Here is a 54388-nt window from a genome sequence, read left to right on the forward strand (position 1 = left end):
TCTGCTGTATTATTGGCTTGAACGGCAAAGATAGGTGTGGCAAAGCTCAGCACAAGTATGGCTGATGTAAGTTTAGACGGTTTCATTTATGTTTCCTTACATAACAACTACTCGCGTTACGCTAATGGATTTTGTTGCCGATTGAGCTGTATCGCTAGTAGTAAGGAGCTGCACTTGTGATAGTGCTGGGGAGGCGCCTAACTAAGAAAATTAGGCTTCGTAACTCAGCAGCTGACAGATAAAACGTGTCAGCTGGTTTTGGAAAGGTGCAATCCTATCCATCCCGCCAAAACAGCGGGATGTTAGAGGGAGGATTAGAGTATGGTCGCGGCCATTTTGCGGCGCAGGTAAGCGATTTGCTGCATGTGTGGCAAATCTTTGGGGCAGTTATCTTGGCAGCCGAGTAGCGTCATACAGCCAAATACGCCATCTTGATTGCCAATCACATGGTAGAAATCATCCGCGCTGCGGCTGTCTCTGCTATCCATTTCAAAGCGGGCGATTTTCATCATGCCAACCGCACCAACAAAGGTGTCACGCATTTGTTTGGTGGCGCAGGCCGACACGCAAACGCCACATTCGACGCAGCGTTCTAGCTCATAGATCCGCGCGGCTTCTTCAGGTGCCATTGGATTTTCGAGGCGATGAATGTCCTGATCATCGGGTCTAGGGTGCAGCCACAGTTTTAAGCGTTCGGCTAATTCACGCATAAATTTACCCGTATTCACCGATAAGTCGCCAATCAGCTCGAAGCCTGGTAGCGGCATGAGGGTGATTTCGCCATTAGGATAATTTGCCGTTAACGTGCGACAGGCAAGCGTGGGGAAACCATTGATCACCATGGCGCAACTGCCACAGATGCCCGCGCGGCAGACAAAGTCGAACTGCAGTGAAGGGTCTTGTAGCTCACGTAGTTGATTTAAGGCGATAAATACTGTCATGCCCGGTGTTTCAGTCAACTGATAACGTTCCATCTTTGGCTTGTCTTGGCCATCTTGCGGATCGTAGCGAAAGATATTAAAGCTGATTTGACGGCTCATAGTGGTTTGTTTCCTACCGGTTGGGCTGGAGTGATCGCTAAGGTATCGCTGAGGCGTTCATTAGGAGCCTGCAGGTGGCTTGGCAGCTCGTATGGCATCAGGGCTCGCTGCAGTGTGTTTCTATCGGGATCATCACCTAAGCTCGCGAGCACTTGATTGATTTCTTGTACGCGTTTTTCGGTATCTGGATGGGCGATAGTATTATCGTTACCGTAGCCACGGTATCCCGGTGGTAGCTCCATTTTCATCACATCTAGCGCTTCATAACGCAGTACTGGTTCAAGTGATTCGGCATCTGGCCAAGTTGCCAGTGTGCGGTTGAGCCAATCTTTATCATTGCGTTGTGGGTAATCTTCCCGTGAATGGGCGCCGCGGCTTTCAGTGCGAGCCTCTGCGCCACAGGCGACGGTTAGGGCCACTTTCAACATACGGGTGACGCGTAGCGCTTCGACTAACTCAGGATTGGAGTGACGTTTTTTACATTTAAGGCCAAGATTTTTTGCCCGCAGCAGTAAGTCTTTCAAGCCTTTGATGGCTTTATCTAACTCGGGTCCATTACGGAAGATCCCGACGTAGTTCATCATGATGCGTTGCATTTCTTTCTTTATTTGGAAGGGATTTTCTGTACCGTTGCCTTCGACCAGTCCATCGATTTCTTGCTGTAATTTATCGATGAATTTTTGAGTCAGTGCGGTATCAATTTCTAAGTCGTTATTCTGACAAAAATCAGCGACATATTTGCCGATGATCATGCCGCCGACCACAGTTTCTGCCACCGAATTACCGCCTAAACGGTTAAAACCATGCATGTCCCAACAGGCCGCTTCTCCGACGCTGAACAGCCCTTTGAGTTGTGGACTCTCACCTGTGGCATTGGTGCGCACGCCACCCATGGAATAATGCTGGGTAGGTCTGACGGGGATCCAGTCTTTACAAGGATCGATACCGAGGAAGTAATCACAAATCTCTTTCACTTCGCGCAGGTTGGTTTCGATATGCTCACGGCCCAGCTGCGTAATATCCAGCCACAGATGTGGACCATAAGGGCTTTCGACGCCATTGCCTTTGCGCATATGCTCTGTCATGCGGCGGGAAACCACATCGCGGGAGGCGAGTTCTTTTTTCTCTGGCTCGTAATCTGGCATAAAGCGATGACCGTCTTTATCACGCAGGATACCGCCATCACCACGACAACCTTCAGTGGTAAGGATCCCCGCGGGCACTATGGCGGTAGGGTGAAACTGCACCGCTTCCATATTGCCTAAGGTGGCGACACCAGTATCGAGTGCTAACGCTTGGCCTATGCCTTCGCAGATGGTGGCATTGGTCGATATTTCATAAATCTTGCCATAACCGCCGGTGGCGATAGTGGTGGATTTGGCAACATAAGCGCGCAATTCACCTGTGACTAAACAGCGGGCAATGACTCCATGGCAACGCTTACCGTCATGGATCAGCGACAGGGCTTCAATCCGTTCATGTACTGGAATGCCCATGGAGATAGCTTGGTTATCGACCGCGTACAGTAAAGAGTGGCCAGTGCCGTCTGCGGTGTAACAAGTACGCCATTTTTTTGTGCCACCAAAATCGCGGGCATTGATCAGGCCGTGAGCTTCTTCAGCCTCATTGAGCGTTACCCTTTGCGCGTTCATGATGACTTCACGTGGGCCGGCGGATATTCTCGACCAAGGTACTCCCCAGTTGGTGAGTTCGCGGATCGCTTTTGGTGCAACGTGGGCAAACATGCGTGCGACGTCTTGATCGCAGCCCCAGTCAGAACCTTTTACTGTGTCTTGAAAGTGAATGTCTTCGTTATCGCCCATGCCTTTAACGGTATTGCCTAGGCTGGCTTGCATTCCGCCCTGTGCGGCGGCCGAATGTGAACGTTTTGCGGGAATTAACGATAGCACTAAGGTATCTAGGCCTCGCTCTTTGGTGGCAATCGCGACTCTAAGGCCTGCCAATCCTGCGCCAATGACTAATGAGTCTGTATAAATGATTTTCAAATCAGATCCTTATCTAATAATTTAGATAACATTTCATGGATTTATCATTGCGCTCCTCGGGCATAGATGCGCTGCAACTATGTATCAGAGGAGGATCCGTATGTTGTTTGTCTTGCTATATAGGCTAGGTGCGCCGATAGCGTCATGCCCATTACTGAGGAATAAACGGTTGTACTGGCAAAACTAATTCGATACCAATATTGATATAGGTCACTAGGCTTAATGTGCCTAAACACAATAAATAGACGATCAATACTTGCGCTATAGTGCGGATAAGTGGACGGTTACTACTCACACCCCACTTTAATATCACTCGGTATAAACCAACGATGCCGTGGAATAACACGATAGGTAAAAACACCACGTATAAGAGCCAAGCGTTATCGTGGTAAACCCGTTCGGCCGAAAGGTGAGGGCCAATATCAGGGTTTAAAATCATAGTGGCAAGATGGGCTGACACTAAGAAAAACAGTAAGAAACCGGTGATCATCTGCCAGAACCATGCTTGGGTATCTCTATGCTTGATAGTCGACATGAAGCCACGCATCGCTCGCCATTGGCCTAATTGCACAGGGAAACGACGTAGTGCAGTTGCGGCATGTATTGCAACAATCACGAGCATAATGACTGAAATGATCTGGGTCACTATGGGGAAGCCATGACCCGTCGAGCTAAACATACTGCCTTCTAAGAATTGCACCATGTGAAAGAAGGTTTCTTTACCAAATAAAATGCTCGCCTCGAAATGCATATGAAATAAGAGAAAAATACCTAATATAAGCCCTGTCACACTTTGTAAGCAGTCTGCTTTAGCCGACCAAGCTTGGCCAAATGGTCCGCCGTTAATGGCGGTAGGAACACGCGTTTTTGCTGACATTAATTCACCTCTTACTCGATTTGTTATGGCGTGAATGTATCTGCATCACGCCAACACAAAGTCTATAGATACAGATTAAAAGAAGAGGGTTAATCCATTTGTAGGCATTAGCCCTGAGAGCACTTAGGGTAAAATTGAGCTACAGCATCATGCCGCCAAACAGGAAGGCCAATGCCACACTGGTGGCAATCGTCACAACGCCAGGGACCAGGAACGGATGGTTAAATACCGCCTTACCAATCCGAGTCGAGCCGGTATCATCCATCTCGACCGCAGCCAGTAGCGTGGGGTAAGTCGGTAATACAAACAGCGCGCTGACGGCGGCGAAAGAGGCTACGGCTGTCAATGGACTTACACCAATCGCCAAGGCTGCGGGCATTAGCGCTTTTGTTGTCGCGCCTTGGGAGTAGAGCAGCATGGAGGCAAAGAATAAGGTTACCGATAATAACCAAGGCTGACTTTGCAGTAAGGTGCCGGCAAGATCTTTGATTTCCTCGATATGATTCGACACTAAGGTATCGCCTAACCAAGCCACACCTAATACACAGACACAGGCTGACATGCCTGACTTGAAGGTGGCTGCATTGGAGATTTCGCTCGCGTCTAACTTACAGAAAATCGTAATAGCGGCAGCTGCTGTGAGCATCAGCACCATAATGGCGGCGTCGCGTGGCAATACAGGGTCAACAATCAAACCGACTTTGTCAGATATCGCAGTGGCATAGGCCATGACAGCCGCAATCGCCAGCAAGAAAATCATCACAGATCGTTTCGCGCCGGCTTTAATTTTGATCTCAGTTTTACCGCGTGTTTTAACTAAACCTTTGGCTAAGCGTTCTTGATAGACAGGATCATCGGCCAGTTCTTTACCCATTAAGTTGGCAACAACGGCTCCGACCATGCAGGCGAGGAAAGTTGAGGGAATACAAACGGCTAACAGTACTAAATAATCTACGCCAAACGGCTCTAAGATACCTGAGAAGAACACGACAGCCGCTGAAATCGGTGAGGCGGTAATGGCGACTTGAGATGCGACAACGGCAATAGATAAGGGACGAGAGGGGCGAATGCCTTGCTCTTTTGCGACTTCGGCAATAACAGGTAAGGTGGAGAATGCTGTGTGGCCTGTACCCGCAAAAAGTGTCATGAAATAGGTGACGACAGGGGCCAGAAAGGTGATTTGTTTTGGATGCTTACGTAATAATTTTTCTGCCAGTGAGACTAAATAATCCATCCCTCCAGACACTTGCATGGCCGCAATCGCGGTGATAACTGACATAATGATGAGGATCACGTCAATCGGGATATTGCCCGGTTTGAGTCCCATCCCCGCGGTCAGTATCAGTACCCCGACACCGCCAGCGAAGCCGACTCCCATGCTACCCATCCTTGCACCAAGGTAAATAGCCCCGAGGACGATAATTATCTCTAATATAATCATAGTGTTAACTCTATTTTATTTTTAATTTCAATAGCCTGCGCATATTCACTCTGCGCAGGCTTATTCTTGAATCATCGAGTTGTGGACTGGGGAAGGCTCCCCAGCCCCACTGAGTTACACTTTGGCTTTGCTGGTGTTGCGTTTAGCCTGATATTTAGGATTCATCAGGTTTTCAACCGAGAGAATGTCATCGAGTTCTTCAACCGTTAACAAACCGCGTTCGAGTACCACTTCACGGACATTTTTACCCGTTTGGGCGCAAATTTTGCCTATGATGTCACCTTCATGGTGGCCGATGATTGGGTTAAGGTAGGTCACGATCCCGATAGAGTTCATCACATGGGCCATGCAGATCTCTGGATTGGCTGTGATACCTTCAACGCATTTTTCACGCAGGGAGATACAGGCATTACCCATCAAACTGAGCGACTCAAACATCGCCTGTCCAATCACAGGTTCCATGACGTTAAGCTGTAATTGGCCAGCTTCGGCGGCCATAGTGATAGTGATATCGTTGCCGACAATCTTAAAGGCAACCTGATTGACGACCTCAGGGATCACAGGGTTAACCTTGGCTGGCATGATGGAGGAACCCGCTTGCAGCTCAGGAAGATTAATCTCCTTCAGACCTGTACGTGGACCCGATGAAAGTAAGCGTAGGTCGTTACAAATCTTGGACATTTTAATCGCCATACGCTTAATTGCACTGTGCAGCATAACGTAGGCACCACAATCGGATGTCGCTTCGATTAAATCTTCCGCTGGCACATAGGCGCGGCCAGTAATGTCTGCCAGATACTTAATGGCTAATGCAGAATAACCGACAGGCGTATTGAGCCCTGTACCAATGGCGGTTGCGCCTAAGTTCACTTCTAACAACAACTCTTGGCAACGTTTGATGGACTTAATTTCTTCTCGCAATGTAACAGCAAAGGCATGAAACTCTTGGCCTAAGGTCATAGGCACGGCATCTTGCAATTGAGTGCGGCCCATTTTTAAGATGGTTTTAAACTCTGTGGCTTTAGTGTCGAAAGCGCTGATAAGGTCGGTTAATGCATCTAACAGAATATCGGTACTGTTGATGACCGCAATACGGAAACCTGTTGGATAGGCATCGTTAGTCGATTGGCATTTATTGACATGGTCATTAGGATTGATGACATCGTAACGGCCTTTTTCTAGCCCCATGATCTCCAGTGCAACGTTGGCTAATACCTCATTGGTATTCATGTTGACTGAAGTGCCTGCGCCTCCTTGATAAACATCGACCGGAAATTGATCAACAAATCGACCCGTTGTGAGTATCAGATCGCACGCTTCAATAATTTTGTCAGCGATTTCAGGACTTACAGCGCCTAATTCACTGTTAGCCATGGCAGCGGCTTTTTTTGTTAGCATCATGCCACGGACTAATTCAGGTACATCGGAAATTTTTTGATTACTCAGCTTAAAGTTTTCGATGGCACGCAATGTATGTATGCCATAATAAAATTCATTGGAAACTTCTTTCGTGCCCAATAAATCTTCTTCGATCCGTACGCTATTAGTATCTTTCATTTCGATCCTATTAAATCCAATTAATAGTAAGATATATCTCCGAGTATTGAGTTGTGGATGTGTACAATAAGTATACGTAACACATCAAGAATAACTCATCGAAAACATGAAGGAGAATCGTCTCCTTGACTATCGAAGTAGATCTTAACGCTTTGGCAATAACAGGATTAGGATGGTGATCACTTAACTGTTTGAAATAGTGTATTTCTTTTGTTTCTTAGATAAGTCTCTCAACTCGGATCACTAGTGTGAGCCATTACTTTTTGATGCAAATTAGCTATAGATTTGTTATTCGTTAACCAATCGGCGACATATTTATTCAAGTGTTTTTAAATTTAAATAAACCATACGATATTTAATTGTCACTGCGTCAATAGCGAATAATCATTGATTAGTTAAATCTACTCAATAATAAATGCATGGTGTTTTCCTTAAAGTTTAAATAATCAATTAGATAACGATAAATCTGTTATTTCATTTTAGTGAGAGCTATCACAGTGAGGCTTAGACAATAGTGCACACTGTGGGCGTTTATTATTAATCAAAGGATGTAAGCATGAATTTTCCAATGCGTAAGCTTTTGCTCTCGGTCACTTTAGGGTTATTTCTCTCCTCCGCGGCGCAGGCGCTTCCACAGGTACGTATTATTGCCACGGGTGGCACTATTGCGGGAGTCGGACAATCGGCTACTGAGTCTAACTATCAGGCTGGTGAAGTGGGCATTAGTAGCTTAATTGCGGCCGTGCCTGAAATGAAACAACTTGCCGATATTCAAGGTGAGCAACTGGTTAAAATCGGTTCGCAGGATATGAACGATAAAGTTTGGCTAGCCTTAGCCAAGCGCATCAATCTGCTATTGGCTGATAAAGATGTCGACGGTATTGTCATCACCCATGGTACTGATACCTTAGAGGAAACGGCGTATTTTTTAAATCTCACCATCAAGAGCGATAAGCCTGTAGTACTGGTTGGGGCAATGCGTCCATCAACTGCCATGAGTGCCGATGGCCCGATGAATCTGTATAACGCAGTCGCGACCGCCGCTAACCTCGAATCTAAAGGTCGAGGCGTGTTAGTGGTGATGAACGATACCGTATTGAATGCCCGCGATGTGACTAAGACTAACACTACAGGTGTGCACACTTTTGCCGCGCCTAACTTTGGCCCGCTTGGCGTTATCCATAACAGCAAGATTGAGTACATGGGTAATACTGAACGTCAACATACTACGCAAACGCCTTTTGATGTCAGCAAACTCGACAAGTTACCGCAGGTAGGCATAGTGTATAACTACGCCAATGCCAGCGATTTACCTGTCAAAGCTATGGTTGAAGCGGGTTTTGATGGCATAGTCAGCGCTGGTGTAGGTAATGGTAATATTTACCACTCAATATTTGATACCTTAGCTAAGGCGAGTCAAAAAGGCACCTTAGTCGTTCGCTCTAGCCGAGTGCCCACAGGTGCAACCACGCTTGATGCCGAGATAGACGATGCTAAATATGGCTTTATCGCCGCAGGTAATCTTAACCCACAAAAAGCCCGCATTTTACTGATGCTGTCGTTAACACAAAGCAAAGATCCACAGCAGATCCAACGTTGGTTTCAACAGTTTTAAGATTCAACTGCGTGATAAAACAAAAGTCCTGCGAATATTCGTAGGGCTTTTGCATTAATTGCTTACCAGTGAAGTGGTTTTTTCACGAGGCCATGAGCCGAAATATCTAAACAGTGTTGTGATTTTTAAAGCCAAAATTGTGAGGGTTCAACTCAGATTTTCAATCAAGATATTGCTCTGTAATTAGATTTAAGAAAGGGCTTGGCTAATTAAACACTCAATATCTCGCTAATATATGCATACCATTCCACAGTAACCATTAAATCTACAGCTGTTTCAGCTTCCTTCCTCGCTCATTATTTTTCGGCATATTCTGACTATATATCAAGGCGATAAACTATTTTTAGTACGGCATAAGGTATTGATTTTGTGACTTAAAGTGCTTTAGGTACTATAGTGAAAGCTTATTTTATCTGAAACATAGGTGAGCGCTTCCTAGGTTTCTTGTTTGATTTTGGGGGCAAAGTGCGAATTTTAATGAACAATTTCAAGGTAATTAGTTTTGTGCGTCAGTGGTTACTACTGGCGTTTTTGAGTATGGCGTTGCCACTGCAGGCGAGTGAAGATCCGCTGTGGATGGGAACGACAGGCTTGCCTATGAGTGAGCGGATCCATACCGGTGAACTTGCCAATGGTATGCGTTATTTATTGGTTAGCAATAAGACGCCGGAGCAAGCGGTCATAGTGCGGATGCGGGTGGATGTAGGCTCTTTGGTTGAGTCTGATACCGAGCAAGGATTAGTGCACTTTCTTGAGCATATGGCCTTTAATGGATCGACCGGATTGGCTGCGGGGGAGATGATGCCGACATTGCAGCGCCTTGGCCTGAGTTTTGGCGCCGATACCAATGCTGTGACTGAGTTTCAGCAGACGGTCTATCAATTCAACTTGCCAAGTAATAGCCAAGATAAAATCGATACTGCTTTGTTTTTAATGAGAGAAATTGGCAGTAATCTATTACTCGACCCAGCGCTAATTGAACGTGAAAAAGCGGTAGTGTTGTCTGAGCTGCGTGAACGTAGCGGTGCGGATCTTGAGAATTACCGTAACCAATTACAGTTTTTAATGCCAAACACATTGCTGTCAAAGCGCTTCCCCGTGGGTGAGGCGAACAGTATCAGTAATGCCAATCGCGAGGCGTTGCTGTCTTTATATCAGCGTTTTTATACGCCCTCACGCACCACTTTAATTGTGGTGGGAGATATCGAGGTCGCCGCGGTAGAACAAAAGATAAAACAACAGTTTGCCAGTTGGAAAGCCGCGCCTTTGGCCGCTAAAACCAAGGAACAAGCTATTGGTACTGTCGCAGAGCGCCAAAGTGTCGATGCGGCGGCATTTTTTGATCAAAGTCTGTCAACGTCAGTTTCCCTTGGCATGCTAAAACCCATCTCAGCGATTACCGATAGCCCTGCTGTGCGGGAGCAGGAAATGTTGCTCGAGCTTGCCCACGGCATCTTGTATCGCCGTATGGAGTCGCAATTACTGCATAGCCAAGGTTTATATGGTGTAAACCTGCAGGTTGGGCCGCAGTTTGATATTGCCTATGGCACACAAATGAGCCTAGGTACGCAGGAAAATAACTGGCAAGAGGGAATCGCACTCTTGGAGAAAACCCTGCGTCAAGCAAAAGAGTTTGGTTTTAGCCAGCAGGAAATTGACCAGCAAATCAAACGTATGCATAAGGGATATCAGCTAAGTGTCGCGGGTAGCAGTACCATTCACAGTGTGAATATTGCCGAGAGTCTAGTGTATTCGGTGGCGGGCAATCGCGTCCCTGTCGAACCTGATTGGCAGCTCGCATTTTTTGAAAAAATAATGCCAACAGTGACACCGCAAAAGCTAAGCCAAGTGTTTAATCAAACGTGGAACGCCACGCCGTATTTGTATCTGACCAGCAATAAGCCCATTGAAAATGCTGAGAAACAGCTTATCGCCAGCTACGAGAAAAGCAGTAAACAAGCGGTGAGCGCACCAGCAATCAAGGCGATTGATGAGTTTGCTTATACTCAGTTTGGCGAGCAAGGCAAGTTAGTGGCCGACAGTCGCGATAAGGAAACGGGGATTCGCCAACTGCAATTTGCCAATGGCGTGCGCCTTAATCTTAAGCCTACCAACTTTAATAAAGGCACCACATTGGTCAGCCTAAACATTGGCTTTGGTGAAGTGCCATTCCCTGAGTTGGATGGTTTGTCTTATCTGTTTAACAGTGCGTTTGTGCAGGGTGGGCTCAAGGCCCATGATTATGACAGTCTGCAGGATATTTTTGCTGGGCAAGATATTTCCATCAACTTAGGCCTGCGTGAGCAAAGTTTTGGCGGCGAGATTAGCACTAATGCCGCAGAGCTACGCACGCAGCTTGGCTTAATGACGGCTTATTTAATTGAGCCGGGTATGGATAAGCAGGCTGAGCAATTGTTTCGTGAACAAGTGATTGCCGAGCAACAAAGTATTCATAGCAACCCACAATCTGAGTTTTCTAATCAGTTTGCCCGTATCTCCCATAATGGTGATAAACGCTATGGTTATGGTGAGCCTGAAGAAATTCTCAAACGTCACTTTGGAGAATTAGCGCCGAGTTTCCATTCGGCCGTCGAGCAAGGGGCGATTGAACTCGCTATTGTGGGCGATTTTGACGAAGCGAGTGCCATTGCTGCTGTGGCTGAAACGCTTGGCGCCATTAAGCGTAGCCCTATTGCTAATGCTCAGTCGATAGTACCTGTGTTTCCGAAAGTGCCCGTTCAGAAAACATTAACGCATTATGGTCAACTGGATATGGCGGCACTTGCCATGGTGTGGCCTACAACGGATATGACTCACTTGAGTCAACACGCGGGATTGGGTCTGCTGGAGCAAGTGCTAAGCATTCTATTAACGGAAAACGTGAGGGAGAAAGCGGGTGCGAGTTATTCGCCATCGGCCTTTTCTTACAACGATTTCAATGCCAGCGGTTATGGTTACTTAGGTTTGTTTAGCGTGACGACTCAAGCCATGTTGCCAACGGTTGCCGAGTATTTCACCGCCGCAGTTAAGCAAGTTAAAGCGCCTTCGGGGATCAGTGAGGACTTACTTAATCGAGCCCGCCAACCAGTGCTTGAGTGGATGCAAGCGGCGCCGCAAACCAATGGTTTTTGGTTAGATCTCACCTCAACCGCCCAGAGTCATCCCGGTCGTTTTGCTGCCTTTAAACAAAGGCAAGCGTTAGCGCAGCAGATGACAGTTGCAGAACTTAATAAATTGGCGCAGCAATATCTGCAAGACGATAGCAGTTTAATGATCCAAGTCCTTCCTGCACCGCCAGAACCTCAGCAATGAGTATTGGGCTCATAGAATAGTAGACTGATCATTCACCGACATATCCCCTGTGGTCGCAAACCACAGGGGATATTTTTCTACCTCTTTCTTCCTCTATCTTCTTTTACCAACTTTTCTTTCACGTTTGTGGTGTTATGCCCACCCATAGGTCGTCAATGGAAATACCTGTTGTCGAAAATGCCACTCACAGATCTGCGCGAGTGAAACTAGGCTAGGCGCAACTTATGTGTGAGATGGCTAACGGGGTGAGGTATATGTTTCGATATCTATTGTGCAGTTTTTGTCTAGTGTTTTTGTACCCGACAGGGATAGATATGTACTTGGTCGGTTTGCCGCAAATTGCGCAGGATTTAGGGGCGAGTGAGGCGCAGCTGCATATTGCTTTTTCTGTGTATCTTGCGGGAATGGCGACCACTATGCTGTTTGCGGGGAGCTTAGCCGATAGGATTGGGCGTAAACCCATTACCTTGTTTGGCGCATTTTTGTTTGCTATTGCCTCTTACTTTGCCGGTAGTGCGCAAACCAGTGATCTCTTTTTAATGGCACGCTTTGCACAAGGCATTGGTGCGGGTTCTTGCTATGTTGTGGCTTTTGCGATTTTGCGTGATGTATTAGACGATAAGCGCCGAGCAAAAGTGCTCTCTATGGTCAATGGCGTGACTTGCATTATCCCTGTGATAGCGCCTGTGATAGGCCATTTAATTATGCTTAAATTCCCATGGCCTAGCCTATTTAACACTATGGCGGGGATGGGATTAATGGTCTTAACCCTGTGTATTTTTGTATTACGCGAAACCTATCCTAAACAGCAATTTCACACCACAGTTGAGCTGGGTGGATATAAAGAATCCTTTAAACAGCGGTTTTTTCTCAGTCGTGTGGTGATAACGACTTTAGGTGTGACCACGATTTTAAGCTATGTAAATGTCTCTCCCATGTTGATCATGGGGCAGATGGGGTTTGACCGTGGACAATATTCTAACACTATGGCTATGACAGCATTTGTGAGTATGGTGGCCTCATTTTCGACGCCCGTTTTGCTTAACCTGTTTAAAGAAAAATCCTTAATCTTGTTCTCTCAGACATTATTTGCCGCCGCAGCACTGGTGTTGATCTTGACTCAATTGGGCGGGGTTAGTCAGTCATTCAATCTGCTAGGTTTTGCTTTTGTGTGTTCGGGCTTTGCGATTGGATTTGGGGTCACCATGAGTCAGGCGCTGAGTCCATTTGTTACTCGGGCTGGGGTTGCCAGCTCTTTACTGGGAATTGCCCAAGTGTGTACTTCAGCCTTGTATATTTGGGTGATGGGTCTGCTCGAAGTGAGTGCGATTAATATATTATTAGTGATCCTCGCTGTCGGTGCGCTGGTGAGCATTACACTGATCTTAGCGGTTCCTAAATTGCCGGAAATTGTACTTAATGACCAAATCCCTGAGTCGGCTTGATCTTAACTTATTGTTTATTTTGCAGCTTTTATTACAGGAGCGGAGTGTCTCTAAGACTGCCAAAAAGCTCAATGTCACGCCATCCACTGTGAGTAAGTCGCTGGCCAAATTACGGGATTGGTTTGACGATCCCTTATTTGTCAAAACGCCGCAGGGATTTCAGTTAACGCCATTGGCTCACGGTATGGAGCAGGAGTTATCCGAATGGTTGCAAATGGGTAAGCAACTGATGGCTAAGCGTGGTGACGAGATGACCAAAGGGCTCACCTTCGAGTTGATGCTTGAGTCGCCTTTGTTGCTTATCATGCTTAATGAGCTGACTCAGGCCATTTATACTCAATACCCTGATGCAAAGGTGAAGGTACGAAATTGGGATTACGATTCACTCGAAGCGATTGTGCGTGGTGAAGCGGATATCGGTTTTACCGGTCGAGAAAGTCATCCACGTTCCAAGGAATCCCTTGATTTATTACCCTATTTTATCGATTTTGAGGTTTTATTTACCGATCTTCCTCAGGTGTATTTGCGCCGCGATCATCCCGCCTTGCAGGAAGAGTGGAATATAGACACTTTCTTAAAATACTCGCATATCAATATCTTGTGGGAAAAGAGCGAAACCTGGGCCTTAGATGATGTGCTTATTGAGCTTGGGTTAAGCCGTAATATTGTGCTGACCTTGGCCAGTTTTGAGCAGTCACTGTTTGTCGCGGCAGAGCCTCACCACAGCATGATGGCAATTGCGCCACAATATTGCGAACAATATGCTCGCCAATTACACCCTGACTTAGTGAGTCGCCCCATCCCGTTAAGCGACGAATATCTTGATAAACTCGCTATTCCTTTTACCTTGATTTGGCATAAGAGAAACAGCCACAACCCCAAAATCACTTGGCTGCGAAGCAAGATAAAAGCGATTTACCAACAGCATGATCAAGGCTGTTATTTACTGCATTAACTTGTTTGGGTAATACCCAATTGCTGACAAATATGTTGGATACAAAGTTCTCGCTGTTGGCACCATAGCCCATAGCTGACGGGGATCAGTTTAATGCCCGCGCGCTGTAAGAGTTTATACAGTTCAATATCGAAAAAGTCCGCCCAAGGTCCTGGGTAACCGATTAAATCTATTGCTAAATATTGGTTACCATAGCGGCACAGAATATCCAGTTCTAGCCCCGCCATATGGTAGGCGCGCCAGACAGTTATGCCTTTTTCTTCAATCGCGTGTGCCACAGACTGGCCGAAGTTATCGAGGGAATCGACATAATTATGTGCCGCTTGAAATTGACCCGCCGATGCTAAGTAAGTTGCCAGTAAATTATTGTTGGGGAGTTCATGCGCTTGTACCGATAAAAATAGCCACTGCATTTGTTTAGCTCGGGTGATCGCGACATTGAACATATCGGCTCGATTTAAATACACGGCGGCACGGCTGTCGTTGGCCGTAATGCTAAACGACAGCAGCATAATATCGCGCTCTTCCCCTTGAAAACCAAAGGGCGTGGCAATCCGTAAGTGGTGACGCTCGAGTTGTTGTGCGCTAAAGCGCGTGAGGATCTGCTGGGATAAATACTCTGCCTGATTGCGAAAACAGGAGAGCACACCAATGCTGGAAGGCACTAATACATTATCTTGTTCATTAATCAGTTGAGCTAACTTTTGAATTAATGCCTCAGCTTCTATGGCGTTAATTCCCTTACTATCACGGCTGCCAGTAACGTGGACTCTGTGTAAGTGCCCTGAACTCGTGCAGGGTCTGTGCTGCATAATCTTCAGCATGCCTTGATAAAACTGCTGATTACTAAATTGGATCAGCTCAGGTTTACTCCGAAAATGCTCATTTAAAAATACCACTTGGGATTGGCTCGCAAGGGACAGTGACGCTAAGTCGAGCATACTGGCATCACGGTAGCTCATTAGGCCGCGGCAATCCGGGGCGAGTCCGAGTTGGGTCTGGATTTGGGTTTGTTTTGCGCGGGATAAAAACGAGAAATGTCGCAGTTGTTTGCTATCTCCCACCACCAGTGCGGCCTTTGCTCGCTGCAAGGCCGGTAAACATGCGGCAATATTGGCTTGAGTGGCTTCATCAATAATGACTAAATCAAACATTTGCAGCTCCATAGGGAGCACTTTATGTAAGCTGGCAAGGCTAGATAACCAAATGGGAAAGGTTTGTTTTAAGGCATCAAAATCCGTCTTGTAGAAGCCGTCGAGTTGCTTAGCGGACTGGCGGGCGCGTAACGCACTGGCAAAACTCACCAGCGTACTGCGCTTATGTTTGAGTAATTGGTTTAATCGATAGTGAGTTGCCAATTGTAAGTATTTGAGGCTTAAGTCTTCTTTTTGCGCTATCAGTGTCGTTAATTTATCGAGTTCATTCCATTGCTGGGCAAACCTTTTTATACCTGCATGGTAAGCCCAGTTGTAAAATCCTAAGCGCCAACGGGATTGTCCTTGTTGTAAGGTCGCCAGTTTTTGGCCGCGACGTATGGCATGGCGGCAATGACGTATAAAGCCCGCTTCCATCTTGACTTGCTGACGAGTCACAGTATTAAGTTGTTGTTTTGCATTGAGTAGCAACCTATCCGAGACGGCTTCATCAGATGCAGGGTGCTGACCATGGAGCATTTCATCAATCTGGTTTTTAAGGACTTTTATAAACTGCGGCGAGCCTGCTCGAATAAGGCTGCTCCCTAGCTGGAATTGTTGTTGCAATTTATCGGCAATCACATCAACAGCTACATCGGTGTGGGCGACGATGAGGACAGATTTACCCCTTAATACCTGCTCCGCCGCCACTGTGGCTATGGTGTAACTCTTACCTGTTCCCGGTGGGCCTGAGATCTGCCCCAAAGTATGATTGGCCGCAATCTTTAAGGCCTGAATTTGCGCGCGGCTTAACAGCCCTGGAAGATAAGCCTCTTGTGTGTCTTCACTGGCGTTGATTGATGTTGTTTGTTGTGTTTCTGCGAATAGCGCTTTAAGCGGTGCTGATGGTTCAGGCGCTGTCATTAGTTTGTCGAGTTCGTGCAAAATGCCCCGACTCGCGATCGAACGTTCTGCCAAAATGATTTGGCTTCGACTGACAAGAAACTGCCCACGTTTACGGCATAAGCTAGTGAATTCAGCCTCATCGATCAGCTTGGGAAAATGCAATAAATGACTGGTATCAACATCGGCTTGGCCCGCCCGCAGCCAAGATATCCAGCCACTGACATCCGTTGGATTATCGCGTAAATCTTGGCTTAGGCTATGTCCTTCAACGACTAATTTTTCTAATAGAGCTTCATTGATAGTGAATGGCCCTTGGCCAGCTAGAGTGTTATTGCTCTCTAGGTAGAGATTATCGCCGTCAGCCTGTAATTGGCATTCGCGATAAAGGAGTGGTGTCACGACTTTACGTTTTTCGCCATTAAGGTCGACTGTGCCGCAGAAAAACAGACAGCAGTGCAATAATACCTTTTCACGTAAATACAAAGCGCTACGTGCTAGTAATGCACTGGCGGGAGCAAATGGCACAGGCAAGCGGGGTAGGAAGCCACTGCTTAACTCGTCTTCATGTTGGAGTAATAGCTGATCTTGCTCGGCAAGCTTGTGGCTAGACCAGAGATTGATTTCGGCACTATCGTGTTGAAAACATTGTTTGTAGTAGTTGAGAATCCCTTGCAAATCCTATCCATCCCAAAGGCTTAATTGGCGATGCGAGAGTAACCTAATCGCATTAGTCGAACAAGGTTTGTACCGTTTGAGGATAGTTTATCCATAGTCGCTTTAAGCCTAAAAGAGAGGTGTTCGATAGAACAGTCATTTTCCACTGGAGCAGAAGCGTTTTTGAGAGGCTAGCAAAAGTATCTGCAGCCGCATTTGTATCAATTAAGGGCCTGAAAAGTGTGGTTTGTATCACTTTTTGCTGTGTTATTGAAATGTTTGTTAAGTGTTTGAGTTTGTAAAATATTTGTTTTTGTTTTTAGTGGAAATTGCCATTGTTGTCATTGTATAACTGCGTAGATTGAACTGAATTTTTGTCTGCTAATGAGGGAAACAATGATAAAAAGTAAGCTAAAGGGATTCGCTGCGGTGGCTGTTGCCTGTTTAGTGGTAACGGCATGTGGCTCAGATGATAATAATGAAGAGGGCACAGATCAAAATGCCACCTATGTGCAATTCTATAATGCTTCAGCTGGAAGCACTGCTACTGCACTCAAAGTTGCCGATAAAACCTATGAAAGTGTGATCTATGGGGACACTATGCCGCGATTTACGTCGACGGCTGGCGTAACTGCGATTGAAGTGATGGCTAAGGATGCCTCTGATAAAGATATCTCTATTTATAAAGAAGATATCGATTTGAAAGTTGCAACGGACCATTTCTTTGTATTACATGGTGATTTTACCGAACCTAAATTACTTAATATCAACTATTCTCGCACTGAACTCGATAAGCTCAACGAAGTGGCTGAAAACAGTAAAATGCAGCTCTTGATTGCCAATACTGCAGTGCATGCCCAAGCCTTTGACGCTTATGTTTCTAAGTCGACCCAAACCTTTGCCGATGCTGTGATGTTAGGCAGTGTGGCCTACGGTGAAGTGTCGCAGCCGCAAGTGATGGATACGGGTGAATATAAGGTTTACCTCGCACCAGCGGGAACAACGAATGTTTCTTATACAACTGCGAACATTAAATTCAGTTCTAAGGTGCCTTATAAGCTGATTATCCGCGAAGGTTTTGGTGCTTCGGATTCAAAAATCACCTTGGACAGTGTCGATTCAACTACCAATGTTCGCAATCATGTAGCATTAGAAGCGAGTGTCGATTATCGCGTCTTTAACGGTTTAGGTTCGCACATTATCGATGTGAAAGTGGCCAGCAGTAAGCAAGATACTCTGTTTAGCGAAGTGCCATCTTTTGGGGTCACTAGCTATCAAGGTGCTGAGTTTAATGATTTTGGTGTGAGTGTGTTCGACCACGGTACGCAAAATAAATTGCTCGATAACGTGTTGATCACCCTTAACCAAGATGACATTAAAACCATCTTCATCTATGAGCAAACGACCGAGCAGGGCAGCCAAGTGAAGGCGATGGAGATGAAGCAAACTAAGACGCCAAGTCCCTATAGCTTTAAGTTCAACATTGTGAGTTTTGCCGATAAAAGCAATCTAACTGTGTATTTCTTAAAGGCAAATGACACGATTGAAACGGCTGTAAATAAGATCACCGCAGTCAATCCTGCGAGCCCTCAGTCAGTGACTGTGCCAGCTGGCGAATATTCTATTAAGGTTATCGCTGTGGAAAACGGTACTAAAACCGTTGTCTATGCATCCGATTTAATGGATTTCAGCAATGAAGACAATGTGACTATGGTGCTGAATAAAGATCCTTCTACTAGCTTTGGTTATAACTTGATTAAGATCTAACCGCTAAGGTGAGTGAACGGCTCTAATAAAACAGCGCTACTTAGGTAGCGCTTTTTTTTGGGCTGTTTTTGTGTGCTCGTTTTAGTGGGCTTAGTAGATTGAGCATTATTGTCTTAGCATTCACTTTTTATTGATTGTGGCTGCGGGGTTAATGTAGGCTGATCGGCAAAAATTAAGCCGAGCATTGCTGTGGTGCTGTGGTGCTGTGGTGTGAATAAGCTGTGGTATGAATAACGCGAGCAATATAGGAAAAGGAGTTCACTGTGATGAGTAAAGGATTTAAAGACGGCCATTTCCAAATTGGTGAGGGCAGTATTAGCGGCACTATAGCGTGTATGTTAGCGATATTATCGTTTCTGGGTGTATTGGCGTTTCATTTTCCCGAATATCTCACCACTCCAGAATTACGCCAAAGCTATAATGTCGATGTTATTCGCAGCTTAATATTTGTCGCCTTAGTGGTGTCGGGCAGTTTAGGTTTATTGAATTTTATTCGAAATAAAAATAAGCGTTTCGGCTTTGTGGCTTGGGTATTTGTGAGTTTAGCGATTGCCTTTGGTGGTCATCAAGTTGAGGTCGAGCCTTTTGCTAATCATAAGGTCTCACTGGGTTTAGATTGGTTTATTTTAGACTTATTAGGCTCAACCTTAATTTTCATTTTTATCGAGAAATGGCTACCCCATAAACCAGAACAAGCAATATTGAGACCCGAGTGGCAAGGGGATTTAAACCATTTTTTGGTGAATCACTTAGCGATTGGATTTGTATTATTGGTGGCAAACCAATTTGTGCAGTCGACCTTTTCTTGGGCTATTTCCAGCACAGTGCAAAGCTTTATCGCGGATCTTCCCTTTGCGTTGCAACTGTTGTTGATTTTATTGGTCGCCGATTTAATGCAATATGCGGCGCACCGTGCCTACCATGAAATTCCTTTCCTGTGGCGCTTCCATTCGGTGCACCATAGCGCGAAACATTTAGATTGGTTGGCTGGTTCAAGGCAACATATGTTTGAGTTGATTGCTACCCGTTGTTTAGTGCTCACGCCGATTTTTATCTTGGGATTCTCCAAAGACATCATCAGTATTTATGTGATTATCGTTGGCGTGCAGGCGGTCTTTAATCATGCCAATGTGCAGGTTAACTTTGGCTGGCTACGTTACTTAATTGTCAGTCCGCAATTCCACCATTGGCACCATGCTTCCGATAAGGCGGCAATCGACCGTAACTATGCTGCCCATTTTTCTTTTTTAGATTACCTATTTGGGACTGCAGTTCGAGGTCAGAAAGAGTGGCCAGAGCAATATGGTGTCGTGGGCGATTACATGCCTGTTGGCATGTTTAAGCAGCAATTGTATCCCCTTGGTTTAGCGAAGAAAGACACAAAATAATGGCGTGCAATTAGAATGGTTTGTTTTGGAATGATTGTCCGGGAGTATTGGTTAGGTCAACTGAGTAGTAACGCTGAGCTGTGGCGGTTAACTCTGATATTGGGATAGAAACAAGCCCAACACAGCGCTTTGGAACCGCGCTTTGTTGGGCTTTTTGCCGTTCAAACTACAATCGTTATTCGGAAATTTTCAGTTCTTGGCCTGGCTTAATAATGCTTTTGCCATTGAGCTGGTTCCACTTCATTAAGTCAGCCAGTTTAACCTTATTCTTACGGGCGATTTTATCCAGCGAATCACCTGATTTCACCTTGTAAGTGGTCGCTTTTATTGCAGATTTATCGGCCGATGTTGAGGTAGTTGCTTTAGCTTTGGTCGACGACTTATTGCTCACTTTTTTATCTGTCTTCGCCTTGGTTTTAGTGGGTTCAAGCTCATTATCATTGCCCGCCATTGGCGTTAACAGTGTGAGCTCTTGGCCGATTTTTAGGCGGTCAGATGTCAGATTGTTGGCCTGTTTTAATGCTTTCACTGACATATCAAACTTGGCTGCGATTGTGCCTAGGCTGTCGCCAGATTTGACGATATAGCTTTGGCTGTCATAGCGTTTTTGAGCGTAGAGCTTGTCTTGATTTTCCTGATAATGACCTATGTTTTCCAGCGGTAAGGCGATTTGATATTTGCCTTTGCTGGGGATTACACCTTGGCGAAAGCCTGGGTTATAGGTTTTAAATTCTGCTTTGCTGAGCCCTGCTGCATTAGCAATCTGGCCAATATCTACGCCATTAGGTGCTGGCACTCTTTCCAAGAAAGGGCGGTTAGCAATAGGGGGGACTTTTAAACCGTAGTGGTTGGGATTTCGAATAATCTGAATAAATGCCAGCCACTTAGGGACTGTTTGTACTCGCTTAGCGGGGATGCCCAGTGACCAAAAGTCCGTAGGTTTGCCCTTGGCTTTGTTTTTATCAATGGCGGCTTTGATCACTAGCTCACCAGTATTGTAGGCGGCGACGGCGTTGATCCAGTCTTTGTCTAAGGTTTCGTATAGGTGCTGTAGATAGTCAAGCACTGCATCGGTTGAGGCCAGCGCATCTTTACGGCCATCGTAGGCAGAATTCACTGTTAAGCCAAAATTACGTCCAGTAGCAGGGATCATTTGCCACAGTCCTGCGGGGCCGTTAGCTTGTGCTAAAGGGTTATAGCCACTTTCGACTATGGGCAATAACGCCAATTCTAATGGCATGTTACGCGCTTCGAGCTTGCTGACTATGTAATACAAGAATGGCTCGGCGCGATCGCCAACCTGATTCATAAATTTTTGTTTATCATCGAAAAAGTTACGCTGTTTACGTACTTCGGCATCATCATGGACGTCAATGGTATTGGCGTGTTGGATCTTTTCCCATACATCGCTGTACTGCTCAACCACTTCGGGTGGTGTTTGATGCTGTTGTGGCGAGTGGTCGTTATCATTACTGACATCAATTGCTGTGGCATTGAATTCAGTGGTTGATGGGCTTGCTGATGTTGTAGCGCAACCGCTCAGTAGGGCCATTAGCATGGCAAGCATAAGCACTGTAAAAGAGTGCGTTTGGCGAAAATGTGTCCGCATGATTGTCCTGTGATGAGTTGACTGGGCATTCCATATTGGTGCACATGCTAATCTGTTTTCGAGTTTCTGGATAGCTCCCCCAAGTTTTACCTATTGTATCAAAGTTGTCTTAAGGCCGATTGTGCCGCCCTTTGATTGCTGATCCTGCGTTTAGCTTTGTCGATTTATACGCTACCATAGCCGCGATTTTTCATTAACTTGGGTAGCAAAGTGCAGACGTTAGCGCAGTTAAGGGCAGGGCAGTTACAAGGGATCACACGTTTACAATTGGTTGAGGATTTAACCGAGTTCCCGCGGGAGATTTTTGATTTAGCCGATACCCTCGAAATCCTCGATTTATCGAATAATCAACTGAGCACTTTGCCCGAGGATTTACACCGCTTATCGCATTTAAAGATAATTTTCGCCTCGAATAATCGCTTTGAACATTTGCCTGAGGCATTAGGGCGCTGCACAAATTTAGAGATGATTGGCTTTAAGGCCAATCAAATCAAAACAGTGACTGCTGCGGCATTACCGCTGCAAACCCGCTGGCTCATCCTAACCGATAACCTCATTGAGACGTTGCCTGCGGCCATGGGCGATTTACATCGTCTGCAAAAATTAGCTTTAGCGGGTAACCGTTTAACAACCTTGCCCGAGTCGATGGCCAATTGCCGCAACTTAGAGTTAGTGCGTTTATCGGCCAATCAACTCCACGCACTGCCAGCTTGGTTACTCAGTTTGCCCAAACTGACTTGGCTCGCCTTTGCGGGAAATCCATTTAGCCATACCTTAGTCGATCCCCACGCCGATGTGGCCACAGTGGCGAATGTGACTCTGGGTGATATCAAGTTGGCTGAGAAGCTTGGCGAAGGGGCTTCAGGGGTCATTTATCGAGGCGATTGGTTGAATCAAGCCATGATAGCCGCGACGGGGTCGGCGCAGATTGCGGTAAAACTCTTTAAGGGTGAAGTGACGAGCGATGGTTATCCCGCTGACGAGTTAGATTGCTGTCTCACAACGGGTGATCATCCCAGCCTTATTAAGGTCGTGGCGCATATTAGCCAAAAAGATCAATTGGGTTTAGTAATGGAACTAATTCCGCCAGGGTTTAGTAACTTAGGGCTACCACCAAGTCTTGTCACCTGCACTCGCGATACCTTTAAAGACGGTAGCGAATTTCGCCTTGATGAAGTCGCCAAAATCACACACCAGTTGGCCGATGCAATGGCGCACATGCATGCCAAACAAGTAAGTCATGGTGATGTCTACGCCCATAATATTATGGTTAATCAACAGATGAGCTTATTGTTTGGGGATTTTGGTGCGGCATCAAACTTACGCAATCTATCGACAGCAGAACGCTTAGCGATAGAAGCTATTGAAGTGCGGGCGCTTGGTTGCTTGATTGAAGATCTGTTGGCCTATGTGGATGCATCGGCCTATGTGAGTGCCTCGATTAGCCCTCTGTACTACACACAGTTGAGTGCGATTAAAGATGAGTGCATGCAGTTAGATGTGGCTCAGCGCCCCTGTTTTGCAGACGTGAAAAAGGCCATCGGAGCCCTGCTAAAAGGTAAATAGTGGCTTGCTAACCGGCTGGCTCTACACTTGTTTCAAGTTTGCTGTGTTTTATGGTTGTTTGTGTGATTTAAGTGCTCACTATTAAGTTTATCGTTAAGTTATTGTTTTGTTTGGTTGTGTAACCGAGTTTTTACTGGCACTGACTGGGATTAAGCCTATAGGCTGTATACCCAAATAACCTCAAATTGCTGAAACAGGCACTTTGGGGGGACTTGGTATTAGTTTTGGGTTCAATCCGGTTTGCTGTTGTCGGATAGGATGTCCGTTGAATAGTAAGAACGATAGGTTTGCATACTATGTTTACACGAACGCTGTTTATACAAAGAGTAACTGAACAAGCACGCAGTGCATGCGATATTTCATTAAAAAGCCATCCCCATCATCTCCCAAAGGCGCCCTTATTCGCGCCTTTGCCGTTTCTACTGGCGAGTGTTTTCGCTTTAGCCCCTATGGCCGTGATGTCGGCGGACAAGGTCGACATCATCCCTGTGACGGTCGAGGCCGTTAAAGAAACGTCCTTTGCCGATGTAGTGAATGAAGTCGGTAAAATCAACGCTATCGATTCAGCCACGCTGAACTTTAATGCTAGCGAAAAAATTAGCGCGATTCATTTTAGTAACGGCGACAAAGTGACTAAAGGCCAAGTGATTGCCGAGCAGGACAACATTAAAGCCAAGGCTGATTTAGACAAAGCAAAGAGCACCTTAGCACTGGCTAAAACTAAGCTGGAGCGTATCGAAGACTTACTGATTAAAGAACCCTTTGCGCTTGCTAAGCAAGATGTGGATGAGCTACGGGAAAATGTGAATCTGGCCGATGCGGATTTTCGCCAGAAACAAGCAACCATGAACGATTACCTGATCAAGGCTCCCTTCGATGGTCAGTTGACCAGCTTTAGTCAGTCTATCGGCAGTCAAATTGGTGCTGGTACGGCCTTAGTCACCCTCTATAGTTTAAATCCGGTCGAAGTGCGTTATGCCATCAGTCAGAAGGATTTAGGCAAGGCGCAAAAGGGCCAAAAGGTGAATGTGACTGTTGAGGCCTATGGTAATAAGGTATTCAAAGGGTTAGTTAACTATGTTGCCCCAGCGGTAGATGAAAGCTCAGGACGGGTTGAAGTGCATGCCGCCCTTGAAAACCCTGAGTTTAAGCTTGCTCCTGGCATGTTCGCCAACATCAAGCAGTTCTATAGTCTAGGGATTAAACGTCTATTAGTGCCGCAAAATTCGATTATTGCCAATAACGATGAACGTTTTGTCTGGCTAGTGCAGGGCGATAGCGTAGTAAAGCAAGTGGTTAAACTCGCTCAAAATACGAATGACGGTTATGCCGTCGTGACTGAGGGTTTAGCCGAAGGCGATTTAGTCGTTAAAACGGGTATGCAAAACCTCAAGTCCGATAGCAAGATCAAAGTCGTGCAGGATAGAAACACTGCAGATAAAGCGGCAACATCAAGTGCTGACAAAGGTGCTGATTCAGGCGCTACTCCCAATATTGAGGTGGCTGAATAATGCGTTTACCCGAAGTCTGTATTCGTCATCCTATCTTCGCCTCCGTACTCAGTATTATGGCTGTGTTACTGGGCTTGATTGCCTTTCAAAAACTCGATATCCAATACTTCCCTGAGCATACCACCCACTCGGCATCTGTGAATGCATCGATTGCAGGGGCGAGCGCCGATTTTATGTCGAGCAACGTGGCCGATAAGTTGATTGCTGCGGCTTCGGGCATAGATAAAGTCGATACTATGTCGACCGACTGTAGCGAGGGGCGTTGCTCATTAACGATTAAATTCAATGATGACACCAGCGATATTGAATACACCAACTTAATGAACAAGTTGCGTAGCAGCGTCGAAGGGATTAACGATTTCCCCCAGAGCATGATAGATAAGCCCACAGTCACCGACGATACCTCGGCCACGGATTCGGCCAGTAATATCATCACCTTTGTGAACGCGGGTGGCATGGAAAAGCAGGCTATGTACGACTACATTAGCCAGCAGTTAGTACCGCAACTCAAACAAGTTCAAGGCGTTGGTGCTGTTTGGGGGCCCTATGGCGGCTCACAAAAGGCGGTCAGAGTCTGGCTCAATCCTGAACAAATGAAGGCGTTGAATATTAAAGCTGCCGATGTGGTGGGCACGTTAGGCTCTTACAATGCCAGTTTTACCTCGGGTGCGATCAAAGGTAAGTCGCGGGATTTCTCGATTAACCCTTTGAATCAAGTTGAAACGCTTGAAGACGTGAAGGATCTGGTGATTAAGGTCAGCGAGGGTAAGATCATCCGCGTGTCCGATGTCGCCGATGTGGTGATGGGCGAGGAAAGTCTGTCGCCGAGTATGTTGTCTATCGGTGGACATAGTGCAATGTCATTGCAGATTTTACCGCTGAGCAACGCTAACCCAGTGACAGTGGCTTCGAACATTAAAGCCGAAATTGCACGCATGCAAAAACATTTACCCCAAGGCTTAGAAATGAACTTGGCCTACAACCAAGCTGATTTTATTGAAGCCTCCATCGACGAAGGGTTTTCTGCGTTGATTGAAGCAGTGATCTTAGTTTCGCTGATTGTGGTGTTATTTTTGGGTAGCCTGCGGGCGGCATCGATCCCCATTATTACCATTCCCGTGTGCGTGATTGGGGTGTTTGCTGTGATGTCGGCGCTCGGATTTAGTATCAATGTGTTGACTATTCTGGCGATTATTTTGGCCATTGGCCTGGTGGTGGATGATGCCATTGTGGTGGTCGAGAACTGTTATCGCCATATTGAAAACGGTGAAACGCCTTTCAATGCGGCGATTAAAGGCTGTCAGGAGATCATTTTCCCGATCATTGCCATGACATTAACGCTCGCCGCCGTGTATCTGCCGATCGGATTAATGTCAGGCTTAACCGCCGATCTGTTTCGGCAATTCTCCTTTACCTTAGCAGCGGCCGTGATGATCTCTGGCGTGGTGGCGTTAACTTTGTCGCCTATGATGAGCGCTTATCTTATCAATACCACTGAGCAACACCCTAAATGGTTTAGCCGAGTCGAGAATGCGCTGCAGCAGTTAAATCATTTGTATATCAATGAGCTGAATAAGTGGTTTTTCCGCAAGCGCTTGATGTTTGGTGTGGCTGTGGTTTTGGTGGGTCTTGCGGGTATTGCTTACTGGCAATTACCCAAAATACTCTTGCCTGCGGAGGACTCTGGCTTTATCGATGTGGCGTCTAATGGCCCTACCGGTGTCGGTCGGCAGTATCATCTCAATCACAATGCTGAGCTTAATGGCGTGATGGACGAGCATCCCGCGGTTGGGGCTAACTTGTCCTATATCGAGGGAGAACCTGTGAACCATGTGCTACTCAAACCTTGGGGTGAGCGCAGTGAGGGTATAGATGATGTGATCAGCGACTTGATTACAACATCAAAGGAAAACGTTTCTGCCTATAACATGTCGTTTAGCATTCGCTCAGCAAATAACCTCAATATTGCCAATAACTTGCGTTTAGAGCTGACGACCTTAGATCGGAATAAGGACGAACTCAGCGAAACCGCCGCCAAAGTGCAAAAATTACTCGAGGATTATCCTGGCCTGAATAACGTGGGCAACTCAGTGCTTAGGGACCAACTACGCTACGATCTGTCTATCGATCGCAACGCCATTATCCTCTCAGGTGTGAGTTATGGTGATGTCACTAATGCACTTTCTACCTTTCTTGGCTCAGTGAAGGCGGCGGACTTACATGCTACCGATGGTTTTACTTATCCTATTCAAGTGCAAGTAAACTTAGACAAACTGAGTGATTTTAAAGTGTTGAATAAGCTGTATGTCACTTCAGAATCTGGGCAAGCACTGCCATTGTCGCAATTTGTGTCGATTAAACAGACCACGGCAGAATCTAACATTAAGACGTTTATGGGTCTTGATAGCGCTGAATTGACGGCAGATATTATGCCCGGTTATTCAACTGATGAAATCAAAACCTACTTAGATGAACAATTGCCGACATTGCTTAATGATGCCCAAGGCTTTAAATACAATGGTGTGGTGAAGGATCTTATGGATTCGCAGGCGGGCACTCAGTCGCTATTCTTGCTGGCATTGGTGTTTATCTATTTGATTTTGGCTGCGCAGTTCGAAAGTTTTGTCGATCCCTTAATTATCTTACTGACAGTGCCCTTGTGTATTGTCGGTGCGTTATTGACCTTAGCCTTGTTTGGCCAGAGTGTGAATATCTATTCGCAGATTGGTTTATTAACCTTAGTGGGGCTAGTGACTAAACACGGTATCTTGCTGGTGGAGTTTGCCAATAAGCAACAAGACCAAGGTTTGAGTGCGATTGAGGCGGCGCGAAGCAGTGCCAAATCTCGTTTAAGACCGATTCTAATGACGTCTTTAACCATGATTTTAAGTGCGATTCCTTTAGCCTTGGCATCGGGACCGGGCTCGTTAGGGTTAGCTAACATAGGTTTAGTCTTAGTCGGAGGTCTGTTAGCGGGCACTTTCTTCTCGTTATTTGTAGTGCCTGTGGCCTATGTCGCTATGGCGGAATTGAAGGCCAAGGATGTGCTTGCTAGACTGCGAAGTGCTTAAGTTGAGTTTTATGCGCTGGGGTTTATCGAGCCTAGACTGAGAGGCATGGGTTCAACTTGCCTGTAAATACGTTATGATTTAAGCGAACGGCTAAACGCGTTGGCTTAATTTTTTGTCGATAACTTAATGATCTTTGTTGTATTTAAGCGAGTGTTTAAGTGCGAGTGGATTTGCCTCATCAGCGACGGAGAGCTGGCATTATGAGTTTGTTACATTGCTTTCATAGGGCTTTTTTATATTTGGCTTGCTCGGCTGGATTGATGTTTGCCTCTCCCGTCATGGCCTCTTTTTGGGATTCCTTATTTCGTAGTGAGTTGCCCGTCAATCAAGTGACTGCATCTGTAGACAGTCCGCGTTTCGAGTTCGTCGGTGTCTTACCTGCTAATACGCAATTAGAACTTGTCGGTTATTACGTCTCATCTGTTTGTACTCGAAAGGAAATCCGTTTTCCCAGTGGTGATATTGCTAATCCCTACCGCGCGACATTCGAAGAAACCTCAGTGCTGCGACAAGTGATTAGCAGTGGTAGCAAAGCGAGTGAATTTTCGCTGCCCTTAGCTTTGAATGGTGGCGGCGATTGTCAGTGGCGGCTTGAGGATTTAATGCTCGATGTGACAATACTGCCGAACCATCCGTTGTGGCAAAGGGCTAAAGCACTTAAACAACAATACCTTGCTAAGTTGCAGCGCACTTCTGTTGTGGATGCGGCACAAGTTGCTAGCCAAACTACGTTGCCGACTCAAGTGTCACCCCACGATGATTTTTATTTAAGTCATGAACTTAATATCGATCCTATTTATGCGGGTAGCGAGGCGGATAATTCGTTGCTTGCGACTACGCCATTATCTTTAGCACCAGTTTACTATCCAGTATTTATTCATTCTCCTAAGGAAGACAAACCCTTCGAGGCTAGGCTGAAAAGTAGTTTGCAGCAAATTTCTAGCCTATGGGCTAGTCCATATACTCAAGCGGTTCGTCGCGGTGATGAGGACGTAATGCGGGTGAATTTTAATCCACAGATTGCCGAACAGTATGAGGTCAATGTTTGGTATCAGCCTGATACGGTTGAGGTGAATTATCCCGATGGTACTCAATATACTTATGCTAACGGTGATGTGAAATTGTATGCCTATGGTAAACCTGAATCACAAATCAAGACGTTAGCTCAGAGTTCAAAGGCTGCTGATAAACGATTGTTAGCACGTATCTATGAGCTTGGGCACGCCTTACCCAAGGATAAAATTAAGGCACAGAAATATTACCGTGAAGCCGCTGAAGCTGGTGATATTGAGGCGCTGCATTGGATGCGAGATCAAGCGGGTTACGCGGGGCGTGCCGATGAAAAGATCTATTGGCTGGAGCGCGCCGCGAGCTTTGGCGATAACGCGGCAAAGCTTGAGTTAATCCGTTTACCTTTATCGGTTATCGAGCGTGGCTTGGTTAATACTGGTGCGGATAAGGTCCGTGAAACGCAAGCATGGCAGCAGTTAAATCAGCTAGTTGACCAAGGGTTGCCGGAGGCAAGAAGTCTGATGGCGTTTTATCAAGTGTTATCTTGTTCGCCCTATTTTAATGCTACAACGGCATTGGAAAATTATCGCCAAAGCGTTAAAGCTCAACCTGATTTAGCGCGAGATGCTGCCGAAACCTATTACTACTTTAAAGAGGATTTTGAGCAGAGCGAGGAGTTTTGGATCATTGCCGCCGAGCGAGATCTTTACGCCGCCGCTGAACTTGCCAATATCCTGCTATTGGAACCTTATAGAGATACGGTTAACGCTAGATACTGGTTAGAAAAAGTGACAACCTTGGGTGCCAAACAAGGCTTGCAGGCGGATATTCTAGGCAATGCTTACTTCCAGTTCGCAACCCTGTTAGATAAAGGCGAGGGTGGACCGGCCGATGCTAAAGCAGCGTTAACGCTTTATCAGCAGAGCATTGAAATGGCAGAGCGGTTTTCAAACGACTATGCAGCAAGGGCCAAGGAGAGAGTGCAAGTACTTGAAGGGATGCGCTAATAACGTATTGTCGCCAAAGACTCTGTGACGTCAGTGTTGCTTATTCAGTTTATCTTCAATAAAAATCCCTGCCGAAGCAGGGATTTTGCTATTTATTCAAATGCTTGATTTATGCGTAATGGCTAAAACTGCTTACTAAAGCGATGCGAGTCATCAAACTAGTGTAAATCAACCTGCAGTGCGACACCTGAACTCTGAGGCTCACTTTGCACTGTGATGTAATACCAACCCACGTTTGGTGCATTGACTGTGATGCTTTCCCGCGTGTTGGCGGGTGTTACAGAGGCTGCATCGAAGTGTTGAGCATTCGCCCAAGTCGTCCCCGAAAACAGGCTAACATCACCACTGCCGTGGGCGGAGTTGATGCTTAGCTGATTCGTTCCCTCTGGTACCCAAAGGTAATAATCGTTGCGCCCATCGGCGGTGCAAATGGCTTTGCCAGCACTGAGCTCACCATAACTTAAGGGTGATTGCGTCGCGCAGGCGTTGGCAATGAGCACCGGATCGGGTGTGTTACCCGTGCCTGTGCTTAAGGTCAGTGTTACGCCGCTAAACTCAGTGGCAGTATCAATCGTGATATAACGCCAGCCACGATTGGCGCTGAAGCTAAGCGACTCTTGATTTCCTGCTTGAGCGCTCTTTGCATCGGCATTATCTGCGTCGGCCCACTGACTGGCATTGAAGTAAATATTGGCATCCCCAGAGCCGCCCTTAGTGGTGACAGTGAACTGGGTATTATCTTCCTCAACCCAGAAGTAGAAGCTGTTACGCCCGCCACTGATGCACTCATTTTTGCCTAGGGTGAGCTTACCGTAATCTAAGGTTACTGCACCGCAATTGGCTGGTGGCTCAGGATCCACGCCGCCATCCCCCAGATCGGGGTCGATATCAGCAAATAGCTCAGTGGTGCTGACTTGCATATCGACACCGCCAAAGTCCCCCGATAAGGTAATGTAGTGCCAATACTCGTCAGGGTTTAACTGCACCTTAATCACTTGATAATTACCATTACCGATACCAGCCCCTTGGTTTTGCTCAGGGCTTGCCCAGCCTCTAGAATCGAAATAAATGTCGGCATCCCCCCAACCGCCGCCAATCTTGATCCAAAGCTCTTGGGCTGTGCGATCGGTATTGGTGAAGCTGAAACTGGCGCGGCCGAGTTTTGAATCGATACATTCCATCGGCACATCAATTTTCAGGCTGGCCGATTCTGTGTAACGGTAGGCTTCGTTAGTCACTTGGCAAGGCGAGTAATCCTTACTGATTGTGCCCGCTGGTCCTGTCCAGTTGCCTTCGCGGCCACTGGGCTCAGCGTCGACATCACTCGGGCCCTTATCGACTATGCCATCGTCAGCAGTGCTTAAACCACTGGCGAGCCAACCCTGCCATTCGTTATCGTAACGTGTGCCGATATTATCCATAAAGGCTTTATATTCTGTATATTGATCGTTGCGTAGGTAGGCCAGAATCTGTCTCACATCGTCCCTGTGGTGTTCAAACATGAAACGCACCGCCAGATAGCCCCAGCGATAGATGCGGTCTTGGCCAGATTCATAGTTGTTTTTGAAGATGGTCGATAACATATACTCACCGGTTTCGCCCATGGCAATTGCCGCAGGGTTTGCGTCACGGTAAGAGATGTATTCTGCGAGGCCTTCAATCCACCAAATGGTATTGGCCGAAGTGCCACGACTAAAGTCACCAAACAGGTTATAGCGTCCATCGAGGTAGTGTACGTATTCGTGTTGCAGGTTCCAGACGTGGAAATCCGGCGTGCGCCATTCGGCTTCATAGGCGATAAAACGTGCCTGATTTTTGAGTCCGGCGGGTGAGCCTTCTAAATACATGCCGCCATTGTCGGTACTGATACCAAATATACTGTTGGCTAAGGATTTATACTCAGACGAACTGCCGAAGATCACTAGCTCTAAGTCATCGTTGTTATCCTGCCCCACAGGTTGCATACCCGTTTCGAGTTTACTGTGGAAATAACTTTCTTGGCTGGTCAGCACATCACAGGCCCATTTGGCTTGATCTTGATAGAGATCTTGGGCGCGGATCTTAAGGCTGTCGGAGCATTTCCAGTTGAAAGGTAAGGCATCGGCCTCTAACTGCGCCTTAAAACCACAGATATTGTAATCATTACAATGGCTGCGATCGTAATAGTCGGCCATTTCTGCCGCCGCGTACCAAAGCACTTTGCTCGGTTCGGTTTTGCTGGTGCTACTGAGGATGTTTTTGACCAGCTGGGTCACTCGCGGGCGCATGGCATCAATGTAATACAGCCTAGACAACTCTTTAACTGAATTGACCAAAAGGTACTCTGCATTGGTGCCTAACAAGTCGCGATGTTCGAGTTGGAAGTTATTCAGCGCATCTAAAATGCTTTGGTCACGCGCGAACAGCGCCTGCATGTCATCATTCCATTGAGCGCGGAATAAGGTGGTAAACACTGAGTTGGCTGCGGCGTTCATGGCGAAGCTGGCTTGCCAATTAGCATCATAGTCCGTAAGCACTTTGATAGTGACATGATTGAAATCGGCTCCGAGCTCGGCTGAGTCAATCAGGATTAAGGCTTCTTTCAACACGCCAGCATTAGCATCGGAGACTGTCCAAATCGCAGCGTTCGCAAATAAAGCGTTGAGGGCTGATTTTAAGCTGGCCTTAGCGGCGCTGCTGTAAGCGGGCACATCATTTGGGCTGTAAAACTGCACATAGAGGGCGGCGCGGACAAAGTAAATATGGGACTCAAGATGCTGAACATCGACCCCAGTGTAGTCCTTGGCTTTAGCGGCAATGGCATTAGCCACACTGATCACATTGGCCTCGCTAAATAGCGCGGTCGCAGCACTGCCTTTGAGGCTATAGAGCTTACCGACGCATTCGGGTGTCGATTGGCTCAGTTCATTGACTAGTGCCTGACCTGATTTCCCAACAAAGTCACTGCAGTCGCTGACTTGCATCGCGGCGCTACGATTCTGCAACTTAAGTGGGGGTTGCTCCGAGACCTCTATCTGACGTTTTTGGCGTGAATGAATCTTAGGCTGCTCTGTCATCGTCGGATCATTGGGGGATGCCATCAATGGCGTCTCCCGCAGTAGCGGTCTATGTGATTCAATTAAGCTAATCGGTGCAGAGGGCGGTGGCGGGACGGGTTGAGCTGGTGAACTGTTTGGTGTGTTGTTGCCTAATGGGGGGCTTGCATGAGTGTTATGGGCAAGAACGGGAGTTGCAATCGCTAAGCTAATTGCTGCGAAGAGTAGTGTGTTTTTCATTGTGTATCCGTAGTTATCTAGTCTGCAAAGCAGATCTTCCTTGGGCGTTATTTGATGCATTTAACACAGACTTGCATCAAACCTCATTGGATTATTTGCGTGATAACAATAGCGCGACAAACATCGCAGCCAGCAAATAATGCCTCAGAATAATGGCTGTAAGTTTTTAATATATCTAGTATTTGTCATAATATTTTTTTGATACATCTTTTCTGTTCAGCTTAGGTTCAGCTTAGGTTCAGCTTTCAGTTCAAATGGTTAACGTCAGTCGCTTGATTGAGTGCGATGGAATATAGAATGGAATAACTGTGGCTATTTGGCTTGAAATTGCGCTAGCTTAGCCGCATTAAGGTTTAGCAAACGAACCGTTTAAGCATAGCAATCTGCTATTAGGTTGGTGCCATTCTCACAGGAGCTTTTATGTCAGCTTTACCAAGCGAGTACACCCATATTCATGTTGAGCAACCTGGGGCGCCCGAGGTGATGCGGCTATCGCGCTCACCTTTGCCTGTCCCTGCGGCGGGACAAGTGTTGATCCGCGTGCATGCAGCAGGAGTGAATGGCCCCGATGTTAAACAAAGGGTGGGCGCGTATCCACCGCCACCGGGTGCATCACCGATTATTGGTCTTGAGGTTGCTGGGGATATTTGTGCCCTCGGTGACGGCGTGAGCCAATGGCAAGTTGGCGATAAGGTATGCGCCTTAGTGCCGGGCGGCGGTTATGGCGAGTATGTGCTTACCTATGCGGCCCATTGTTTGCCTATTCCAACGGGCTTTAGCTATGTGCAGGCAGCTGCGCTGCCAGAAACCTTCTTCACCGTATGGGGTAACCTGTTTATGCGTGCGGGACTTAAAGCGGGCGAGACGGTACTGATCCACGGTGGCTCAGGTGGCATTGGTAGTACGGCTATTCAGTTAGCCAGTGCGCTGGGTTCAAAAGTGATAGCGACGACGGGACAGGATGAGAAGCGCGATTATTGCTTGAGCCTTGGCGCCGCTGAAGTCATCAACTATCGTACTCAAAACTTTGTTGAACCTGTGATGGCACTCACTCAAGATAAGGGCGTAAACGTGGTATTTGATATCGCGGGTGGTGATTTTATCAATCTCGACTTACAAGCCTTAGCGATGGACGGGCGTATGGTGTCGGTAGCTATGCAACGGGGGCCTAAGGCCGAGGTTGAGATTTTCCGCCTGATGGCAAAACGTATCATGTGGACAGGGTCGACCCTAAGACCGCAGAGCGTGGAGGCCAAAGCCGCCATTGCCGTTGAATTATTGGAGAAAGTTTGGCCGTTGTTAAACGCCCATAAAATTGTCCCCAATATTTTTGCAACCTTTCCATTCGCACAGGCCGCTAAAGCCCATGCTTTGATGGAGTCGGGTGAGCACAGGGGCAAAGTAATACTGACTGTCATTTGAGCTAGGCATACTTGGTTTTGCAGCGACATATTTGCTTTAAGTCGCTGCCATTCGAGTCAATCTAGAAGACATTCTGACATCATAGTGGCTTAGTCATTGTTCGGTAAATATGAGTTTGTAGCGCTGTAATTAAATCTTCATGGATAACCTTGATGGTTAACTTTACAGCAACCTCGAATTGTTAACGTTGATGACTCATCAAACACCATAGATATGATTGCTTTTTCTTGGGAATAAAACTTGCCGCGTCGATTTTTTAGACTAAAGTCGTTAATGATTAAACTTTTTGGGTACTTTGGCAGAAATTAATACGTAATTAGTGAAAATTTCATGGTATGAGGCATTGATTATCGGAAATATTCTGTAAAAATACCCAGTTGAAAACGTCAGAGACTTTCAGGCGCTATTCGTGGATCAAAGCAAGCGATGCTTCGCTTATTCAGGCTAAAAAACTCATGGTGTATGTGTTGATTTAAGGGTATTAGCATATATGTATAACACAGCAAAGAAACAGGTTTGGTATGGTGAGCTGAGAACATCGAAAGGCAACGCGATTGTCGTCCATGACAACCAGCTGCCCGATGCCTCCCCAGGACGTATCTACCTATACAATACCGATCGCGATGCGATCATTGAGTATGTGGAAGATATAGTCAAAGTGAACCTATACGACTTAGATGAGGCTGCGTTAAAAGCTGCTGAGGCTAAGTTTGGTGGTGCATGGAAGGCGGCAAGATCTCAATTTATGAGTAAACATCAAGCTCGCATTGACTTGAACAACGTGAAGGAAACTGCGCCTGTACGTAAGGCTAAGCCTGAAGTTGAACCAGAAGTCGAATCTGATGCCGTTGGCGTGGATTTTGACGATGATTGGGGCGATGATTTTGATGATTAACACAGTGTCGGCCTAAGGGCTAACACTGTGAGTGTAAGGAATAAAGTAGTGTTTATTTTATTCCTTATCGCTTTATTTATTCCCTTCTGCTAAACCGCGTTTTTCCTCGTTTTCTCAATTTTTTATTGCGAATTGCTACGCATCGGTATCGAACTGATAACGACTGATGTGGTGATAAACCTTGCCTGGCATTAACCAAACGTCATCACCAAAGCGCTCGCCTTGGTTCGGTGAGTCTGGCAGCATCTGCGGCTCTAAACACACAGCATGATGTTGATTTAATACCTGTTGATTGCGACCTACTGTGCCATTTAAAAAATTAGCACAGTACAGCTGCACACTCGGTTGATTAGTATAAACCGTCATAGCACGACCGCTAATGGGGCTGCTTAAACAGCCAAAACGGGCGAGTGAGCCATCGGGATTATTCATCATATAACAGTGATCATAACCGCGAGTGCTTGCGAGTTCAGCGGCATGCAGCTTGTCACCTAAGCGTATTGGTTGACTTAAATCGAAAATCGACCCAGTTGTATCGGCAATCCCAGTGGGAACACTGACATCATTCATGGTGAGATAGCGCTTGGCATCGATTTGCATCAGATGCTTATGATTGGTCTCTGTGCCATCGAGGTTGAAATAACTGTGTTGGGTGAGGCTTACGGGACAGGCTTTATCGACGGAGGCTAAGATTTCTACGTACAAATTATTGCCTGCGAGGCGGTAATCCAGCTGAACTGTGCAATTACCGGGGAAACCCATGTCGCCATCTGGGCTCATTAAGGTCAAACGCACACCATCGGGGAGTTGACCTAGTTGCCAGTTTTTACGATTAAACCCTTCACGGCCGCCGTGTAAACAGTTAGTCGCTTGGTTTACATCTAATTGATAATCATGACCTTGATAGTGCATTTTGCCGTTAGCGATGCGATTTGCAAAGCGGCCTGCAATGGCACCTAAATGAGCCGATTGGGTCAAGTAATCTTCGGCGCTATCACAACCTAAAACGATATTGGCACGTTCGCCGTGTTTATCAGGGGTCCACAGAGCGCGGATAATACCGCCTAAGCTGATGACTTCTAATGCGAGTATGCCATTGTCGATCCGAACCCGTTCGATTTCACCGCCGCGGGGATCGGTCCAAGGATCCAAAACACTGAAACGTACCATTTAGCTTCCCTCTGTGTTGAATATGCTCACTGCTTATTGTGTTAAATGAGTATGTTAACCCTATTATTTGCCATCAACAGCATAAAGTTCAGTGATGAATTCGTATGTTATCGACGGTGTAGTCATTCTATTAGGTTTTCTTTGATTTAAGTGCGGCTAAGTGCTTGTTCTAGCAAATTGCCTGTTCTGGCTAGTTATCTATGCGCCCTGCGCCAGCGCTGGCGGAACATAAATACACTGTGGCATCGATGGCGGTTTTTTCGAAGAATTCATGTTCAACGGCGGCAACAACAGCGTCAGTCAGTTCATGGTCGACCAAGGCGACCACGCAGCCGTCGGTCATGCGGATGCCGCCCCGCTCGCCAATCACTTGGCTGACAATTTCAACTAAAGTATCAAATTCGGGCAGTGTGACTTCAAAATCATCACGCAGAGAGGCATGGGATTCTGCCATTAAACGACTGAATTTTTGGATGTTATTTTGCTCTAGGGCGCGGGCAGCATTTTGAGTTCTTTGGTTCTCAGTGACGACGTGTTTCGCTCGGCGGTATAGCACTTCATCTAAATCGGCCTTTGCGCTTTCTAGTTGGCGTAAATCGAGGTGACGCAGTGCATCTAAGCCAAAGTACTCTGCCGCTTGTGCACACTCAGTGCGACGTTGTTCGTTGGTCGCGGCTAAGCGTTGTTTCTCGATATGGGCATCTATGATGATAAGGCTTAGGTTTTCTGGAATGGGAATGGCTTCGCTATCGAGATCTAAGCAGTCAATCAGGAGTGCATGGTCTTGTTCACCCATGGCGCTGCACATTTGATCCATGATGCCACAGGCCGACTCAACATACCTGTGCTCGCCGCGTTGTGCGAGTTGCGCCACTGCCATTGGGGATAAATGCAGTTGGCTGGTATCACTAATGGCAGTACCGAAGGCGACAACGAGTGCGCCCGAAGATGAAAGACCTGCGGCAAGTGGCACATCGCCCACAATGGCTAAGTCTAAGCCCTTGGCTAATAAACCTGTTTGCGCCATAGCCGCAGTAAAACCTTTGAGGTAATTCACCCAGCCATCTTGCGGGTCCATGTCGTTTTCTTGGCCGAAAACCCACTCTTTAATTTGTCCGGGAAACGCATCGGCGACGGCTCGAAACTTAGTATCGTCACGGCGTTTTACCGCAATCACTGTATGAAAATTAATGGCTGCCGGGAGTACAAAACCGTCGTTGTAATCCGTGTATTCACCGATCAGATTGACGCGCCCTGGGGCTTGATATAAATCGTCGGCTTTAGTGCCAAAGGTTTGGACAAATAACTTCGTGGCGCGTTGCGCAGGGTTTGACATGCTGTAAAAAATTCCAAAAAAGCTGAGCTAATTTCGTTACCGTCATCGATTTATATCACGACTGAGTCAGTGATGTAACTGAGATTTTTTGCTGAAATGGCGATAGGCTGCAATGAGTAAATCGATACTGGGATGAGGAGGCAAAATAGCGTATTGAGTGTTTTATCTAGTTAATTGATTTGTAAAGATTAGTCAGCATTTAGTTGGATGCCGCACAAACTGGCAGAGGATGTTACTGCTCGTTTGTGCGACCTGTTATGGCGTGATTTTAATTTAATGCAGCATTAGCATGCACTTAACTACGTGGCTCCACATTAAGTTTAGGATCAGGCACTTGTACTGTATCTTCCGCTGGAACTGTGTTTTTCTCCGAGTTTTGCAATAGCTCGTAAATAACATGATCCACAAAACCGGCACCCGCGGCTTCGTACAGGTTGTACACACTGTGTACCCCCGATTCTCGAAGCGCCGCTGCATCGTCACTGTACTGCACAATTGCACTGATTTTGCCTTGATAATTCAGTTTTTTTAGTTGCTCAACTGCAAACATATTTCCCGCGTGGTGCGGCATGGCTAGCAGTACCAGTTCAAGATTAGGTGCTCTGTCGAGTTTCTCCCAAAAGTCGGTATCTGAGGCGTCACCTTGCACTACATTGCGACCCTTTGTTTTATGTAAGTCGACTAAGTCTTGCTTGTGTTCAATACCGAGAATTTCGCCGTCAAATTGTTCCCTGAGTTCATCATAGGCACCGCTACCAATACGGCCCATGCCTAAGATTAAAAAGCGTGGATTGCCAATGGCGATGGGTCTGTCTTCTGGGTGTAACGGGCGTTTTTCGAGCTTGATTAAACGCTGCTGGAATCGCTGGTAGATATTACCGACGGTGGCGTTAAGTGGCGCGGCGAGTAAAAAACTAAAACTTAATGCCACGGCGATGATCACTAGCCACTCAGGAGGTAACCAACCTTTATAGGTGGCTACTGCGGCGACGATCAAACCGAATTCACTGAAGTTACCTAGGTTAAATGAGCCCAACATAGAGGTACGTGAACGCAGTTTAAAGCGAGTCAGAATGTAAACAAATAGCAGGATTTTAAGTGGCACTAACAACACCAATAGCGCTGCGAGTACGATATCCGATACCGTAGGTAAGCCGTTGAGCCCTATGGTTAAGAAGAAGGCAACGAGGAAGAGTTCTTTAAAATAGAACAGGGATTTTGCCAGCTCGGAGGATTTTTTGTGGCCCGCCAACAAGATACCGATAATCAGTGCGCCGAGATCGGGTTTTAAACCAACAGATTCAAATAACCAAGCGCCAACCACGAGTGCCATAACTAGGCCGAAGAGCACTAAGAGTTCACCGTGGCCGACACGGTCGAACGCTTTATAGATGAGCGGTTTAGCTAGTGGCAGTAAGAGTAATGCAAAGGCCCATACCGAAGGTACATCGCCTTTAGAAATGGTTAAAAACAGTACGGCGAAGATATCCTGCATAATCAAGATACCAATAGCGACCCGGCCGTAGAGGGATTGCACGTCGCCTTTATCTTCTAACACTTTGACCGCAAATACGGTGCTGGAGAAGCTTAATGCGAAGGCAATTAACGTCAGTTGCTCAAGGTTAAGACTCGTGAGTTGGCTTAAACCTAGTAAGCCGAAGAGTTTCAGAATCGGCACAAAAATCACTATCGAGAGCACTAAGTGCACACTCGAACCCGCCCATACTTCGGCCTTGAACAGGCTACGAATATCGAGTTTTAACCCTATGGCGAATAACAGTAAAGTGACGCCTAGGCTGGCGAGTTCTTGCAGTAATGGCAGGCTTTCTTTATCTATTCCTAAGATGAACAGTACAAAGCCTGCCACTAAGTAGCCGATGAGCGGAGGGAGTCCTATACGGCTGACGAGCATGCCGCAGATGAGTGTAATAATGAGGATGCCTGGTTCCATGATGCTCCAATCTAAAAAGTCTAAAATTGTAAGTGATTGTATAAGAAATCTATGACACTTGGATAAAAAAGCGGACTTTTAATGAAAAAAGTCCGCTTTTTATTGGTGTTGCGGTAAATACACTTGGCTGTTAAAACACGCGCGAACTAAATCACTCCGCTGGTCTAAGCCTAAATCGTCACTATTTCACGAGATGATCTAAATGGGTTGCAAAATCTTTGGGGCCCATAAAACCAGTCACACGTAAATCTTCCCTTTGCTCACCTTGTTCGTTAAACATCAACAGCGTAGGCAAACCGAGCACATTGTATTTTTCGAGTAAGGCCACATCGACCTTGTCACTCTTAGTCACATCCGCTTGTAGCAGCACGATTTTATTCATGCGGGCTAACACGTCGGTATCTTTAAAGGTGATGGCTTCGAACTCTTTACAGGCAACACACCAATCGGCGTACAGATCGAGCATCACAGGCTTACCTTGGGCGGTAGCGGCTGCAATTTCTTGCTCAAGATCTTCAATCGATTTAATGCGTTTAAAGCCATGGACTTCTTCGGTCGTCGCCGCAGTGCCTACGGAATTGTTATTAAAACCAAAGTGTCCCATCACAGCTTGGAATCCGTAGGAGAAGCTCGCCAGTAGCGCCAGCGTTAATAGCACTGAACGTACAGTTTGTTTCCAGTTAAATTCACTGAGTTTGTTCTGATGCATCAAGTAGCCGGTGAAGCTTACGCCCCACAATGACCAAAGCACATCGGATACTACGCCTGTCCAAATACGGCCAAGCATCACGATAGATACAGCGATCAGTAGGAAGCCGAAGATAGTCTTGATGATATCCATCCAAGCGCCGGCTCTCGGTAATAATTTACCGCCTGAGGTGCCGATAATCAGTAGAGGTAATCCCATACCCATACTGAGTACATACAGGGCTAAGAAACCTTGGAGTAGGTCGCCGGTTTGGGCCACATAAACGAGTGCACCCGACAGCGGCGCGGTAGTACAAGGTGATGCGACAAGGCCAGAAATCACGCCCATCAAGAACACGCCAACTAAGTTGCCACCTTTTTGATTATTCGAGACTGAGTTCATCTTCTCCTGCCAGCTCGATGGCAGTTTCAAATCGTATAGGCCAAACATAGATAAGCTGAGCACAAAGAACAAAATCGCGAGTACGACTAATACGGCAGGATGTTGTAATGCCGCTTGGTATTTTAGTCCCGCCGATGCAACCACTAACCCTAAGATAGAGTAAGTGATTGCCATGCCTTGGACGTAAGCCATGGACAAGGTAAAGGCTTTTGCGGTTGAGAGTTTTTGCCCTTGGCCGACAATAATACCCGACAAAATCGGATACATAGGGAATACGCAGGGCGTTAATGCCAGACCGACACCTAGACCAAAGAAAATCACTAAAGTCCAAATTAAGCTGTCGTTCGACAGCATTTGGCTCAGGGTATCTTGCTGAGTAATAGGTTGCGTATTGGCTTTATCGGCAGTGCTTGGCTCTGTGCTGGTTTGCTCAGTCGTTGTGGTTGATTCGGCGCCTGCAATTAAGCCATCGTTGGCTGCAATCGCCTTTAAAACGACTTCATGCTTGGTCGGTGGATAACACAATTTACCTTCGGCACAACCCATAAAGGTCACTGTGAGCGTAGCATTTTCATCGGCCTGTTTTAAACCAACGGGAATATCGACATAGGTATAATAGACTTCTTGCTTACCAAAATACTCATCTTCATGGGGCTTTCCCTTTGGTAGAGCGACCGTGCCTAACTCGGCACCATTGACGCTAAATTTAAGCTTGTCGCGGTACATATAGTAACCGTCGGCAATCACCCAATTGAGTTTGACCTGATTACCTTCTTGCTTGGAATCGAAGGCAAATGCTTGATCGACAGGCATCAATTCAGGCTCACCCTTCATGAAGTCGAATTTGGTACCGAAAACTCCTTCACTATGAGCTAAGGGCGCAAGAAGCAATAAAGAAGTGAAAATAAGGCTGAGTAGTTTTTTCATGGCTGAGTGTTGTCTTTTATCCAATCTAAGTAGGCTGGTAGCCCGTGGGTCACTGGCACGGCAATAATTTCGGGTACTTGATAAGGGTGAAGCCTAAGCACAAGTTGTTCTAACTCTGTATATCGACTTTGTAAACATTTAATCTGTAAGCTAAATTCTTGCTCTTCACAGATTTTTCCTTCCCAAGCATAAATTGAACGTATCGGGGCGGAAATCTGAACACAAGCGGCAATACGCGACTCAATTAAAGCTCGGGCCAAAGTATTGGCTTGTACTTCATCGGGGCAGGTAGTGCTAACCACTAAATACTGATGCTGCATAGTGTTAGGTATCGTCTCTTAAGAATCTTAAAGTTCGCTTAAGCCAACTCAGTTAGGCTACTTTACGTGTTTTAATGGTCTCATACATTAGCGGGTTAACAAAAGGGTGAGCTAAATATCAGTGTTTTGCTCCCTTACTTGGTCCTAATGGTTATCCTGACTTGAATTAAGACCGGATAACCCCCATTTAGTTTACAGAGATAGTCAGATAAACCTGAGGTCGGTATGTTTTTCATTATATTTTTACTCTTTGTGCTGATCCCAGTAATAGAGCTGTCGGTGCTGATCCGTGTGGGTGAAGTGCTTGGCACTTGGACTACCATAGGTTTAGTGCTGTTTACCGCCGTGCTCGGGGTCTCTCTGGTTCGCAGCCAAGGCTTAAACACCTTAATGCAAGTACAACAAAAACTCGCCCGTGGTGAAGCACCGGGGCAAGAAATTGTCGAGGGCATGATGTTAGCTATGGCGGGCATCTTGCTCGTGATCCCCGGTTTTGTAACCGATGCCATTGGCCTATTATTCTTGACGCCATTAACCCGTCGCCCCATTGCAGCCTTGTTGTTCAAACGCATGCAGTTACGGGTTGTTGCCGGTTTACAGGGCACAATGCACGGTGGCTTTCAAGCAGGCCAAGGTCCCTTTGGGCCTAAGCCACAGGACCCATTTGGCCAAGCACCATTTGATGATAGTGTGAAAAAGGACGGTAATGTGTTTGAGGGAGACTTTGAACATAAAGTCGATCCAAGTGATATCAAACCCGCTAGCCATCAACTCTCTGATAAAGCGCAGGACAAAGAACAGGATAAAGATCCTAAGCCTTAGTCTTAGTATGAGTCTCGTATTGTCTTAGTCGCCTGTTGCGTTAGTTTGTTATTGGATTAACTCAGTTGATTATCGCGTTTATTCGCTTGAGTTTTTTTCCTAATATCCCTTAGATACCAGTGGCTCACAGAATCAGTCTGACCTGTGCCGCTGGTTCACCTCCCACGTAATAGTCATTTCACTTTTAAAAAAACTCCAATCCTAATAACCCGCTCACTCAGCATAAGAGTTAACATGATATTAGAGAAAAGCTTTTTGATCGCATTCATGCGATAAAGTAAGGTATTTTTAAATCATGACTCTGTACCCAAGAGAAAAAGCAATATCAGTGCTGTTGTCCATGTTGAGTAGGTTTTCGACGATAGTAAATTCAATTGCACTGTTATTCAGATAATACCTATAGCCTAGAAATACTTCGTGGGAAGGTTTTGAAAAGTCATTATCTGTTTTGAGTAAACCTTCATAATGATGTAATTCAATAAGCCAACCATGGCGTCCCATTAAATACTCATAACCTAAAGATAACATTACAGCATGGTCTTTATAGTCTATTCCAGATAGACTTTCATCATTTCGTCTAAAGCTTATACCTGTTGTGGAGTAAAAATGATGCATTCCAGATGTATAGCTATAATTCAGCTGTAGTGCTTGCTCAAAACGGTTATCTACAAATGGGCCAGAATTAACATGGTTGTAATATAAGCTGCCACCTATTGATAGACCATAATTATCCTCACTAAGCAATTGATATTCTAAATAGAAATTTAGGGCATTCGTTAGCGTATCGCCAGAAAGATCAGGTTGATTTATACCATTCTTTGAAAATATTTGGTTTTTGTCTTTGATTGTATTGTCGCGGCCATTTTGACCCACACCAAATGCATCATGAAACCAGATAGTGACTGAGTCAAGATGGTTATCCCCACTAAAACTCCACTTATAATTAGTATCAAACATCCATTTTTCAGTGAGTTGCCACTTTATTCCACCATTAAGAGAATTATGATAATAGTCAGCATAGTAATCGTCAGTTTCAGCCCATACACTTGCTACTGTTGCAGATCCGTATATCTCTTTTTTCCCTTCAGGCAGTGCAAATCCTGAACGAAGTAGAGGCGTTAAGCTACCCGCATGTGTAGGTGATTGGGCATGCACACGAAGTGGCCCATAATGACTATAATTGATATTTTCTGCGAAAGTACTCGGTAAAAATATTACCGTATAAATTAGATGTGCTCTAATAGTCACAAATAAAATTTTCTTTGCATATTTCATCGAAAACTCTTTTTAGCTAATCTCTATTAAAAGCAATGTTTTGTAGTGAGGCTGATTTTATGTATAAATGACTGAAAATTCTCTATTTGAAGCAATAAAGTTTTTGATTGGACAGCTTTCTAATTGACTTTAGAATTAAAAGCTACAAAAAACATACCATAATAATACAAGTGCGAGCCAGAATGACCTACAGATAAACGGGATTGTAGTGAGTATTAGTAAAGTGCTAATAACTGCCAATAATATTGTCTGTTTACTCATTGTCTGGACGCTATCAAAGCGTAATTTCATGATGCTTCTCAAACATAAATTGTTATGCTAACAAAGTAATAACATTGTTTATGTTGTTAGTTATAGGTAGTGGTATTTCAGATGGCATTGTAAATTAATAATCAGCACTAAATATACCGCTGCTATTTACTCGTGTAAATGTGTGTAACAGGTAATTGTCCCGTATTAGCGGTGTAAATATGGAACTGATAGTTCATATTTTTAATTAATATATTTATTTATCAGTCATATTAGTTATCGTAATTAAAGACCAATCTCAGTTTGCCAAACTTGTTTATCTAATGGATGTGCTTGTTTAAATTATCCCTCAAATCGGAATAGATCAAAAATGAAATGGCCAGCCAGCCCACTTGCATAGGGACTGACTGGCCGCGCCGGGAAGCGTTTTTGGATAAAATGCGGAGCAGGTTAGCTGGGTGATTGACCTCCTGTTGCCGTCGCTTTGATATTGAATACTAGGCTGTACATCACTGGCAGTACGATGAGCGTCAGCAGAGAAGCGAAGCCTAGACCGAAAATAATTGTAATCGCCATAGAACCGAAAAACGCGTCAGGGATCAGCGGTATCATCCCGAGCATAGTGGTTATCGCGGCCATCATCACTGGGCGAACACGGCTGACACAGGAGTCGATTAAGGCAAAATAGGCTGGTTTACCTTCACTGAGCTCGAGGTTGATCTGATCGACCAAGACAATACCGTTTTTAATCACCATGCCCGACAAACTCAGTAATCCGAGTAGTGCCATAAAGCTGAAGGGCGCATCGAACAACAAGAGTCCCGCTGAAACCCCAATCAATGCCAGTGGCACAGTAAACCAGATCACTAAGGGCTGACGCACTGAGTTGAACAAGAATACGGTAATCAAAAACATCGCCAGATAACCTAAGGGAATCGAGCTAAATACCGACGCTTGTGCTTCACCTGCGGTTTCAAATTCACCGCCCCATTCTAAGCGGTAACCTGCGGGCAGGCTGATCGCTTCGACCTGGTCTTTGATTTTGCGCAGTACAGAGTCGGCGGTTTCATTGCTACCAAGCTTAGGATCGGCCATCACAGCGAGCATGCGCATGCGATCGCGGCGCATCACCAGTGGATTTTCCCACTCAGTGTTGAAGCTACTGACTACTTGGGTGGCGGGCACAAAGGTATTGTGTTCGCTGCTCCAAATTTGCAGCTTCCACAGGCTGTCCGCTTGCAAACGTTCTTCGGCGGGCGCTCTGGCGACTATCGGCAACAAGTGGCTGGTTTCTCGGTATAAACCTATTTGCTTACCGCTAAAGTTAACCAATAGGGCATTGTCGAGATCTTGCTTACTGATCCCCGTTTCCCGCGCTTGGGCATTTTCCAGTTGCGGACGGATCAGCGGCACCTGACTACGCCAGTTGTGACGTATGCCATCCATGCTTGGTTCGGCGTGGAAAATCGCCTCGGCTTGAGCACCTAAAGCGCGCAGCACTTCTGGGTTATCACCGTAAAAGCGTGCCTCAATTTTAGCGGCGGGCGAAGGGCCGTTCTCCATGTTTTTTAAACGATATTGTGCCTGCGGGAAACGTTGATTTAACAAGGTTTCTAATTCTGGCATATAGGCTTTAACTGCGTCTAAATCCTGCATTTCTACAATCAACTGGGCAAAGGCAGGATAGCCTTTTTCTGGCTGATAGGGCAGTACGAAGCGCTGCGAACCTTGGCCAATAACGGTTGTTAAGTGTTTTAGCCCAACGTCTTTTTGCTCGTCCAGCGTAAGCATTAACTTCTCGATATCAGCGGTAAAACGCTCGGTCGCCTTGATGTCAGTCCCCTCTGGCATCCAGATATCCACAAAGAAAATCGGCGTGTTAGAAGCAGGAAAGAACACATTCTTGATATGACCAAAGCCCACCACAGCGCTGAAAAGCATAGCGATAACCAGCAGTATGCTCACCAGTCTAAAGCGCAGCGCTACAATTAAGCTTGTGCGATATAAGCTGAAGAACCAGCCCTTGTAGGGGTCTTGGGCTTCTTCGTCGCTTGGCGCATCTTTAAATAACAGATGACAGAAAAACGGCGTGAGTGTGATGGCGGTGATCCAGCTGATAAACAGTGAAATCATCAACACTTGGAATAAAGAACGGCAGAACTCACCGGCGGCATTTTGCGATAAGCCAATGGGGGCAAAGGCAATAATGGCAATCACAGTCGCGCCCAATAGCGGCCACTGGGTTTGGGACACTATCTGTTTGGCCGCTTCTAAGCGGGTCTTACCACGACGGATACCAATTAAAATGCCTTCAGTAACGACAATGGCGTTATCGACCAACATACCAAGGGCAATAATGAGTGCGCCGAGGGAGATGAGCTGTAGCTCAATCCCGAGCACTTTCATCACGATAAAAGTGCCTAGAATCGTCAGCAGTAATATCAGGCCCATCAACAGGCCTGAGCGCAATCCCATAAACAGCAGAAGCACGGCGATCACTATGGCAATGGATTCCATTAGGTTGATTAAGAAGCCGTTAACTGTCTCATCGACCGCCTGACTCTGATTATAAACCGTCGCTAAATTCATGCCGATTGGGCGTTGTGATTCAAGCTCGGCTAAACGGTCACTGACCTTTTGCCCGATTTCGACTACATTCACACCGCTAGAGAAAGAAATCCCCAGCGATAACGCTGCTTCACCTTTATTGTGATAAAGCACGTTAGGGGTTTCGTCATAATCCCTTTCAATATTGGCAATGTCGCCAAGGTAAATCAGCTCAGAACTACCCGGAGGGCTGACGATCAAACGCGCGAGATCCTGCACATTGCTAAATTCGCCCGTGGGATGAATGCGGATACGGTTATCGCCAATCACTAAGCTGCCCGCGTTAGAGACGACGTTTTGATTGTTCACTAAACCATAGATATAGCTCTGATCTAACCCCAGTGCCGATAGCTTTTGCTGGGAGATTTCAATCACGACTTGCTCGGTGACGTTGCCAGCAACAGAAACCTTTTTTACTCCAGGTACTAGCACTAGCTCGCGGCGCAGATAGTCGGCGTAATTGCTCAACTCGCGGTTGCTGTAATCAGGTCCCGAAAGGTTAAATAAAATGCCATACACATCGCCAAAGTCGTCCATCACCTGTGGCGTTGCTGTGCCCGGCGGCAAGTTTCCCGCAGCATCATTGACTTTACGACGCACTTCATCCCATACCTGCGGTAGGCTGGTTTTATCGTAGCTTTCTTTAATCTCGATTTGGATTTGTGATAAACCCGCACTATTAATTGAAGTCACATGCTTAATGGCGTCGAGTTGCTGCAGGGCATCTTCGAGCGGTAATGTCACTTCTTCTTCAACTTGCTCAGGCGAGGCACCGGGATAAGCCGTGATCACTAAAGCTTCTTTAATGGTAAATTCGGGGAATTCTAGTTGCCCCAAACCGGTAAAACTGACGCTACCACCCACGAGTAGTAGCAACACAAACATCCAACTGATGACTTTGTGGCGTATCGAATACTCTGCAATGTTCATCAATTACACCCCACGCTGCCAGCGTAGTGGTTTGACTTTCATGCCATCGGATAATTGAGACACTCCAGCGCTGACGATGAGATCGCCCTTGTTGACGCCCGTTAAAATCTCAACACCTTGATTACTCACGCGTCCTAGCGTCACCATCGTCGGTTTTACTTCACCCGATTGCGCTTGATAAATCCACACTTGCACTTGGCCATCTTGGTCGCGCTTATCGATAGCGGTCACTGGCACTACCGTTGACGCAAGGGCACTAGGATCTTTGACTAAGGCTAAAGTCAACTCGGCACTCATTCCTGGAAGTAACTGAATATCTTGAGGTTGAGGTAACGAAAACACCACTTCATAGGCTTGAGTACCCGGCGTGACTTGAGTCGAGTATTCTTTAAATTTGGCATCGAAACTTTGCTCGGGGAAGGCACTAAAACGCACTTTAGCTGCAAAGTGAGCTTGATCGGTATATTGTTTCAAACCCGCCGCCATCGACTCGGGAACTTGAATGCTAATATCGAGCAAATTATTGTTTTGTAATGTTAATACCCCTTGGTTTGCTTGCACTATTTGGTGGTTATCCACTAAACGTTTGGCGACTGTACCGCTAAAAGGCGCCGTTAAACGGGTGTAACTCAGTTGATCGCGTGCAGCGGCTAAGGCGGCGGTGGCCGATTTGAGTTGCGCTTGAGTGCTATCAAACTCAGATTGTGAAATCAGCTTGCGATTGAGTAGCTCAACTTTACGTTTAAAGTCAGCGGCTAACAGTTCATGCTCCGCCTCGCGGGTCATTAAATTATTGTGGGCGTCCCTGTCATCAAGTTTTGCGAGTAAGCTACCTTGAGTGACTCTTTGCCCTTCAACTAATGCCAATTCTGTTAATTGTCCTGAAATGCGGAACGATAATTCTGCGCGACTATTGGCGGCAACGCGGGCTGGAAATGTTCTGAAATCTCCGTCTTCTACATTGAGTACTTCAAACAGTTTAACCGGACGAATTGTTGCCACTTGCACTGAACTTTCCGCAGGCGAACAACCACTGATCAGGGCTGGAAGCAGCATTGTCAGCGGCAAGAGTCGATATGATTTCATGGTGGAGATTTCCTAGTTAACAAATTGTCAGCATTTCTGGGCGCGAAGATACCAGCTAAATTAGTTGCAATAAACGGGATACTTTGGGATTATCAGTCCCACATAATGAGATTGAACTTAAGGTCAAAATGAAGACAGAGGACTTAGCGTTATTCCACCGAATTGCTGAAACCGGTAGTTTGATTGAAGCGGCGGATTTACTTAACTTACCTAAATCGACTGTGAGTCGGCGTTTGCAAGCCTTGGAAGATGAGCTGAACATTAAATTGTTCCACCGTCAGAGCCGCTCTATGACGCTCACTTCTGCGGGCAGTCATTTTTACCAGCGCTCGCAGAATATTTTGGCTCAGCTCGACGAAACCCTATTCGAAATGACCAATGACGATGCTGAGATCAGCGGGCATTTGCGTATTCAAATGTTCCCCATCCATAGCATGAAAATTTTGATGCAAGCCATTTTCCGCTTTATGGATATGCACCCTAAACTCACCTTAGAAGTCATCAGCAGTTCAGAATCCGTTGATATGGTGAAACATAATCTCGATGTGGCCTTTGTGGTCGAGCCTGCGTTGGATACCTTAGATTTAGTGGTGCGGCCAATTTTTACCACTGACTTACGTTTTTACGCCAGTCCGCAATATTTAGCGGCACACGGCACACCTAAAACACCGAAAGAGATTGAAGCACATAATGTGTCTATGTTCCGTTTATCCAACGGCAAAATTTTTAATGAGTTATTTATCGGTTCAGAACAAGAAGTGAGAGTCAGAGGCAATTTCTGCTCCAACAGTATTGAAGTGGCGGTAGAGTTTGGATTGCAAGGACGCGGTATCGTGTATGCACCTTCTGAAGTCGTTGCCGAATATGTGGAAACAGGTGAGTTAGTGACCTTATTACCTGAAATCCAACCCCACCAAGGCGAGTGCTTCTTAGCTTATCCATCAAGACGTTACGTAAGTTTAGCCAGTCGGCGCTTTATCGACTATATCATGCAAGAGTTAGTGCCAAACGGCGTGCCGACTAATATGAGTGAGCAAGGCCCACGTCGATCCTGCAAAGCCTCTACGGGAGCGTTTTCAGACGACGTGTTGCGCTTTCCCGTTAAAAAATCAAGCTAGTTTATCCCTCGCTAATGGCGTTTGCGGTCGTGATCTTTGTGGGCTCACAGATCCGCTGCGCCAGCCAATAACAGGCAATTCCCATCAAAATATTGGTCACAGGTAGCGCGAGCAGCAGGCCTTTAACGTCACCTATATACGATCCCAAGGCTGCTAGCGGCAGCATGAGCAGTACTAAGCGGCACAGATTGATGACTAATGAACTCATAGGCCTGTGGTAGGCATTGAGGGAGGTCGCGACAATAATCACTATACCCAAAGGTCCGTAGGCGCAGGGCAGTACTAAGATATAAAAACTCAGCCATTCGATAACCTGCGGATCGGTACTGAATAAATGCGCGATAGGCTCGGCTAAAAAGATCAGTGGGATATAGAGTAAGGTTTGGAAAATAAAGATAAATTTTATCGATAATAGCAGGGCTTCTTTCGCTCTGTGTGGCTGTCCTGCCCCTAAGTTTTGCGCAATAAAGGGCATTAAACTCGACGACAGTGCCATCACTACTATTAATAGCACTGACTCTAACCGAGTACCGGCACCAAAGGCTGCCACGGCACTGTGATCGATATGCGCCAACATGGCCATAATAATGGCATTGGCTAGTGGATTGATTAAATTCATCAAGGCGGCGGGTTGTGCTATATGGGCTAATTTGCTCCAGTTCGCGCGCATTCTGTCTATGTCAAAGGCGGCCCATTCGAGCATTTTGCGCCTGACAATCAACAAATATCCCGACAAAGATAAGGCAATCAACCAAGCGAACAGGGTTGCAATTGCGGCGCCTTGGATTTCTAAACGTGGAAATGGCCCAATACCAAAAATCAGTAACGGATCGAGGATAAGATTGATGAGTGCCGCCAGCGCCATGATCATCGCCGGCGAGCGGGTGTCGCCAGTGGAACGTAAGCCTTGATTGCCTACCATCAACAATACCAGCAGCGGTGCGCTGACATACCAGTAAATCATATAGTCGTGGATCAGCGGCAAGCTGTCATCGTTTGCCCCGAGTAAGCGAAACAGTGGCGTAATAAAAATGCTACCCAGTGCGGCTAAACTGGCGATCAAGACAAAGGTGAGCAATAAGGCATCATGCAAGAACACTTTGGCCTTGTGGGCATTACCCGAACCGATAAGTCGACCTAAATTGGTCGAGACTCCAGCGCCAATACCAATGGCGATGCTAGAGATCACTAAGGTCACCGGAAAGGTAAAACTAATGGCGGCTAAGGCTTCGGTGCCTAATTGGCTGATAAAAAAAGTGTCAGCGAGGCTGAAACCTAGAATGGTCATAATGCCAATTAAGTTGGGGAGGCTCATGTTGAGCAGTACACGACCAATTGGCGCGGTGAGCAGCCCGTGTCTGTCTTTCATGGAAAAATAGTGCCTTGTTAGCGAGCGGAGGCGAGATTCTAGCAGGATTGTGCGGACTTGAAAAAACCGACATCAAAAAATTGAAGTTTTTTTTGTAAATGCCCTTGGATCTCGACACTGTCAGCCCCATATCTCAGACAGCAAAAGAGCAGACTAAGGTGTCTGTTTTTTTAATCACAAATAGGCTCGATTGTAGGGCATCAAATCATTAGGAGAGTTCATAGATGAATATTCGTCCATTACATGACCGCGTAATCGTTAAGCGTCTAGAAGTTGAATCAACATCAGCGGGTGGCATAGTACTGACCGGTAGCGCCGCTGAAAAATCAACTCGCGGTGAAATCCTTGCTGTGGGCAATGGCCGTATTTTAGAAAATGGCACAGTTAAGCCACTGGATGTCAAAGTGGGTGACGTGGTGATCTTCAACGAAGGTTACGGCGTTAAGAAAGAAAAAATCGACGGTCAAGAAGTCTTGATCCTGTCGGAAGCTGACCTGATGGCAGTAGTGGGTTAATCCTCAGCATCAATTCGACATTCCAATTAATCATTAAAAATTTAAAGGATAATCAAGATGGCAGCTAAAGAAGTTGTATTTGGTAATGACGCTCGCGTAAGAATGCTGGCTGGCGTAAACATTCTCGCGAACGCAGTTAAAGTGACCTTAGGCCCTAAAGGCCGTAACGTGGTATTAGACAAGAGCTTCGGCTCACCACTGATCACTAAAGACGGTGTTTCTGTTGCCAAAGAAATCGAGTTAGAAGACAAATTCGAAAACATGGGCGCGCAAATGGTGAAAGAAGTTGCTTCTAAAGCCAACGACGCCGCCGGTGATGGTACTACTACTGCAACTGTACTGGCTCAAGCCATTGTAGTTGAAGGCTTAAAAGCCGTTGCAGCCGGTATGAACCCAATGGATCTGAAGCGCGGTATCGACAAAGCTGTTATCGCTGCAGTTGCTGAATTAAAAGCCTTATCACAACCTTGTGCAGATTCAAAAGCGATTGCGCAAGTTGCGACTATCTCTGCAAACTCTGACGAATCTATCGGCGAAATCATCGCAACTGCGATGGAAAAAGTCGGTAAAGAAGGCGTGATCACAGTTGAAGAAGGCCAAGCGTTAGAAAACGAATTGGACGTAGTAGAAGGTATGCAGTTTGACCGTGGCTACCTATCTCCATACTTCATCAACAAGCCAGAAACGGGCAGCGTTGAATTAGATCACCCATTCGTACTGTTAGTAGATAAGAAAATCTCTAACATTCGCGAACTGTTACCTATCCTTGAAGGTCTGGCAAAAACCGGTAAGCCATTGCTTATCGTTGCTGAAGACGTTGAAGGCGAAGCATTAGCAACTTTAGTTGTGAACAATATGCGCGGTATTGTGAAAGTGGCTGCCGTTAAAGCACCTGGCTTTGGCGATCGTCGTAAGGCAATGCTGCAAGACGTAGCAATCCTGACTGGCGGTACTGTTATTGCTGAAGAAATCGGCCTAGAGCTTGAAAAAGCAACGCTGGAAGATTTAGGTACAGCTAAGCGTGTTGTGATCACTAAAGACAACACCACCATCATCGATGGTAACGGCGAGCAAACACAAATTGCTGCTCGTGTAAGCCAAATCAAACAACAAGTTGAAGAATCAACGTCAGACTACGACAAAGAAAAACTGCAAGAGCGTATGGCTAAACTAGCTGGCGGCGTAGCAGTAATCAAAGTTGGCGCAGCGACTGAAGTTGAAATGAAAGAGAAAAAAGCCCGCGTTGAAGATGCTCTGCATGCAACTCGCGCTGCGGTAGAAGAAGGCGTGGTTCCTGGCGGCGGTGTTGCTCTGGTTCGCGTAGCTTCTAAGATCGCTGAAGTAGAAGTATTAAACGAAGACCAAAAACACGGTGTGGTTATCGCACTGCGTGCAATGGAAGCGCCACTACGTCAAATCGCCACTAACGCGGGTGAAGAAGCGTCAGTTGTTGCTAACACAGTGAAGAACGGCAGCGGTAACTTCGGTTACAACGCCGGTAATGATACTTACGGTGATATGTTAGAAATGGGTATCCTTGACCCAACTAAAGTGACCCGTTGTGCATTGCAATTCGCTGCGTCAATCGCAGGTCTGATGATCACTACAGAAGCTATGGTTGCTGAAATTCCACAAAATGCTAGCCAAGATATGGGCGGTATGGGTGGGATGGGCGGAATGGGCGGCATGATGTAATTTTTGCTGGTCTAAAACGTTGATTACGGCGTTGCTGCTCGCTCACATACACACAACGTATGCTACGCTCACAGCGCCTTGTATTGAACGTTTTATCCTGCGCAAAAATATCTGCGGTCTTTAGCTTAATCGCTTAAACCTAAATTTTTGTAAGAGAAAAATGAAAACCCCGACTCGGGTAACTGAGTCGGGGTTTTGTTTTTTGGCGCTGTCGCGCCAGAGTGCCTGATAATTTCTTTTTATATTTGTGTTGCTAAGACGTGCAGCTGCGCAGCTAAGTTCTATATTCCCTAATTGCCTGCCGCAGGCTCTCGCACTGTTACACCAGTGACACGCCGTGGATACTTCCCTGTAGGCTCTACTAAAACATATATGGACCCATCCGGTTTGCAAGACATTCGATATCAATTTTGAGAAGAGTTCATTGCACCCATATATTCGGCCTCTTATTGAGGGATTCCTCTG

At 46.2% G+C, this 54388-nt stretch carries 34 protein-coding genes (1 of these 34 only partly in view); 16 read left to right on the forward strand and 18 right to left on the reverse strand.

Annotated features, from left to right (window positions below):
* From KO537_RS11635 to aspA, 6 genes are all read right to left on the reverse strand, one after another.
* On the reverse strand, window positions 1–86 hold the start of the coding sequence (locus KO537_RS11635) for a porin (protein WP_168825595.1). It extends 982 nt beyond the left edge of the window; only the first 86 of its 1068 coding nucleotides appear in the window; the start codon lies at window positions 84–86; its stop codon lies off the left edge, out of view.
* Window positions 87–314: 228 nt separating this feature from the next.
* The gene (locus KO537_RS11640; RefSeq protein ID WP_105251338.1) at window positions 315–1040 is read right to left on the reverse strand and encodes a fumarate reductase iron-sulfur subunit; all 726 of its coding nucleotides are present in this window, start codon (window positions 1038–1040) and stop codon (window positions 315–317) included.
* Window positions 1037–3046, reverse strand: a complete 2010-nt coding sequence (locus KO537_RS11645) for a fumarate reductase flavoprotein subunit (RefSeq protein ID WP_219234527.1) — start codon at window positions 3044–3046, stop codon at window positions 1037–1039. Before KO537_RS11645 ends, KO537_RS11640 begins: the two co-directional genes overlap by 4 nt.
* Window positions 3047–3197: 151 nt before the next feature.
* A complete protein-coding gene (locus KO537_RS11650; protein WP_105251340.1) occupies window positions 3198–3923 on the reverse strand; it encodes a fumarate reductase cytochrome b subunit in 726 nt (241 codons plus the stop codon).
* 139 nt (window positions 3924–4062) lie between these two features.
* Window positions 4063–5364 (reverse strand): anaerobic C4-dicarboxylate transporter, encoded by a 1302-nt coding sequence (locus KO537_RS11655; RefSeq protein WP_105251341.1) that lies wholly within the window; start codon window positions 5362–5364, stop codon window positions 4063–4065.
* Between the two features lie 114 nt (window positions 5365–5478).
* On the reverse strand, window positions 5479–6921 hold the full coding sequence (aspA, locus tag KO537_RS11660) for an aspartate ammonia-lyase (protein WP_131524382.1): 1443 nt from the start codon (window positions 6919–6921) through the stop codon (window positions 5479–5481).
* A gap of 556 nt (window positions 6922–7477) precedes the next feature.
* On the opposite strand from aspA, the gene ansB reads away from it, so the two are divergent.
* From ansB to yidZ, 4 genes are all read left to right on the forward strand, one after another.
* Window positions 7478–8536, forward strand: coding sequence for an L-asparaginase 2 (gene ansB / locus KO537_RS11665; RefSeq protein ID WP_105251343.1), 1059 nt, complete (start codon window positions 7478–7480; stop codon window positions 8534–8536).
* Window positions 8537–9013: 477 nt separating this feature from the next.
* Entirely contained in the window at window positions 9014–11848 is a 2835-nt protein-coding gene (locus KO537_RS11670; RefSeq protein WP_251071085.1) for a M16 family metallopeptidase, read from the forward strand.
* Window positions 11849–12102: 254 nt separating this feature from the next.
* Window positions 12103–13293 carry an MFS transporter gene (locus tag KO537_RS11675; RefSeq protein WP_219234528.1) on the forward strand — a complete coding sequence of 397 codons (1191 nt, stop codon included), beginning with the start codon at window positions 12103–12105 and terminating at the stop codon, window positions 13291–13293.
* The gene (gene yidZ, locus KO537_RS11680) at window positions 13268–14248 is read left to right on the forward strand and encodes an HTH-type transcriptional regulator YidZ (protein ID WP_219234529.1); all 981 of its coding nucleotides are present in this window, start codon (window positions 13268–13270) and stop codon (window positions 14246–14248) included. The genes KO537_RS11675 and yidZ overlap by 26 nt, the downstream gene beginning before the upstream one ends.
* Here the strand turns inward: yidZ and KO537_RS11685 are convergent.
* Window positions 14245–16962 (reverse strand): DEAD/DEAH box helicase, encoded by a 2718-nt coding sequence (locus KO537_RS11685; protein WP_219234530.1) that lies wholly within the window; start codon window positions 16960–16962, stop codon window positions 14245–14247. The two genes, yidZ and KO537_RS11685, sit on opposite strands and share 4 nt — an antisense overlap.
* 375 nt (window positions 16963–17337) lie before the next feature.
* On the opposite strand from KO537_RS11685, the gene KO537_RS11690 reads away from it, so the two are divergent.
* On the forward strand, window positions 17338–18708 hold the full coding sequence (locus tag KO537_RS11690) for a DUF4397 domain-containing protein (protein WP_219234531.1): 1371 nt from the start codon (window positions 17338–17340) through the stop codon (window positions 18706–18708).
* A gap of 266 nt (window positions 18709–18974) precedes the next feature.
* Window positions 18975–20096: a sterol desaturase family protein gene (locus tag KO537_RS11695; protein WP_105251349.1), complete on the forward strand. Its 1122-nt coding sequence runs from the start codon at window positions 18975–18977 to the stop codon at window positions 20094–20096.
* 175 nt (window positions 20097–20271) lie between these two features.
* Here KO537_RS11695 and KO537_RS11700 read toward each other — a convergent pair whose 3' ends face one another.
* Entirely contained in the window at window positions 20272–21705 is a 1434-nt protein-coding gene (locus KO537_RS11700) for a LysM peptidoglycan-binding domain-containing protein (RefSeq protein ID WP_219234532.1), read from the reverse strand.
* A 210-nt stretch (window positions 21706–21915) separates the two neighbouring features.
* Between KO537_RS11700 and KO537_RS11705 the strand changes: the two genes are divergently transcribed.
* From KO537_RS11705 to KO537_RS11720, 4 genes are all read left to right on the forward strand, one after another.
* A complete protein-coding gene (locus tag KO537_RS11705; RefSeq protein WP_219234533.1) occupies window positions 21916–23271 on the forward strand; it encodes a leucine-rich repeat-containing protein kinase family protein in 1356 nt (451 codons plus the stop codon).
* A gap of 296 nt (window positions 23272–23567) precedes the next feature.
* On the forward strand, window positions 23568–24782 hold the full coding sequence (locus tag KO537_RS11710; protein WP_219234534.1) for an efflux RND transporter periplasmic adaptor subunit: 1215 nt from the start codon (window positions 23568–23570) through the stop codon (window positions 24780–24782).
* Window positions 24782–27853 carry an efflux RND transporter permease subunit gene (locus KO537_RS11715; RefSeq protein ID WP_219234535.1) on the forward strand — a complete coding sequence of 1024 codons (3072 nt, stop codon included), beginning with the start codon at window positions 24782–24784 and terminating at the stop codon, window positions 27851–27853. Before KO537_RS11710 ends, KO537_RS11715 begins: the two co-directional genes overlap by 1 nt.
* A 200-nt stretch (window positions 27854–28053) precedes the next feature.
* On the forward strand, window positions 28054–29871 hold the full coding sequence (locus tag KO537_RS11720; protein ID WP_219234536.1) for a sel1 repeat family protein: 1818 nt from the start codon (window positions 28054–28056) through the stop codon (window positions 29869–29871).
* Between the two features lie 158 nt (window positions 29872–30029).
* Here the strand turns inward: KO537_RS11720 and KO537_RS11725 are convergent, their stop codons facing one another.
* Window positions 30030–33146 (reverse strand): M9 family metallopeptidase, encoded by a 3117-nt coding sequence (locus KO537_RS11725; RefSeq protein WP_219234537.1) that lies wholly within the window; start codon window positions 33144–33146, stop codon window positions 30030–30032.
* Window positions 33147–33566: 420 nt separating this feature from the next.
* Between KO537_RS11725 and KO537_RS11730 the strand changes: the two genes are divergently transcribed.
* Complete coding sequence (locus KO537_RS11730) at window positions 33567–34568, forward strand: NAD(P)H-quinone oxidoreductase (protein ID WP_219234538.1); 1002 nt, start codon at window positions 33567–33569, stop codon at window positions 34566–34568.
* A 490-nt stretch (window positions 34569–35058) separates the two neighbouring features.
* Window positions 35059–35463 (forward strand): hypothetical protein, encoded by a 405-nt coding sequence (locus tag KO537_RS11735; RefSeq protein ID WP_105251357.1) that lies wholly within the window; start codon window positions 35059–35061, stop codon window positions 35461–35463.
* Between the two features lie 135 nt (window positions 35464–35598).
* Here KO537_RS11735 and KO537_RS11740 read toward each other — a convergent pair whose 3' ends face one another.
* From KO537_RS11740 to cutA, 5 genes are all read right to left on the reverse strand, one after another.
* On the reverse strand, window positions 35599–36633 hold the full coding sequence (locus tag KO537_RS11740) for an aldose epimerase family protein (protein WP_219234539.1): 1035 nt from the start codon (window positions 36631–36633) through the stop codon (window positions 35599–35601).
* 190 nt (window positions 36634–36823) lie between these two features.
* The gene (galK, locus tag KO537_RS11745; RefSeq protein WP_028761840.1) at window positions 36824–37969 is read right to left on the reverse strand and encodes a galactokinase; all 1146 of its coding nucleotides are present in this window, start codon (window positions 37967–37969) and stop codon (window positions 36824–36826) included.
* Between the two features lie 295 nt (window positions 37970–38264).
* A complete protein-coding gene (locus tag KO537_RS11750) occupies window positions 38265–39920 on the reverse strand; it encodes a cation:proton antiporter family protein (protein ID WP_173246987.1) in 1656 nt (551 codons plus the stop codon).
* A gap of 181 nt (window positions 39921–40101) precedes the next feature.
* The gene (locus KO537_RS11755) at window positions 40102–41937 is read right to left on the reverse strand and encodes a protein-disulfide reductase DsbD (RefSeq protein WP_219234540.1); all 1836 of its coding nucleotides are present in this window, start codon (window positions 41935–41937) and stop codon (window positions 40102–40104) included.
* Window positions 41934–42257 carry a divalent-cation tolerance protein CutA gene (cutA, locus tag KO537_RS11760; protein WP_113940010.1) on the reverse strand — a complete coding sequence of 108 codons (324 nt, stop codon included), beginning with the start codon at window positions 42255–42257 and terminating at the stop codon, window positions 41934–41936. The genes KO537_RS11755 and cutA overlap by 4 nt, the downstream gene beginning before the upstream one ends.
* A 225-nt stretch (window positions 42258–42482) precedes the next feature.
* On the opposite strand from cutA, the gene KO537_RS11765 reads away from it, so the two are divergent.
* Window positions 42483–43079: an FxsA family protein gene (locus KO537_RS11765; RefSeq protein ID WP_105251362.1), complete on the forward strand. Its 597-nt coding sequence runs from the start codon at window positions 42483–42485 to the stop codon at window positions 43077–43079.
* A 288-nt stretch (window positions 43080–43367) separates the two neighbouring features.
* Here KO537_RS11765 and KO537_RS11770 read toward each other — a convergent pair whose 3' ends face one another.
* From KO537_RS11770 to KO537_RS11780, 3 genes are all read right to left on the reverse strand, one after another.
* On the reverse strand, window positions 43368–44354 hold the full coding sequence (locus KO537_RS11770; RefSeq protein WP_251071088.1) for a DUF3187 family protein: 987 nt from the start codon (window positions 44352–44354) through the stop codon (window positions 43368–43370).
* Between the two features lie 699 nt (window positions 44355–45053).
* Window positions 45054–48140 (reverse strand): efflux RND transporter permease subunit, encoded by a 3087-nt coding sequence (locus KO537_RS11775; RefSeq protein WP_219234541.1) that lies wholly within the window; start codon window positions 48138–48140, stop codon window positions 45054–45056.
* Between the two features lie 3 nt (window positions 48141–48143).
* Window positions 48144–49226 carry an efflux RND transporter periplasmic adaptor subunit gene (locus KO537_RS11780; RefSeq protein ID WP_173246975.1) on the reverse strand — a complete coding sequence of 361 codons (1083 nt, stop codon included), beginning with the start codon at window positions 49224–49226 and terminating at the stop codon, window positions 48144–48146.
* Between the two features lie 128 nt (window positions 49227–49354).
* On the opposite strand from KO537_RS11780, the gene KO537_RS11785 reads away from it, so the two are divergent.
* On the forward strand, window positions 49355–50344 hold the full coding sequence (locus tag KO537_RS11785; protein ID WP_006086115.1) for a LysR family transcriptional regulator: 990 nt from the start codon (window positions 49355–49357) through the stop codon (window positions 50342–50344).
* Window position 50345: 1 nt separating this feature from the next.
* On the opposite strand, the gene KO537_RS11790 is transcribed toward KO537_RS11785, so the two are convergent.
* Complete coding sequence (locus KO537_RS11790; RefSeq protein WP_173246972.1) at window positions 50346–51713, reverse strand: MATE family efflux transporter; 1368 nt, start codon at window positions 51711–51713, stop codon at window positions 50346–50348.
* 224 nt (window positions 51714–51937) lie between these two features.
* Between KO537_RS11790 and KO537_RS11795 the strand changes: the two genes are divergently transcribed.
* A complete protein-coding gene (locus tag KO537_RS11795) occupies window positions 51938–52228 on the forward strand; it encodes a co-chaperone GroES (protein ID WP_006086113.1) in 291 nt (96 codons plus the stop codon).
* 57 nt (window positions 52229–52285) lie between these two features.
* On the forward strand, window positions 52286–53923 hold the full coding sequence (gene groL / locus KO537_RS11800) for a chaperonin GroEL (protein WP_011847850.1): 1638 nt from the start codon (window positions 52286–52288) through the stop codon (window positions 53921–53923).
* Window positions 53924–54388 lie beyond the last annotated feature (465 nt).

It is taken from the genome of Shewanella sp. NKUCC01_JLK, assembly GCF_019345615.1.
Classification (GTDB): domain Bacteria; phylum Pseudomonadota; class Gammaproteobacteria; order Enterobacterales; family Shewanellaceae; genus Shewanella; species Shewanella oncorhynchi.

What these genes read in the sequence shown, in the direction of transcription:
- KO537_RS11640 (WP_105251338.1), bottom strand. Translation starts at nt 1,040, where the DNA reads ATGAGCCGTCAAATCAGCTTTAATATCTTTCGCTACGATCCGCAAGAT.
- KO537_RS11650 (WP_105251340.1), bottom strand. Translation starts at nt 3,923, where the DNA reads ATGTCAGCAAAAACGCGTGTTCCTACCGCCATTAACGGCGGACCATTT.
- KO537_RS11655 (WP_105251341.1), bottom strand. Translation starts at nt 5,364, where the DNA reads ATGATTATATTAGAGATAATTATCGTCCTCGGGGCTATTTACCTTGGT.
- aspA (WP_131524382.1), bottom strand. Translation starts at nt 6,921, where the DNA reads ATGAAAGATACTAATAGCGTACGGATCGAAGAAGATTTATTGGGCACG.
- ansB (WP_105251343.1), top strand. Translation starts at nt 7,478, where the DNA reads ATGAATTTTCCAATGCGTAAGCTTTTGCTCTCGGTCACTTTAGGGTTA.
- KO537_RS11670 (WP_251071085.1), top strand. Translation starts at nt 9,014, where the DNA reads ATGAACAATTTCAAGGTAATTAGTTTTGTGCGTCAGTGGTTACTACTG.
- KO537_RS11675 (WP_219234528.1), top strand. Translation starts at nt 12,103, where the DNA reads ATGTTTCGATATCTATTGTGCAGTTTTTGTCTAGTGTTTTTGTACCCG.
- yidZ (WP_219234529.1), top strand. Translation starts at nt 13,268, where the DNA reads ATGACCAAATCCCTGAGTCGGCTTGATCTTAACTTATTGTTTATTTTG.
- KO537_RS11690 (WP_219234531.1), top strand. Translation starts at nt 17,338, where the DNA reads ATGATAAAAAGTAAGCTAAAGGGATTCGCTGCGGTGGCTGTTGCCTGT.
- KO537_RS11695 (WP_105251349.1), top strand. Translation starts at nt 18,975, where the DNA reads ATGAGTAAAGGATTTAAAGACGGCCATTTCCAAATTGGTGAGGGCAGT.
- KO537_RS11700 (WP_219234532.1), bottom strand. Translation starts at nt 21,705, where the DNA reads ATGCGGACACATTTTCGCCAAACGCACTCTTTTACAGTGCTTATGCTT.
- KO537_RS11710 (WP_219234534.1), top strand. Translation starts at nt 23,568, where the DNA reads ATGTTTACACGAACGCTGTTTATACAAAGAGTAACTGAACAAGCACGC.
- KO537_RS11715 (WP_219234535.1), top strand. Translation starts at nt 24,782, where the DNA reads ATGCGTTTACCCGAAGTCTGTATTCGTCATCCTATCTTCGCCTCCGTA.
- KO537_RS11720 (WP_219234536.1), top strand. Translation starts at nt 28,054, where the DNA reads ATGAGTTTGTTACATTGCTTTCATAGGGCTTTTTTATATTTGGCTTGC.
- KO537_RS11725 (WP_219234537.1), bottom strand. Translation starts at nt 33,146, where the DNA reads ATGAAAAACACACTACTCTTCGCAGCAATTAGCTTAGCGATTGCAACT.
- KO537_RS11730 (WP_219234538.1), top strand. Translation starts at nt 33,567, where the DNA reads ATGTCAGCTTTACCAAGCGAGTACACCCATATTCATGTTGAGCAACCT.
- KO537_RS11735 (WP_105251357.1), top strand. Translation starts at nt 35,059, where the DNA reads ATGTATAACACAGCAAAGAAACAGGTTTGGTATGGTGAGCTGAGAACA.
- KO537_RS11740 (WP_219234539.1), bottom strand. Translation starts at nt 36,633, where the DNA reads ATGGTACGTTTCAGTGTTTTGGATCCTTGGACCGATCCCCGCGGCGGT.
- galK (WP_028761840.1), bottom strand. Translation starts at nt 37,969, where the DNA reads ATGTCAAACCCTGCGCAACGCGCCACGAAGTTATTTGTCCAAACCTTT.
- KO537_RS11750 (WP_173246987.1), bottom strand. Translation starts at nt 39,920, where the DNA reads ATGGAACCAGGCATCCTCATTATTACACTCATCTGCGGCATGCTCGTC.
- KO537_RS11755 (WP_219234540.1), bottom strand. Translation starts at nt 41,937, where the DNA reads ATGAAAAAACTACTCAGCCTTATTTTCACTTCTTTATTGCTTCTTGCG.
- cutA (WP_113940010.1), bottom strand. Translation starts at nt 42,257, where the DNA reads ATGCAGCATCAGTATTTAGTGGTTAGCACTACCTGCCCCGATGAAGTA.
- KO537_RS11765 (WP_105251362.1), top strand. Translation starts at nt 42,483, where the DNA reads ATGTTTTTCATTATATTTTTACTCTTTGTGCTGATCCCAGTAATAGAG.
- KO537_RS11770 (WP_251071088.1), bottom strand. Translation starts at nt 44,354, where the DNA reads ATGAAATATGCAAAGAAAATTTTATTTGTGACTATTAGAGCACATCTA.
- KO537_RS11775 (WP_219234541.1), bottom strand. Translation starts at nt 48,140, where the DNA reads ATGAACATTGCAGAGTATTCGATACGCCACAAAGTCATCAGTTGGATG.
- KO537_RS11780 (WP_173246975.1), bottom strand. Translation starts at nt 49,226, where the DNA reads ATGAAATCATATCGACTCTTGCCGCTGACAATGCTGCTTCCAGCCCTG.
- KO537_RS11785 (WP_006086115.1), top strand. Translation starts at nt 49,355, where the DNA reads ATGAAGACAGAGGACTTAGCGTTATTCCACCGAATTGCTGAAACCGGT.
- KO537_RS11790 (WP_173246972.1), bottom strand. Translation starts at nt 51,713, where the DNA reads ATGAAAGACAGACACGGGCTGCTCACCGCGCCAATTGGTCGTGTACTG.
- KO537_RS11795 (WP_006086113.1), top strand. Translation starts at nt 51,938, where the DNA reads ATGAATATTCGTCCATTACATGACCGCGTAATCGTTAAGCGTCTAGAA.
- groL (WP_011847850.1), top strand. Translation starts at nt 52,286, where the DNA reads ATGGCAGCTAAAGAAGTTGTATTTGGTAATGACGCTCGCGTAAGAATG.